Below are 54,289 nucleotides of genomic sequence, written 5' to 3' on the forward strand. Positions count from 1 at the left end.
AGGCGACGCGGGCGCGTCATCAGGCAATCTACGAATATCTGGTGCCGGTCGTGAAGGGCTGGAGCACGGAGATGGTGAACGACGTGGCGAGCCTGGGCGTGCAGGTGCACGGTGGGATGGGGTTCATCGAGGAAACCGGCGCGGCGCAGTATTACCGCGATGCGCGGATCCTGGCGATCTACGAAGGCACGACGGCGATCCAGGCGAACGACCTGGTGGGCCGCAAGACGCTGCGCGACGGCGGCGCGGTGGCGAAGGCGCTGATCGCCGAAATCGGCGAGACTGTCGCGGCGCTGGGCAAGCTGGACGGTGCGGCGGCCGCGTCGATGAAGGTGCAACTGGAGAAGGGCGCGAAGGCGCTGTCGTCGGTGGTGGATTACGTGCTGGCGAACGCGAAGCAGGATCCGAACGCGGTGTTCGCGGGCAGCGTGCCGTACCTGAAGCTGGCGGGCGTGGTGCTGTGCGGATGGCAGATGGCGCGTGCGCTGGTGGCCGCGCAGGCGAACCGCGCGAGCGACCCGGCGTTCTTCGGCGCGAAGATCGCGATCGCGCAGCTCTATGCGGAGCAGGTGCTGGTGCAGGCAGGCGCGCTCGAAGCGTCGATTGTCGGCACCAAGGGCAACGAGGGCGTGCTCGCGTTGACGGAAGACCAGTTCTGATTCTTCGCGGGACACTCGACGTCATGAAAAAGGCGCCCCTCGGGGCGCCTTTCTCTTTGATGCCGGCCAGCAGGCCCGCATTGCCGCGGGCGGCAGCGGCTTATGCGTAGGCCGGGCGCGTCTGGCCTGCCACGTCCTTCAGGTAACGGTGTACCGACAGGTCGTCAGCCTGGATCGCAGGCATCTTGCCCGAGATCAGGTCCGCGAGCAGTTGGCCCGAACCGCACGACATCGTCCAGCCGAGCGTGCCGTGGCCGGTGTTCAGGAACAGGTTCGACACCGGCGTGCGGCCGACGATCGGCGTGCCGTCCGGCGTCATCGGGCGCAGGCCCGTCCAGAACGTTGCCTTCGACGTATCACCGCCGCCCGGGAACAGGTCGTTCACGCACATTTCGAGCGTTTCGCGGCGCGCGGCGCGCAGCTTCTTGTCGAAGCCGACGATTTCCGCCATGCCGCCGACGCGGATGCGCTGGTCGAAACGCGTGATCGCGATCTTGTAGGTTTCGTCGAGCACGGTCGACACGGGCGCGGCCGCTTCGTTGACGATCGGCGCGGTGATCGAATAGCCCTTCAGCGGATAGACGGGGATCTTCATCAGGTTCGAGATGAAGCTGGTCGAGTACGAGCCGAGCGCGACGACGTACGCGTCCGCACGCACCGTCTCGCTGCCGCATTGCACGCCGGCGATCTTGCCGCCCGCGATCGCGAGCGCATCGATCGGCGTGTTGTAGCGGAACTTCACGCCGAGCGATTCCGCGAGTGCCGCGAGGCGCGTCGTGAACAGCTGGCAGTCGCCCGTTTCGTCGCCCGGCAGGCGCAGGCCGCCCGTCAGCTTGTGCGAAACGGCGGCGAGGGCCGGTTCGGCGTTCTTCAGGTCGGCCGGCGACAGCAGTTCGAACGGCACGTTCGCCTCCTGAAGGACGGCGATGTCCTTCGCTGCACCATCGAGTTGCTGCTGCGTGCGGAACAGTTGCAGCGTGCCGCCCGTGCGGCCTTCGTACTGGATGCCGGTATCGGCGCGCAGCGCCTGCAGGCAGTCGCGGCTGTATTCGGCGAGGCGAACCATGCGGCCCTTGTTGACTGCATAGCGCTCGGCTGTGCAGTTGCGCAGCATCTGGTACATCCACTGGAGCTGGAAGCGCGTGCCGTCGAGGCGGATCGCGAGCGGCGCGTGTTTCTCGAACATCCATTTGACGGCCTTCAGCGGCACGCCGGGGGCGGCCCACGGCGCGGCGTAGCCGGGGGAGATCTGGCCAGCGTTCGCGAAGCTCGTCTCGAGCGCCGGGCCGGCCTCCCGGTCGATCACCGTGACTTCATGACCGGCGCGCGCGAGGTAATACGCGCTTGCCACGCCCACCACACCGCTGCCCAGAATGACGACTCGCATAGCTGCTCCAGATGGAAGGGACCAGATCGAGGCCGGGCGCACCTGCGGCTCCGTGTAACCTCTAGCTGATCTAGTTTTTTGCGCTATGGTATTGTCGAATGTGTAGGTTTTGTTATCGTATTTTTCAGGTTTTCAGCATAAACAAATGAGAACGCAACGTCAGCCCGTACGCTCGCTCGACAAGCTCGACCGGCGCATCCTGAAACTGCTCCAGGACGACGGCCGGATGGCGATGAAGGACCTCGCGGAACAGGTCGGACTGACCGTCACGCCGTGCATCGAGCGTGTGCGGCGCATGGAGCGGGACGGCGTGATCACCGGTTATCACGCGCGTGTCGATCCCCACCAGCTGGATGCCGCGCTGCTGGTGTTCGTCGAGATCACGCTCGGCCACAAGGGCGGCAACATGTTCGAGCAATTCCGCCGGGAAGTGATGAAGATCGACGAGGTGCTCGAGTGTCATCTCGTGTCCGGCGATTTCGACTACCTGATCAAGGCGCGGATCGGCGAAATGGCCGATTACCGCAAGCTGCTCGGCGACATCCTGCTGCAGTTGCCCGGCGCCGTGCAGTCGAAGAGCTATGTCGTGATGGAAGAAATCAAGGAGACGCTGACGATCGCGGTGGGCGACTGACGTACCGGCGGCAGGCCGCCGGGCCCTTTATCCCGCCCTTGGCACGCTGCGCCCAATACTGTATAAATGTACAGTATTGGGCGCAGGCGAATGGGTGGGCATATGGACGATCGATCCGACAACGAATTTCCGATAGCGCCGCCCGTGCCCCGCAAGGGGCGCGGTGCGGTCGACAACCTGCAGGGGCGATACGAGATCGCCCAGCGTGAAGCGGTCGACGACGGCTGGACACACGAGTCGGACGATGCCGATTTCCCCGCGCCGCTGCGCACGCAGGTATTCGAGGAGCGGGCGAAGAGCATCCTGACGCACAACCAGTCGCCCGATATTCCATTCAGCGTATCGCTCAATCCGTATCGCGGTTGCGAGCACGGGTGCATCTACTGCTTTGCGCGTCCGACGCACAGTTATCTCGGCTTGTCGCCGGGGCTCGATTTCGAAAGCCGCATCTATGCGAAGGTCAATGCGGCCGAGTTGCTCGAGCGCGAGATTTCGCGCAAGCGCTACGTGCCGGAGCCGATCGCGCTCGGCGTCAACACCGACGCCTACCAGCCGGTCGAGCGCGACTTGCGCATCACGCGCAGCGTGATTCAGGTGATGCACGATCGCGGGTTGCCGTTCGCGGCGATCACGAAGTCGTCGCTGATCGAGCGCGATCTCGACTTGCTCGCGCCGATGGCCGAGCGCAAGCAGGTGATGGCGGCGGTCACGATCACGACGCTCGACGCCGATCTCGCGCGCACGCTCGAGCCGCGCGCGGCGACGCCGGCGCGACGGTTGCGTACGATTCGTGCGCTGAGCGAGGCGGGCGTGCCGGTCGGCGTGAGCATTGCGCCGGTGATTCCGTTCGTCACCGAGCCCGACATGGAGCGTGTGCTCGAGGCGTGCGCGGAAGCCGGCGCGACGCATGCGAGCTACATCATCCTGAGGCTGCCGTGGGAAGTCGCGCCGCTGTTCAAGAACTGGCTGGCCGCGCATTTTCCCGACCGCGCGGAGCGCGTGATGAACCGTGTGCGCGACATGCGCGGCGGGAAAGACTACGATTCGGATTTCTCGAAGCGGATGAAGGGCGAGGGAATCTGGGCCGACCTGCTGCGGCAGCGCTTCCGCCAGGCCGTCAAGCGGCTCGGGCTGAACGAGCGCACGAACGGCATTCTCGATCTGTCGCAGTTTCGCGGCACGCCTGCCGCCGCAGCGCCGGTGCCGCGTGTTGCTGTTCGTTCAGCCCGCACGCGATCGACGCAGGCGCGCGACGACATGCAATTGAACCTGTTCTGATCGGCGCGCCAAGCCGGTGCGTCGCGTTCGTTGCGCTTACTGCGAAATCTGCTTGGCTGCTTCGACCTGCGACTCGAAATACGTCTGGAACGACAGTGCGAGCGCGGTCATCAGCAGGAACGCGCCGATCAGCAGCGAGAAGATCACCACGAAGATCACGGTCCAGCCCGACTTGCTTTGCCTGCCCGTCTCCGCGTTGAATTGCGCGTCCCATTTTTCGTCGGGACGCAGCCCGTAGACGAGCGCGGCGAGGAAGGCGGCCAGCAGCGAGATTGCGCCGGGTACCGCAAGCCACCAGCCTAGGCCGGCGCTGCGCTGGGTCGCGGCGAGCAAGAGGAAGCCCGGGATGCCGACGATCGTCGCGAGCAGGTGCGCCCAGCCGTACACGTCGCGAAAGCCATACAGATAGAAGCGGTGCGCGCCGAGCGAACCGAACAGGAACGCGAGGGCGGCGGTGAGCGTCTTGGAGCGGAAGCGGCGGGACGGTGCGGTGCTGCTGGACATGGATGGCGGCGTATTGTCGTTGGCATGGGCGGCCGGCGGGCCGGCGCGGGCGCGCGGCCCGGCACGCATTCTACGATGCCCGGTCGGGGCCGGTCACCCCTGTACTGCGTCAAGGTGCCGCATAAGTCACGCGATAGATTGCGCCCGCGTAGTCGTCGCTGACGAGCAGCGAGCCGTCCGGCAGCGGCAGCACGTCGGCAGGGCGTCCCCATACCGTGCCGTCGGGCCGCAGCCAGCCCGTGACGAACGGAGTCTGGCGCGCGTGGCTGCCGTCTGCCGAGACCACAACACGCATCACGCGGTAGCCGACCTTCGTGCTGCGGTTCCACGAGCCGTGTTCGGCAATGAACACGTTGTTGCGATATGACGCCGGAAACATCGGCCCTGTATAGAAGCGCATGCCGAGGGCCGCGACGTGCGCACCGAGTTTCAATACGGGCGGCACGTAGCGGCGGCAAACGTCGGGGCTGCCGAATTCGGGGTCGGGCGTGTCGCCGCCATGGCAGTACGGGAAGCCGAAGTCGAGGCCGGCGCGCGGTGCGCGGTTCAGCTTGTCGTCGGGCACGTCGTCGCCCATCATGTCGCGCCCGTTGTCGGTAAACCACAGCTCGCCCGAATCGGGGTGCCATGCGAAGCCGACCGTATTGCGTATGCCGCGGGCGACAACCTCGTTCCCGCTGCCGTCCGCTTTCATGCGCGCGATGATCGCGTAGCGGCTGCGATCGGCGAGACAGACGTTGCACGGTGCGCCGGTCGGCACGTACAGCTTGCCGTCGGGGCCGAACGCGATGAATTTCCAGCCGTGATGGTGTTCGGTCGGCAGCGCGTCGGTGACGACGGCGGGTGCGGGCGGCGTGGCGAGCCGGTCGTCGATGCGATCGAGCCGCAGGATGCGCGATACGGCTGATATATAGAGTGCGCCGTCACGGTAGGCGACACCGACGGGCATGTCGAGCCCGGAAGCGATCACGTAGCGCGCGCTGATCCGGCCCTCGTGCATCACGAACGCGTGCACGCGGCCTTCCCGCGTGCCGACATACAGGATGCCGCGTGGCGACCACGCCATTTCGCGCGCGGTTGGTACCGCGTCGGCCAGCACTTCGACGTGGAAACCGGGCGGCACGACGAGTTCGCCCACCGGCAGCGGCGCGGCTGACGCCATTGCGGATACGAGGCAGGCAAGGCCGGCAAGCAGCGCCGCAAAACGATGCTGCGCGCGGCGCATCGAGGCGGCGCGAAGGGGTGGCATGACGGTGTGGAACGTCCCGGACACGACGATTCTATGCCCGGCGGACAGGCCGCCCGCGGATTTTTTGCGCGTAAGTGTTTGTTGTACCTCTGGTTTCCGGCTATAATCGCGTGTTTCAGTAGTTTCGAACCCGGTTTTCCCGAAGGACATCATATGGTTATCATCCGTCTGGCTCGTGGCGGCTCGAAGAAGCGCCCGTTCTACAACATCGTTGCTACCGATTCGCGCAACCGTCGTGACGGCCGCTTCATCGAGCGCGTCGGCTTCTACAACCCGGTCGCCACGAAGGGCGAATCGCTGCGTATCGCTCAGGATCGCCTGACGTACTGGCAAGGCGTTGGCGCGCAACTGTCGCCGACCGTCCAGCGTCTCGTGAAGGAAGCGCAAAAGGCGCAACCGGCTGCCTAACATGGCACGGTGTGCCGGTCGTGCCGGCTGTGAGGTGCATTGATGGCGGGTCACGATTCCGGTAATGCAAGGCGCGGGCGTGCGTCGTTTGGCGCATTCGTCCGCAAGCCGGTCGAGCGCGACGTTGTCGCGAACGCCGGTCAGGCTGCCGAGCAGGGCAGTCTCGAAGTGGCGCAAGCCTGGCCCGACGATGCCGTCGAGGTCGGGGCAGTTGTCGACGCCTATGGCCTGAAGGGTTGGGTCAAGGTGACGACGCATGCCGACGCCGGTCGCGGTGGCGACGCGCTGCTCAAGGCGCGCCGCTGGTGGCTGGAGCGCGGTGCGGAGCGGCTTTCCGTCCGCATCCTGCAGTCGAAGACGCACAGCGACACTGTCGTTGCGCAACCCGCGGGCGTGAGCGACCGCGATGCCGCGCTGGCCATGCGCGGTTTTCGCGTGTTCGTGCGCCGGGAAGATTTCCCGGCATTGGCCGCGGACGAATTCTATTGGGTCGACCTGATCGGTCTCGATGTCGTCAACGAGCAATCGGTGGCGCTCGGAAAGGTGAGCGGGATGATCGACAACGGCGTGCATTCGATCATGCGTGTCGAGTATCCGGCGACCGGCAAAGACGGTCAGCCGACCACCGACGAGCGGTTGATTCCGTTCGTCGGCGTATACGTCAAAACGGTGGATCAGGCGGCGCGTCGCATCGTCGTCGACTGGGAAGCCGATTACTGAAATGAACCAGGTTACCGAGAGCGCGGTGCAGTTCGACGTCGTCACGCTCTTTCCCGAGATGTTCCGTGCACTGACCGACTGGGGGATCACCAGCCGGGCCGTCAAGCAAGGGCGCTTCGGGTTGCGCACCTGGAACCCGCGTGATTTCACGACGGACAACTACCGCACGGTCGACGATCGTCCGTACGGCGGCGGTCCGGGCATGGTGATGCTGGCCAGGCCGCTCGAAGCCGCGATCGATGCCGCGAAAGCGGCGCAGGCGGAACAGGGTATCGCGAGCACGCGCGTCGTGATGATGTCGCCGCAAGGTGCACCGCTCACGCACGATCGCGCGGTGCGGATGGCGCAGGAACCCGGTGTCGTCGTGCTGTGCGGCCGCTATGAAGCGATCGACCAGCGCCTGCTCGATCGTTGCGTCGACGAGGAAATCAGCCTCGGCGATTTCGTATTGTCGGGCGGCGAACTGCCGGCGATGGCGATGATGGATGCCGTGGTGCGGTTGTTGCCCGGCGTGCTGAACGATTCGCTGTCGGCCGTGCAGGACAGTTTCGCCGACGGCCTGCTCGATTGTCCGCACTACACGCGCCCCGAGGAATACGATGGCATGCGTGTGCCGGACGTACTGCTCGGCGGGCATCATGCCGAGATCGAGCGGTGGCGACGCCAGGAAGCATTGAGGAATACGTTGCGGAAGCGGCCGGACCTGATCGTCCGGGCGCGCCGCGAGAAGTTGCTGAGCCGGGCCGACGAGGCGTGGCTTGCGAACCTCGCACGCGAAGCGAAAGACGCCTCTTGAGGCGGTGTCGCGGGCGGGAATTGGCGGTGCCGTGCATGCGTGTGCGGTGCCTGATGTGAATCCATCCTCTATCGGGGCCAGGCCTGGAAGCAGGCGGGTACCAACGCCGACACGATGGCATAAGGAGTCAGTAATGAATCTGATCGCAAAACTTGAGCAGGAAGAAATCGAGCGCGCGCTCGCCGGCAAGACGATCCCCGAATTCGCCCCGGGCGACACGGTGATCGTGAACGTGAACGTGGTTGAAGGTAACCGCAAGCGCGTTCAGGCCTACGAAGGCGTCGTGATCGCTATTCGCAACCGTGGCCTGAACTCGAATTTCATCGTCCGCAAGATCTCGTCGGGCGAAGGCGTCGAGCGTACGTTCCAGACGTACTCGCCGCTGCTGGCAAGCATCGTCGTGAAGCGCCGCGGTGATGTGCGTCGTGCGAAGCTGTACTACCTGCGCGAGCGTTCGGGCAAGTCGGCTCGTATCAAGGAAAAGCTGGTGTCGAAGGATCGCGCCGCAGCAGCTTCCCAAGAGTAAGAGCTGTAAGGAAAAAGCACCCACCCGGGTGCTTTTTTCATTCTGGCGCGACAATATGCTCGATACGACACAAACACGAGAGCCCCATTGAATCGCCGCCCCATCATCGATCCCGAAGTCCTGCCGGTCGAAGGCACCGGCGCCGGCTTGCCGGCCATCGATTCCCGCCTGATGACACCGTCCGGCCTGCGCGACCGTTTCGCGCGCACGCTCGAGTGGAGCGTCGAGCCCGACGAGGCGAGACTGCAGGAGGGCGTCGATCCGCGTAGCGCGGCCGTCCTCGTCCCGCTCGTCGTCCGCGAGTCCGGCCTCACCATGTTGCTGACCCAGCGCGCCGACCACCTGAACGATCACGCCGGACAGATCAGCTTCCCCGGCGGTCGCCGCGAACCGTTCGACCGCGACGCGACCGCAACCGCGTTGCGCGAGGCGAAGGAAGAGATCGGGCTGGCGGACGAGCGTGTCGAGATCCTCGGCGCGTTGCCCGACTACCTGACCGGCACGGGCTTCTGCGTGACGCCGGTGGTCGGCCTCGTGCATCCGCCGTTCACCGTGCAGGCCGACACGTTCGAAGTGGCCGAGATTTTCGAAGTGCCGCTCGCGTTCCTGATGAATCCCGCGAACCATCAGGTCAGGGTGTTTCGCTGGGAAGGCGGCGAGCGTCGTTTTTTTGCGATGCCTTATCCGAATGGCGAACCCGGCGGGCATTACTTCATCTGGGGCGCAACTGCCGGCATGTTGCGCAATCTGTACCGCTTCTTGGCCGCCGGCTAGGCGCACACGGCGGCTGGCGCGCGCGGCCGGCTGCCGCACGACCGCGCCGGCAGCCATCCGGTGCTTACGCTGTGCTATCGTTATGCAAAAAATGACATAACTCCGAAGACGGCGCCACGCATGACTTTCTTTTCGGTTCTCCTCGCCCTCATCATCGAACAGGTCCGCGCGTTGTCGCCGAACAATCCGGTGTTCGCGCTGTTCCAGTTTCATGCGGAAACCGTCGCGCATGGTCTCGACGCAGGCAAGCAGAAGCACGGCATCCTCGCATGGCTCGCGGTCGTGTTGCCGTGGGTGCTGATCGTCGCGCTGATCTATTTCCTGTTGTACAAGGTGAGCTTCGTGCTCGCGTTCATCTGGAACGTCGTCGTCGTGTATTTCACGCTCGGCTTCCGCCAGTTCAGCCACTACTTCACCGACATCCACCTCGCGCTCAACAACGATGACGTGCCGCGTGCGCGCGAAATCCTGCACGAGTGGACGGGTATCGACACGGTCGACATGCCGGTCGGCGAAATCGTCCGCCATACGCTGATTCACGCCGTTGTCGCATCGCATCGTCACGTGTTCGGCGTGTTCTTCTGGTACGTGCTGCCGATCGGCCCGGCCGGTGCCGTGCTGTACCGGATTTCCGAATACCTCGCGCGCAGCTGGTCGACGCCGGGTGACGACCGCACGGCAGCCTTCTCGACGTTCGCGCAGCGCGCGTTCTTCGTGATCGACTGGATTCCCTCGCGACTGACCGCGCTCGGCTTTGCAATCGTCGGTAACTTCGAGGACGCGATCTACGCGTGGCGCAACCATACGCGCCAGTGGCCCGATCCGAACGACGGCGTCCTGCTGGCAGCCGGTAGCGGCGCGCTCGGTGCACGCCTCGCGGGGCCGCTCGCGGAACCGTCGAGCCTCGATGCGCTGGCGGTCGGTGACAGCGGTCCGTTGACGGTCGGCGACGATTGCACGCCGCGTACGCTGCAATCCGCGGTTGGCCTTGTCTGGCGCGCGGTGATCCTGTGGATGATTCTGCTGCTGATGCTGACGCTCGCCGTCTGGGTGTCGTGACGGGGCAGTGCGGTGCCCGATGAAAGACAAAAGGCCGGCTTGATGCCGGCCTTTTTGCTGTGCGGGTCAATCGTCGCGCGGGTCGCGCACGGCGCCGCATTGCCAGCAGGCCGTGAACTGGGCCTCGAGCGCCTCCCCGCACTGCCGGCAGCGCCACGGCGCGGCGCCGGCCGACGGGCCGTGCGAAGCGGCATCGAGGAGCCGGCGCGCGAGCGCGTCGTCGCGTTCGTCGTCGAGCCACAGCTCGGGCGTGCACGCGTCGGCAGGCAGGCCGCCGAGTGCGCCTGTCGCGTAGCAGTTATGCAGCTCGCAACCGATGCCGGCCACCTGGAGCACGTTGGCCCAATGCTGCGCCGTCGCGAGATCGGGTGCCTTGAAACGCATCGCGGCTCCTGTCGGTGAGGGCCGGCCCCGCATGGCACCGGCTGGCCGCCGCGCGCGTGCCGCGCGATCAGCGGACGATCTGGCTTGCCTCGTGCACGAGCTGCGCGTACAGCGCATGCCGTGTCGGCGCGATGCGGCCGTCGGCGACGGCTTCGAGAATCGCGCAGCCGGGTTCGTGCAGATGATGGCAATTATAGAAACGGCAGTCCGCGAGCAGCGGCCGGAACTCCGGAAACGCGCGCTCGAGACGGCCTTCCGTCAGGTGGTAGAGGCCGAATTCCTGGAAGCCCGGCGAATCGATCAGGGCGCCGCCGCCTTCCAGCGGGTAGAGGCGCGTGAACGTCGTCGTGTGACGGCCGCTGTTGAGCGCGGCCGAAATCTCGCGGGTGGCGGCTTCGGCGTCGGGAACGAGCAGGTTCACGAGCGTCGACTTGCCCATCCCGGACTGGCCGAGCAGGATCGTCGAATGCCCGGCGAGGTGCGGCATCAGTTGCGCGCGCGCGTCGTCGGGCGAGCCTTTCACCGACAGCTCGAGCACGTCGTAGCCGAGTGCGCGGTAGGGCGCGAGGCGCTCGCGCGCGACCGGCAGCGCGGCTTCGACGTCGATCTTGTTCAGCACGACGAGCGGCTTCAGCTCGTTCGCCTCGGCGGCAATCAGCGCGCGGCCGAGCAAGTCCTCGCTGAAATAGGGTTCGGTCGCGAGCACGATCAGCAACTGGTCGAGGTTGGCCGCGAACAGCTTCGACTTGAACTGGTCGGAACGGTACAGCAGGTTGCGCCGTTCGCCGATCTCGACGATGACGCCCTGGTCGGCCGAGGCGAGTTCGTACGCGACACGGTCGCCGACCGCGATATCGCTCTTCTTGCCGCGCGGGAAGCATTGCAGCATCGGGCCGCCATCGTCGGGCGCGACGATGTAGTGACGCCCGTGCGCCGCGATCACGCGGCCTTCGGCACGCTGCGCGCCCGACGCGCGCGGGGCCGGCTTGCGGGAGGTCGGCCGGCTCATGCGTGCTGCAGCAGGCGGTCGATCCGCTGCGAGGCGGGCGGATGCGAGTAGTAGAAGGCCGTATAGACAGGGTCGGGCGTCAGCGTCGACGCATTGTCCTCATAGAGCTTCACGAGCGCGCTGACGAGATCCTGCGCGTCGGTCTGGCTGGCCGCGAATGCGTCGGCCTCGAATTCGTGCTTGCGCGACGTGAGGCTGCCGAACGGTGTCGCGAAGAACAGGAACACGGGAATCGCGAGGAAGAACAGCACGAGCGCGGCGCCCGCGTTGCTCGTGTCGAGCGACGGCGTGACGCCGAGCCCCGTGTAGAACCACGTGCGCTGTGCAAGCCAGCCGAGCAGCGCGAGCAGCACGAGGCTCAGCACGAACGACACGAGCATCCGCTTCATCACGTGGCGGCGCTTGAAGTGGCCGAGTTCGTGCGCGAGCACGGCCTCGATTTCCTGGCCGGACAGCCGCGCGAGCAGCGTGTCGAAGAACACGATCCGCTTCGAGGCGCCGAAGCCCGTGAAGTACGCGTTGCCGTGCGCGGAGCGGCGGCTGCCGTCCATCACGAACAGGCCCTTCGCCGCGAAGCCGCAGCGCTTCATCAGCGACTCGATGCGCGCGCGCAGCGCGTCGTCCTTGAGCGGTTCGAACTTGTTGAAGATCGGTGCGATGAAGGTCGGGTAGATCAGCAGCACGAGCATCTGGAACGCGACCCAGACGATCCAGGTCCACAGCCACCACAGGCTGCCGGCCTGGTTCATCAGCCACAGCACGACGAACAGCAGCGGCAGGCCGAGCGCGGCGCCAAGCAGCGAGTTTTTCAGCATGTCGGTGAAGAACAGCCGCTTGGTCATCCGGTTGAAGCCGAAGCGCTGTTCGATTCCGAACTGGCGGTAATACTCGAACGGGACGTCGATCGCGCTCGTGATCACGAGCACCGCGGCGACGAGCGCGACCTGCTGCCCGTAGCCGCGGCCGAGCCAGCCGGTGAGCAGCGTGTCGAGCGCGCCGACGCCGCCGAGCAGCGTGAGGCCGACCAGCACGGCCGCGCTGACGACGATCTCGAGCATCGTGAGCCGGGTACGCTCGACCGTATAGTCGGCCGCGCGCTGGTGGGCGGTCAGCGGGATGGTCGCGCTGAACTGCGCGGGGACGTCGTTGCGGTGCGCGGCGACGAAGCGGATCTGCCGCGACGCGAGCCACAGCTTGGTGACGACCATCGCGAGCACGGCGAGCGCGAACAGCAGGGTGAACGAAAAGGGTGACATCGAAGGCGCCAAAGGGTTCTATGCGAGAATTATATGTTCTTGCGGACCGGGCCCGCTGATGCGATGCCGGCCGCCCGGGCGGCGCCGCGCGCTGCCCGCCATTTTCCAGGATGACTCATGACCGATACCGCCGCTTCCACCAGCCAGCCCGCGCTCGTGCGCAACGAGTTGAACCTCGTCTGGCTCGACATGGAGATGACGGGCCTCGACCCGGATAACGACCGCATCATCGAGATTGCGGTCGTCGTGACCAATTCCACGCTCGACGTCGCCGTCGAAGGCCCCGTGTTCGCGATCCACCAGAGCGACGAAACGCTCGCGAAGATGGACGACTGGAACAAGTCGACGCACGGCCGCTCGGGCCTGATCGACCGCGTGCGCGCATCGACCGTGACCGAAGCGGACGCCGCCGCGCAGCTGCAGGCCTTCCTCGCGCAGTACGTGTCGCCCGGCAAGTCGCCGATGTGCGGCAACTCGATCTGCCAGGACCGCCGCTTCATGGCGCGCTGGATGCCCGAATTCGAGCGGTTCTTCCACTACCGCAATCTCGACGTCAGCACGCTCAAGGAGCTGTGCCGCCGCTGGCAGCCGGCGATCTACAAGGGGTTCCAGAAGCGGGCGATGCACACGGCGCTCGCGGACATCCACGAGTCGATCGACGAGCTGAAGTACTACCGCGAGCATTTCCTGATTCCGGCCGCGTCGGCTCCGGCAGGCGAGTCCGCGCCGGCCGCCTGAGCGGGCCGGCACGCGCCCGGCGCCGGGTACAGGCTCAGCGCCGCGCGCTTTTCGGCCGGAACGCCGCGACCACCGCGGCGTCGGTCTCGATATACGGGCCGCCGATCAGGTCGATGCAGTAGGGCACCGCGGCGAAGATGCCGGGCACGGTCGACTTGCCGTCGGCATCGCGCAGCCCTTCGAGCGTTTCCCGGATCGATTTCGGCTGGCCCGGCAGGTTGATGATCAGCGCCGCATGGTCGGCCTGGGCCGTTTCGCGGATCACCGCGACCTGCCGCGACAGGATCGCGGTCGGCACGAAATTCAGGCTGATCTGCCGCATCTGTTCACCGAACCCGGGCATTTCCTTCGTCGCCACGGCCAGCGTGGCCTCGGGCGTCACGTCGCGGCGCGCGGGGCCCGTGCCGCCGGTCGTCAGCACGAGGTCGCACCCCGCGACGTCGACGAGCTCGGCGAGCGTGGCGGAGATCGTGGGCGCATCGTCCTGGATCAGGCGCGTTTCGGCGCGCCACGGCGACGTGAGCGCGCCGGCGAGCCACTCCTGCAACGCCGGAATGCCCTTGTCTTCGTAGACGCCCGTGCTCGCGCGGTCGCTGATCGACACGAGGCCGACGACGAGCTCGTCCGGGTGGTTACGCTTCGTCGTCATGGTCGTCTCCGGCGTCGTCCGCCGCTTCGTCGTCCGCATCCGACGTGCCGCCGGCGGCCTTGATCCACTGGAACAGCTCGCGGAAATAGCGCGGCGGCTTGCCCTGCTGCGCTTCCTTGCGTGCGTTGCGGATCAGCGTGCGGCCTTCCTGGATATCGGCTTCCGGGTGCTGGCGCAGGAATTCGGTCAGCGCATCGTCGTTCGCGAGCAACTGTTCGCGCGTGCGTTCGATCCAGTGAAGGCGGGCCGTCGCGGCCTTGTTCACGCCGCGCTGCGCGTCGAGCGCGGTGCGCAGCGCGGCCGTCTCGTCGTCGGTCAGCGAGCGCATCACGCGGCCGACGTACTGGAGCTGGCGGCGCTTGCCTTCGTGATCGGTGATCCGGCGGGCTTCGCGCACGGCGTCCGCGAGATCTTCGGGCATCGGCATGCGCTTGAGGGCGTCCTTCGGCAGGTCGACGAGCGCCTGGCCGAGCTCCTGCAGCGCGTGCATTTCGCGTTTCAACTGGGATTTGCTGGGGCGATCGTAGCCATTGTCGTCGTCCTCGACGGCATGCTCGATCGGCTGGATTCGGGTTTTGCGTGTCATGGACGGCATTGTATCGCGCCGCGGACACGCCAAGCTTGTCGGTGTCCGGCCCCGGACCTTGCTATGATCGCGGGATACGCAACATTTTGAACATGCGGGCGCCCGCCCGCCACCGGATATCAAGACGATGGCAGCCAATCTCGACGTACAAGCGCGCTATTTCCCGCACACGCAGGACCAGCTCAAGGAAATCGCCTCGGACATCCTTCGCCATGCGAAGGCCCTCGGCGCGACGGATGCCGCGACCGAAATCTCCGAGGGCGACGGCCTGTCGGTGTCGGTGCGCCGCGGCGAAGTCGAAACGATCGAGCACAACCGCGACAAGATGGTCGGCGTGACCGTGTTCATCGGCAAGAAGCGCGGCAACGCGAGCACGTCGGATTTCTCGCCGGGCGCGATCAAGGATACCGTCGCCGCCGCCTACAACATCGCGCGCTTCACGGCCGAGGACGAGGCCGCCGGCCTCGCTGAAGCCGAGCTGCTCGAAACCGACCCGCGCGACCTCGATCTGTACCACCCGTGGGCACTGACGGCCGACGAGGCCGTCGAGCTCGCCCGCCGCGCGGAAGATGCCGCGTTCGCGGTCAGCCCGCAGATCCGCAATTCGGAAGGCGCAAGCGTGTCGGCCCAGCATTCGCAGTTCGTGCTCGCGACGTCGCGTGGCTTCCTGTCCGGCTACCCGTACTCGCGCCACTACATCGCATGCGCGCCGATCGCGGGCAGCGGCCGCCACATGCAGCGCGACGACTGGTATTCGTCGAAGCGCAGCGCGACCGATCTTGCGGCGCCCGAAGCGGTGGGCCGTTATGCCGCCGAGCGTGCGCTTGCGCGGATGGGCGCGCGCCGTCTCGACACCCGCAAGGTGCCCGTGCTGTTCGAGGCGCCGCTCGCGGCCGGCCTGCTCGGCGCATTCGTCCAGGCGGTGAGCGGCGGTGCGCTGTACCGCAAGACGTCGTTCCTGGTCGACAGTCTCGGCAAGCCGGTGTTCGCGCCGCACATCCAGGTCGTCGAGGATCCGCACGTGCCGCGCGCGATGGGCAGCGCGCCGTTCGACGAGGAAGGCGTGCGTACGCGTGCGCGCAGCGTCGTCAAGGATGGCGTGGTCGAAGGCTACTTCCTGTCGACCTATTCGGCGCGCAAGCTCGGCACGCAAACCACCGGCAACGCAGGCGGCTCGCACAACCTCGCGCTGCGCAGCTCGAACACGCAGCCGGGCGACGATTTCGACGCGATGCTGAAGAAGCTCGGCACGGGCCTGTTGCTGACCGAGCTGATGGGGCAGGGCGTGAACTACGTGACGGGTGACTATTCGCGCGGCGCGGCGGGCTTCTGGGTCGAGAACGGCGTGATCCAGTATCCGGTCGAGGAAATCACCGTCGCGAGCACGTTGCAGGAAATGTTCCGGCATATCGTCGCGATCGGCGCCGATTCGATCGTGCGCGGCACGAAGGAAACCGGCTCGGTGCTGATCGAGCAGATGACGATCGCCGGGCAGTAAGCGGCGCGCGGCATCGGCCGCCATCAAACAAAAAAAGCCCGACGGCGTGAGTGAGCCGGTCGGGCTTTTTTATTGCGCGCGATGCGTCAGCCGCGCTTGCGCTCGTAGACGACGAACGCATAGCCGAACGTGTTCGGCGCGGCCGCCTGGTGCGCTTCGCGCGACACTTCCTGCCAGTGCGCGGCGTCGGGTGCCGGGAACGACGCGTCACCGTCGAAGTCGGCATCGATCTCGGTGACGACCAGCTTGTCGGCGAGTGCGAGACCTTCCGTGTAGAGTTGCGCGCCACCGATCAGGAACGCCTCGGGCACCCCGTCGCGCGCGGCGAGCGCCAGCGCGTCGGCGAGCGATGTGACCGTGTCGCAGCCGTCGAAGCGTCGCGCCGCATCGCGCGTGACGACGATGTTGCGGCGGCCCGGCAGCGGCCGGCCGATCGACTCGTGGGTCTTGCGGCCCATCACGATCGGTGCGCCCATCGTCGTGCGCTTGAAGAAGGCGAGATCCTCGGGAAGTTTCCAGGGCAACTGGTTGTCGCGGCCGATGATGCCGTTGCGGGCACGCGCGACGATCAGGGTCAACGTCGTCATGAAGGTCGGGGAGAGGAAAACCGGAATGGCGTCGATTCTACCGGAACGGCGGCGCGCACCGGTTCCGGGTGCGCGCATCCGCCTTCCGGCGCTGTGCGCCGCGACGGTCGAAGCCACGCGTCGCGGCGACGGAATGAATAAAAAGCGTGCCCGCCGGGGGACGGAGCACAAAACCGTTTCGTGTCGAGAGATCGCGAATGCAGCCTCTGATCGATGCTCTCCGGCCTGCCCTGATCAATACGTCATCCTGATCAAATGGTTCGGTCGACGGTCACTGGTGCGTACTGCCTTGTGCGGTGCCTTCCATCGCGTGCTGCACGTCGCCCGGCTGCGGTATCGGGAGCGGCATTGGCAACTGTGGCGGCGGGGGGATCTCGTCCCACAGTGTCACCGATGTCCTGCCGGCCGGCAGCGGTTGCGGCGCCGACACGGTCACGATGCCGAACCCGACGCCGTGCTGCATGCCCGGCGCGTTTGATGCAAGCAGCATGGCGTGATCCGGCTTCGAGCTTTCGTCTGCATGTACGGGCGAGGGCGGGCCGGCGGCCGCGACCGCAATGGTCATCGGCACGAAAGAAAGTAAAAGATGTTTTCGCATGGTCGCTGTCTCCGACGGTTTCCCTATTCAGCGAAATGCATGCCATCGCGCCGCGACCGTTGTCGAGACTGCGATTCGTGCGCAAGCGTTGCGAGTTGCGTCGGAAAACGGCTGAAAATGTTTCAGGCCTGAAACGAGGGGGCTCGGGAATACTGCGGATTCAATCGATACGCTTCAAGGATGAAAATCGTCGCATGTGTCGATGACTGCATGCATCGCTGCACAGGTGCTATGTGCAGACGATTGACATGCATCGACCTCCTGAGCGATTCGGCCGTATCGCCCGCGGCACTGAAATCGGATTGTCGTATTCAGTGCCTATAACTAAGCTATCTTGATCAAAATAACTGGACGCGAGATAAGCGCCATCATGCGAGGCTTTGTCGTTGCCGAGCATCGGCATGGCGAATCGAGCCGCCTTCGGCTGCCCCGATTCGATCCTTTCGCACGCATACTGACGTGCACGGCAATCGTTAGACGGTTGAGGAACGGGGTGAGCATATGGGAGTCGATCAGCGGCATGTGATCTACTATTCGCGCGAGCCGAACGACGCGTTGCGCGGCCATTTCGACGAATGCGGCTGGCGTGTCGATCTCGCGGAGACCGTGCGGGACGTACGGCGCGTCGTGCAGCACGGTGTCGCGACGGCCGGGCTGCTGGATTTTTCGCCGGGCTTCAAGCCCTCGGACCTGCGCGAACTCGAATCCTGTCTGAGCATTCAGCACATCGGCTGGATCGCGGCGACGCGCCGCGGCCAGTTGCAGGACGCCACGCTGCGCCATCTCATTCGTGACTACTGTTTCGACTACGTGACGATGCCGTACGAGACGTCGCGGATCGTCGAGACCGTCGGTCACGCGCACGGCATGGTCGCGCTGACCGAAACCGCTGCACCGCCCGTCGGCACGGGACGCAGCGAAGGCGAAATGGTCGGAACCTGCGATGCGATGCTCGGGCTCTTCAGGACGATTCGCCGCGTCGCGGCGACCGACGCACCGGTGTTCATCTCCGGCGAATCGGGTACGGGCAAGGAACTGACGGCGGTCGCGATTCATGAGCGCTCGTCGCGCGCGCACGCGCCGTTCATCGCGATCAATTGCGGCGCGATCCCGTCGACGCTGCTGCAGGCCGAGTTGTTCGGCTATGAGCGCGGCGCGTTCACCGGCGCGAACCAGCGCAAGATCGGCCGCGTCGAGGCCGCCAACGGCGGCACGCTGTTTCTCGACGAGATCGGCGACTTGCCGCTCGAAAGCCAGGCAAGCCTGCTGCGCTTCCTGCAGGAAGGCAAGATCGAGCGGCTCGGTGCCCACGTATCGGTGCCCGTCGACGTGCGCGTGATCTGTGCGACGCACGTGGACATGGACGCCGCGCTGCGCGAAGGGCGGTTCCGCGAGGACCTGTTCCATCGCCTGTGCGTGCTGAAGATCGAGGAGCCGCCGCTGCGCGCGCGCGGCAAGGATATCGAGATACTTGCGCGCCACATGCTTGAGCGTTTCAAGGGCGACGCGCATCGCCGCCTGCGCGGCTTTTCGCCTGATGCGGTCGCGTCGCTGTACGGCTATTCGTGGCCGGGCAACGTGCGTGAACTGATCAATCGCGTGCGCCGCGCGATCGTCATGTCGGAGGGGCGGATGATCACCGCCGCCGATCTCGAGCTGAACGAATTTGCGACACTCGCACCCGTGTCGCTGCTGGAGGCGCGTGAGGCGGCGGAACGGCAGGCGATCGAGCAGGCGCTGTTGCGCCATCGCGGCCGTTTCGCGGATGCCGCGCGCGAACTCGGCGTGTCGCGCGTCACGCTCTACCGGCTGATGTGTGCGCACGGCATGCGCGATCGCGGCGACACGCTGACAGGGTTTTCGGCGCCGTTGCAGGAGCTTCCGCATCACGCTTGCTAAAATTGGCGGGTACGGCCGCCCTCGCGGCCGAAGGAACCCGCATGAAACAGTATCTCGATCTCGTTCGTACCATTCTCGATACCGGCACCTGGCAGGAGAACCGCACGGGGATCCGCACCATCAGCATGCCGGGCGCGATGCTGCGCTTCGACCTGCAGCAAGGCTTCCCGGCCGTGACGACCAAGAAGCTCGCGTTCAAGTCGGCGATCGGCGAACTGGTCGGTTTCCTGCGCGCTTCCCGCAGCGCGGCCGATTTCCGCGCGCTCGGCTGCAAGGTGTGGGACGCGAACGCGAACGAGAATGCCCAGTGGCTTGCGAACCCGTATCGCCAGGGTGTCGACGATCTCGGTGACGTGTACGGCGTGCAATGGCGCCAGTGGCCGGGCTACAAGGTGCTCGACGCGGGCGCCGACGCGCAGATCGCCGATGCGACGCGCCGCGGCTTCCGGATCGTTACGCGTTTCGACGAAGACGGCGCACCGAAGGTGCTGCTGTACAAGGCGATCGACCAGTTGCGCCAGTGCCTGGACACGATCATGGAGAACCCGTCCGATCGTCGCATCCTGTTTCACGCGTGGAACCCGGCCGTGCTCGACCAGATCGCGTTGCCCGCGTGCCATCTGCTGTACCAGTTCCTGCCGAACGCTACGAAGCGCGAAATCTCGCTGTGCCTGTACATCCGCAGCAACGACGTCGGCCTCGGCACGCCGTTCAACCTGACGGAAGGGGCCGCGCTGCTGGCGCTCGTCGGCCGGCTGACCGGCTACACGCCGCGCTGGTTCACGTACTTCATCGGCGACGCGCACATCTACGAGAACCAGCTCGACATGCTGCAGCGCCAGCTCACGCGTGAGCCTTACGACAGCCCGCGGCTCGAGATTTCCGAGCGTGTGCCGGATTACGCGAAGACGGGCGTCTATGAGCCCGAGTGGCTGGACCGGATCGAGCCGTCGGATTTCTCGCTCGTCGGCTATCGCCACCACGAACCGCTGACCGCACCGATGGCCGTCTGATCGCGCGGCCCGGGCCGCGCAGAGGCATCGATTCGCTTCCCGCAGGAAAATGGCCCGACCGGCTGATACCGGTCGGGCCATTTTGTTTCACGTTTGCGGCGCTTACTGGCGGTGCCGCTCTTCGTGGCCGCCTTGCGGGGGCGGGTTGCCCGGGTGTGGCGCCTCGACGTGCGGCGCCGGTTGCGGCCGCGGTTCCATGTGCGGTGCGGGCATCGACGGGCGCGGCTCCATGCGTGGCGCCGGTTGCGGTCTCGGCTCCATGCGCGGCGCCTGCGGTTGCGGGCGCGGCATGTCATGCACGGCCGGGGCCGGCGGCCGGTACTCGTTCACACGTGGCGGGGCGACCTCGCGGTGCGGCGCCGGTTGCGCGAATTCGGGGTGCGGTTGCGGCGCGGGCGCCGCCCGCTCCGGTTGCGGTTGCCCATGCTGCGCCGGTGTCGGGAATTCGGGGCGCGGGCGCGGCTGCGGAATCTGCGCCGTATTGTCGAGCCGTGGTTGCGGCAGTGCGCGCGGCGTTTCGTTCCGGCCCCCGGGCTGCGTGCCCTGCAGCGTCGGCGCGCCCTCCGGATGCGGGATCGCCGCGCTGCGCACCGGCGGCAGCGCATTCTGTCCCGCCGCATGCAGTGCAGTGGGCGGAGCAGGGCGCTGGCGCTCCATCGGTGTGTGCGGCTGCATCCACGCGGGCGACGGCGCCTCGGCCGCGTGCGCATTGCCGATGCCGGCCGGACGATTGTTCGCTACCGGCGGATGGGGGACACCGTTGCCGGGCCCGAACGCCTGATGCGGCGCCGGGTTGCCGGGTGCCTGCGGCATGCCGCCGTTGGCGAAGTGCGGTGCGCCGGGGTTTTCGCCGTTCGTGGGCCGGGTGGCATTCGGCACGCCGGGCATCGGTGTTCCCGGCCGCCCGGCCTGCAAGGCGGCCGGCTGGCCTTCGCGAGGCGCGCGAGCCGGCTGCACGACGGGGCCGTGCGGATTCACGAGCTGCACGTTGTGCATCGCCCATGCGCCGCCAGCCGGTTTGCCCGGTACGCGGACCGGACGCGCCGTATAGTCGGCCGGCACGTTCGTCTTCACGACGGGCGCGCCGGCACCCGGCACGCGCCCGCCTTGCTGCGCGAGGTGGGCGGCGGCCTGGTCGCGATACGCGGCCGGCACGGCGGGATTGCGCGTGGCGACGTACGGATGCTGGGCAATTGCCGCCGGCGGGCGGTAGCTCGCATTGCGCAGCCCGCCGGTGAAGCTCTGGCGCACCGGCGCAATGCCCGGCGTACCCGGCGTGACATGCGCATTGCGCCATTGCTGCGGGTCGACGTGCTGCGAGAAGTGCGCGACAGGCTGGCCGTGCACGAACGCGGAAGCCGGTACGGCCGTGATCGCGTGCGGCGCACGGAAGTTGACGTAGGTCTTGTTGATGTTGGTGATATTGGTGATGTTCGTCACGTTCACGGTCTTGTTCACGTTGACGTTGTTCACCACGATGTTGCGGTTCACACGATCGTAGTAGTGCGGGCTCCAGCCGCCCCAGCCCGGATGCCACGGTTCGCCCGGGCCGAGCGCGAACCACGCGCAGCCGGCCGCGGCGACGCCGCCCACCGTGAGCGCGACGCTCCAGTCGGGGCCGCCGCCACTGCCCACGAACGCGACGAGTGCCGGTGCATAGGCCGGCGGCTGGCTGACGGCCAGCGGGCCCGGTACCCAGGCCCAGCTATCGTCCACGTACGCCCAGCGGCCGTAGTGATACGGCGCGAAACCCCATGGCGCGTCGTCGACCCACGTCCAACCCCACGGGGCCTGCCAGATCCAGTGGCCGTCGTGATACGGCGCCCAGTCCGCCGGCGTATCGTTCGGCACCCATACCTGGCCGTAATTCGGGGTGTCGCGCCACGTGCCGTTTGCGTCGAGATCCTGGTAGCCGGGAATGTCACGGGACACATAGCGGGCCGACACCGAGCGCTCCTCGGCCGCGTCGCGGCTGGCGGCCCACCGGTCGAGCGCATCGGGGCCGGGAGCGGCGGCTTGCTGCGCGACCTGCAGGTCGGTGCCCGTGAACACGACCTGCTGCCCCGGTGACAGCGGATACTGGCCGTTGCTGCCGTAGACGGTCGCGCTGCCGCTGCGCACCGTGACCGTCGTGCTCGCGCCGTTCGGCGCGACGTCGACGCGATAGTCGCCGGGGCCCGCGATGCCGAGCGCGAGGTTCGGCGTGTCGATTTCGTACGATCCGCCGGCCGGCAGATCGCGCACGTGAGTCGATACGGTGCCGAGCCCCACTTTCAGCTGGGTCGTCGTGTCGTCGAGGTTCAGTACCGACAGGCTCGTCGACTCGCCGAGCCGCACCGCGGTCGAGCCGATGTGCAGTTCCGAGCGCGCGCCGGCGTCGTTCCAGAGCTGGTCGCCGGTCGTCAGCGGCCGGTTCACGGCGGCATACGACCACGTATCGGTGCCGGCCGGCTCGGTCGTCACGGCGCCCGACAGGTAATTGAGCCGTGCGACACGGCTGGGCGGGTCGCCGCCCGGTTGCCGTGCCGCGGCCGCATACGGAGGGGCGCCGGCCGATTGCGCGAATGCGGGGGGCAGGGCCGCAAGCGCGACGAACGCGAGCAGCGTGCAGCGGGCGGTTCGCTTGAGCGTGAACAGGGTGGCCATGGTGAGCGTCTTCGTCATTGTCGCGGCGCGTCGATTCGTGCCGTTGAGTTCACAATATCCGCTCGGCCTGTTTCAATGCTCGGTGTTTTGTAAGTCGAATGGCACGCGATGTAACAAAACCTGTCGATCGCGCGCCGTTGTCGTGCAGACGCAATGCGGGCGTCAAGCGGACGTAAGCCACTCGTCGAAAACCTGCTGTCCGGGCACGGTGACGCGCAGCACGCGCGGCCGTGCCGCACGCTCGATCCAGCCGTGCGCGCAGAAGCTCTCGAGCAGTGCCGCGCCGAGCGCGCCGCCGAGGTGTGAACGCCGCTCGCTCCAGTCGAGGCATCCGCACGCGAAGCGGCGCCGGCGCGTGCGCTGCTGTGCGACGTCGATGCCCCATTGCGCAAGCGCCTGGGTGCCGAGTTCGGTGGTCTCGATCGCATCGCCGTCTGCCTGGAGCCAGCCGCGCGCAGTGAGCCCGTCGAAGATGCGCACCGCGAGTTCGCCGGCCATGTGGTCGTAGCAGGTGCGCGCATAGCGCAATTCGGCCGGGACCGTGCGGGACGGCGGCGGCGCCGCGCGATGCGGCGCGGCCGCGCGGGCGACGTTCGCGAGTGCCTCGAGCGATGCCGCGATGTCGGCCGATGCGATCCGGTAGTAGCGGTGTCGGCCGCGCACGTCGAGCGCGAGCAGGCCGCCTTCGGTCAAGCGCGAGAGGTGGGCGCTTGCGGCGGAGGGCGACAACCCCGCGATCATCGTCAGCTCGCCTGCCGGTCGTGCGCTGCCGTCCATCAGCACCCACAGCATCGCGGCGCGTCCCGGGTCGGCGATCAGCGAACCGATGCGGCTCAGGCCCGGAAAGTGGTGGTCGTCTTGGTCGGTCATCGTCGTGTCTCGTCAGGCGGGATGGTCTCCAGTGTAGTGGGCGCGCGCATTCGATGTTTCGGTTCCGGCTGAAATGTCGGATGCAGACGCGCCGGCGGCGTCGGTGCGGCGAACCGGGCCGCGGCCGCGTGCGGCCCGCGCGTAGAATGGCCGAAAGCGGCCGCAGCGGGCTGCCGCACGTGACACGACGCAACGATGAAGACGATTTTCTGTTTGCTGGCGGCGGCGCTCGTCTGCACGGCCTGTGCGCAGGGCGGTGCGGGCGCGGCCGGCGAGCGCGGCGGCAGCCTCGAGATGTACGGGACGATCGATCAGGGCATCACGGTGCGCCGCTGACCGGCGCCGGCCACATGCACGCCGGGCACGGCCCCCACAGCCGCGCCACACGGGGCGCCCCGCGACGCGTTGCCGCAGTGCAACGTATAATCGGCCGATTACAGCGCCCCTGCCGCTTGGAGCCAACACGATGTCCCAACCGTCCCCCGTACCGGCCGCCCTCGACCGCACCGAAACCGTATTCCGCTTCCTCGCCGAACCGTCGTCCGTGAACTTCGGCGGCAAGGTGCATGGCGGCGCGCTGATGAAGTGGATCGACGAAGTCGCGTATGCGTGCGCGGCCGTCTGGTCGAGCCGCTATTGCGTGACGGTCAGCGTCGGCAACATCCGTTTCCAGCGTCCGATCCTGGTCGGCAATCTCGTCGAGCTGAAGGCGCGCGTCGTTGCGACGGGCCGCACCAGCATGCACATCCATGTGTCCGTCCATGCCGGGGATCCGAAGGGCGGCGTGCTGCGCCAGACGACCGATTGCCTCGTCGTGTTCGTCGCGGTCGACGAGAACGGCAACCCGGTGCCGGTGCCGCCGTTCGTGCCCGAGACCGACGAACAGAAGGTGCTCGCGAAATATGCGGCCGACGTGCGGGCCGCGCTCGACAAGATCGTCGAGATGAAGCCGGAAGAAGTCGCGAAAGGCGCGGTCTGACCGCGGCGGGCGCCGCGCATCGCGCCGCGCCCGCGATTCCGCCGGTCGTCGTTCCGTCAGCGCGACCCGATCATCTGCTCGGGGCGCACCCACGCATCGAATTCCGCCTCGGTCAGGTAGCCGAGCGCGAGCGCGGCTGCCTTCAGCGTCGTGCCTTCCTTGTGCGCCTTCTTTGCGATCTGCGCCGACTTGTCGTAGCCGATGTGCGGATTGAGCGCCGTCACGAGCATCAGCGATTCGTTCAGCAGCAGGTCGATCCGCGAGCGGTTGGGCTCGATGCCCACCGCGCAGTGGTCGTTGAAGCTCTGCGCGCCGTCGGCGAGCAGCCGCACCGACTGCAGCACGTTGTGCGCGATCATCGGCCGGAACACGTTCAGCTCGAAATTGCCGCTCGCGCCGCCGACGTTGACCGCGACATCGTTGCCGAACACCTGGCAGCACAGCATCGTCACGGCTTCGGACTGCGTCGGGTTCACCTTGCCCGGCATGATCGAGCTGCCCGGCTCGTTTTCCGGAATCGACAGTTCGCCAAGCCCGCAGCGCGGCCCGCTCGCGAGCCAGCGGACGTCGTTCGCGATCTTCATCAGGCCGGCAGCCACCGTCTTCAGTGCGCCGTGCGCGAACACCAGCGCATCGGCGGCCGCCATCACCTCGAACTTGCTCGGCGCCGTCACGAACGGCAGCTTCGCGAGCCGGCCGATTTCATCGGCGACACGCACCGCGAACTCCGGATGCGCGTTCAGCCCCGTGCCGACCGCGGTGCCGCCGAGCGCGAGCTCATACAGGTGCGGCAATGCCGATTCGACGTGACGGATGCCCTGGTCCAGCTGTGCGACATAGCCGGAAAACTCCTGGCCGAGCGTGAGCGGCGTGGCGTCCTGCAGGTGCGTGCGGCCGATCTTCACGATGTCGGCGAAGGCCTTCGACTTCGCGTCGAGCGTCGTGCGCAGCGTGCGCAGCGCCGGCAGCAGGTGGTTGACGATCGCGTACGCGGCCGCGACGTGCATGGCGGTCGGGAACACGTCGTTCGACGACTGGCCGCGGTTCACGTCGTCGTTCGGATGAACCTTGCGCGCTTCGCCGCGCTCGCCGCCCATCAGTTCGCTCGCGCGATTCGCGATCACCTCGTTGAGGTTCATGTTGGTCTGCGTGCCGGAGCCCGTCTGCCACACGGCGAGCGGGAATTCGCGCGGATGCTTGCCGGCGATGATCTCGTCGGCCGCGTCGATGATGGCGCGCGCCTTGTCGTCGGCCAGCACGCCGAGCGACTGGTTCACGGCCGCCGCGGCGCGCTTGACGATCGCGAGCGCGTGGATCAGCTCGGGCGACTGCTTCTCGGTCGAGATCCGGAAATTCTGCAGCGAGCGCTCGGTCTGCGCGCCCCAGAGCCGGTCGGCCGGTACGGCGATCTCGCCGAACGTATCGCGTTCCATCCGAACTGCTTCGTTCATGATCCACTCCTCCAGGAAAGGGGAAAGGCCGCGCGTCGTCGCGCGGCATCGGGCATAACCAGACGTATCGTGAGGCAGTCGCGCCGCTGGCGCGGCGTCTCGAGGTCTTCAGCCGACTAGCATAGCGCCGGCCGGGATTTCGCGTCGTGTCGCGCTCAGTGCGGCGACGTCATGAGCGACGCGCTCTTCAGATGAAAGCGCCACCCCATCAGCACGGCCACGCTGGCAAGGCCGGCCGCGAGACCCCACCAGAGGCCGCGGGCACCGAGGCCCACGTGGAACGCGAACCAGTAGCCGGTCGGAAAACCGATGCCCCAGTAGCCGAGGGTCGCCGCGAGCATCGGGATGCGCGTGTCCTTCAGGCCGCGCAGCGCGCCCGACGCGACGGTCTGCGCGCCGTCGACGATCTGGAACACCGCGGCGATGCCGAGCAGCGACGCGGCGAGCGACACCGTGGCCGCGTTCGACGGATCGTCGAGGTTCAGGTACAGGCCGACGATCGCGTGCGGCGCGACGATCAGCACGATGCCCGACAGCGTCATGAACGCGACACCGAGGCCGAGGGCGACGAAACCCGCGTGCCGCGCGGCGACGGGCGCCCCCGCGCCGACCCAGTAGCCGACGCGCACGTTGGCGGCCTGGCCGATCGCGAGCGGCACCATGAACGCCACCGACGCGACGTTCAGCGCGATCTGGTGCGCGGCCAGCGACGTCGCGCCGAGCACGCCGATGGTCAGGCCGGTTGCGAGGAACAGCGTCGACTCGACCCCGTACGTGATCGCCACCGGCCAGCCGATGCCGATCAGCTCGCCCATCATGGGCAGCTTCGGGCGCGCGGCGGTGACGAAATGACGGAAGCGCTGCCGGCCGTGCAGCAGCCAGATCAGGGCGAGCGCGGTGAGCCAGATCGTGATCGTCGTCGCGACCGCCGAACCGAGGAAGCCGAGGCGTGGCAGCCCGAACGCGCCGTGGATCAGGCCGTAGTTCAGCACGGCGTTGACGCCGACGCCGCCGATCGACACCCACAGCAGCCGCCGCGCCGCACCGATCGCCGGAAGGAATGCACGCATCAGCCCGACACCGATCAGGCTGCCGAGCGCGGCGAAGCGCAGGATGCCCGTGTATTCGCCGACGTGATGCGCGAGCAACGGCGGCTCGTGGAACATCAGCAGGATCGGTTCGGACAGCGACAGCGCGATGATGGCCGGAATCGCGAGCAGCACGGACAGCGCGAAGCCGGTCCAGTAGATGTGCGGTACGCGCTCGTCGGCCTTGGCGCCGCGTGCGTGCGCGACGCTGACGCTGACCGACGACAGCACGCCTTGCAGCACGGTCACGATGACGAAGAAGAAGTTCGCGCCGAGCCCGCCCGCGGCGAGCGAATCGGGGCCGAGCGAGCCGAGCAGCACCGTGTCGGTGACGCTCATCGCCATCTGCGAGAGCTGCGCGATCGCGAGCGGCGCGGCGAGGCGGGCGGTATCGGCGGCATGACTGGACAGGGACGGCGGCGCGGCGGCCGTCCGCGTAAGACCGGAATGCGACATGGAATGGGCGCTCGCGCGGGTGCGGGCCCGCGCTATATGTATTTATTTTGAGAGACGGCTAGCTTACGGCTTTATTCGAACCGTGTCGAACGCGCGCGCCGATGGCCATGTCGCAGGCAGGGGAACCGTCGGCCCTAGGCTTCACGCACCGCAATGCGCGTGTCGCCGAGCAGGACGACCTGGCCCGCGCGAATCTTGCAGGTCTTGCGCAGTTCGACCGCGCCGTCGACTTTCACCGCGCCGGACGCAACGATCAGCTTCGCGCTGCCGCCGCTGTCCGCGAGTCCGGTGATCTTGAGAAGGTTGTGCAGCTCGACGTATTCGCCGGTCAGCGTGAAATCCAGGTTGGGCATGACGAAGAAGGTGCGCAAGGCGCGGGAGGAAACGCTCCGCATCATACGGCACCACGGGCCGGCACGCGAGCGCGGGCCGCCGCGGCATGCAGTTGTTAAGGACTGTGAGCGATTCGTCAGCAAATGAAACGGTGGGTAACAGTCTGAGAGATTCGAGAACCGGCCGGGCGCGCCGCAGGTCTTTTTCGTACCTGCTGCGTGTTGCGGCAGGGGAAGCGACGGGCCGCATCGCTGCGGTTCGGGCTCACAACTTCCTGAGGAGAATTGCCATGTCCAAGATTCGTACGATGCTGATCGGTGCCGCGCTGACGGCGTTCGCTACTTCGGCCGCATTTGCCCAGACGGGCACGGCCGGTGCCGGCGTGCAGGCGCAGACGCCGGCGGCGGGTGTCGGTGCCGGCATGCAGGGCAGTGCGGGCGCGAACGCGTCGGGCAATGCCGCCGGCGGTGCAACCGATGCGGTCGGCGCGGCAGCCGACGGCGCGAAGGATACGGCGTCGTCGGCCGTCCATTCGGCCAAGAAGCACACGAAGCATGCCGCGAAGTCGGCCAAGAGCCATGTCGGTTCGGCCAAGGCGAAGGCCGGCGAAGCGACCGAAGGCGGCGCATCGGTCGGTGCTGAGGGCGGTGCATCGGCCCAGGGCGCCACGCAGTAAGCGGTGCCTGGCGCCGCGACGCTCGTCCCTGACGGTGCGTCGCGACGGCGGTCATCCAACGGCCCGGTTCGCATTGCGCGAACCGGGCCGTTTTCGTGTGTCGATGCGCTTGGGGGCGCCGTTACGGGCGGCGCTGTCCTTGCCCTTGTCCCGGACCCTGTGCCGGCCGCGCGGCAGCCGGGGTGAATACGCTGCGCAGCCATGCGGCAAGCCGTGCGAAGACGTCGTACGGCTCCTCGACGAAGATCTCCGGCTTCAGCAGCCGCAGGTATTCCATGATCTGCTGCGCTTCCTGTTTCTGGAACGAGCCGTGCGCGAGCCCGAGGCGCAGCAGCCCGCGCAGTTCGCCGAGCTTGTCGCGCGCGGTGCTGCCGACGCTCATCTCGCACGCGAGCTTGGCCTCGTAGACCCGTTGCCGCAGCGATTCCGCGAGCCGCCACGCCGGCGTCTGCATCAGTTCCTCGAGTGCCTGGATGTCTTGCGCCGCTCCCTTGATCTGCGACGCGAGCGGGTCGATCAGCGACGGGTCGCCCTGCGCTTCGGCGACGATCGCCTTCGCCCAGTCGCGGCAAGCCTTCGCGAGTTCGTCGGGGGTCCATTCGGAGCGGGACGCGAAGCCGAAGCCGAATTCGCCGGCCTGTCGCATCAGGATCGCGACGACGTCCGGGAATTCCTTGTCGAGCGTGCGTTTGGCCCACGCGTACTGGCCGCCCTGCAGCATCCGCTGCACCGCGTGCTCGGTCAGCGGCACCATGTTGTCGAGCAGTTTGGCGCGCAGGAAATCCTCGAACGACGGCGTCGCGAACTGCGGGTCGAGTTTCAGCGACACGCGGACGAACGCGTCGTAGTCCTTGCGCAGGGACTCGAGCGTGTCGTCCTTGAGGGAAAGGGTGATCTGGCCCATGAATCGTCTCGATGGCGGCCCGCGCAAGCCGGCGGCCGGCACGGCGCACCGGGGCGGGCGCAGCGTCGACTGACCGGTGCGCGCCGAGGCCGGTGGCGGGTCTTCAACTCCTATATCGGCCTGCCGGGCGGAAACTTGAGCGCGGGTGACCGAGCGTGTGCTCAGGCGGGCAGCCAGTGGGGCAGTACGACCCCTTGCCAGAAGAAGAACACTGCGAGCCCTGCCGCGATCGTCACGAGCGGGCGGCGGGTCGCTGCCGACACGAGCACGGCCGCCAGCGCGCCGACGAGCTGCGGATTGCGCCAGGTCAGTTCGGCCGTGCCGCCGTGCGGCGAGACGGCCATCGGCACGATGATCGCGGTCAGCACGGTGACGGGCACGAAGCCGAGCGCGGTCCGCACGAGCGGCGGGAAGGCCAGCCGTTCGCCGAACAGGAACAGCGTCGAGCGGATCGCGTACGTGATGACGGCCATCCCGAGAATCAGCAGCGCGTAGCTCACGATGCGGCCTCCGTGCGCGAGCCGGCACGCGATCGTTCGTGCAGCAGCGTGAGCGCGACGCCGATCGCGACGCCGGCGGCGACGGCGCCGAGCAGTCCGAGCTTGTACGGCCAGCCCTGCCAGAAGTACGCCAGCGTGCCGGCCGTCACGGCCGCCGCGAAATAGCGCAGGGTGCCGAGCTGCGGGACGACGATCGCAATGAAGGTGGCCGCCATCGCGAAATCGAGGCCGAGCGACTGCAGGCCCGGGAACGCCGCGCCGAAACCGATGCCCGCGAGCGTCCAGACCTGCCAGTTCAGGTACATCGCGAGCCCCGATCCGAAGAAGTAGTGGGGGCCGATCGCGCCGGGCGGGAAATGCCGGTAGTGCGCATAGGCGACCGCGAACACCTCGTCGGTCATCAGCGCGCCGAGCGTTGCGCGCCAGCGCAGCGGCAGGTGCGCGACATAGGGCGCGAGCGTCGCGCTGTACAGCAGGTGACGCAGGTTCACGATCAGCGTGGTCGCGAGCACGACGACGAAGCTTGCGCTACCCGCGATCAGGCCGAGCGCGATGAACTGCGCGGAGCCCGCGAACACGGCGAGCGACATCAGCGTGCCATGCCACGCGGCGAGCGGGCCGCCGCCGACGAGCGTGCCGAAAATCACGCCGAACGGGGCGGCGCCAATCATCATCGGGATCGTGTCGCGCGCGCCGTCGAGCCATTCGTTGAACGGGCGGCGAGCGGGCGATGCGGGTGTCGGGTTCAAAGGGTGCTCCTCCATGAACGGGAGGATAGCGGGCGGGGGGGCGAGCCGGCTTGTATGTTCTTGCGCTTTGACGGCGAGCCGGTGCTTGCCTGCTTGCAGGCGCCGGCGGCATCGCGTTGGCGGGCCGGACGCCGCGCGTCAGCTCGCCTGCCAGCGCCCGGGCGGTACGCCGAACATGCGTTTGAAATGCCGTGTGAAGTGGCTTTGGTCGACGAAGCCGCTGGCCGCCGCGACGTCGGCGACGGGCACGCCCGCGCGCAGCGGCGCCAGCGCGCGCTGCAGGCGCAGCTGGTTGCGCCACGCATGCGGCGGCATGCCGTTCGTGCGGGTGAACAGGCGCGCGGCATGGAACGGCGACAGGCCGGCTGCCTGCGCGACTTCGTCGAGCGTCACCGTGCACGTCAGATCGGCGGCGAGCCGTTCGCGCATCGCGTCGACGCGGGGTTCGTCCGACGCGAGCGGCGCCGGTCGCGGCTGGGCGTCGGCATGGCGCACGATCAGCGTCGACAACGCATCGAGCATCGCCGTTTCGGCGGCGAGCGGATCGTAGATGCGGGGTGCGCCCGTCGCCGGAACGTCAACTGCTTGCCCGTGCGCCTGCGAGGGCAGTGCGTGCTCGCTGCCAGCCTCCATCATCCGGTGTGCCAGCGTGAGCCGCGCCGCCAGGTCGGCGTCGCGAATCACGTCGGGCGCAAACCACGGCGCGTCCTGCGGGCGGCCGGCGATCGCGCTGGTGAGTTCGCGGATGAAATCGACCGGCATGTAGCTGACGCGATAGCACCAGCCCTCGTCGGCCGCACGCGAGCCCGTATGCACTTCGCCGGGATTGATCACGGGCACGGTGCCGGTTTCTGCGACATGGCCGCTGCCGCGATAGGTGAAGCGTTCCGCGCCTTCGAGAATCACGGGGATCGTGTACGCGTCGTGCCAGTGGGGCGCGAACGTATGGTTGCGATAGGTGGCCGTGACGAGATCCGCATCCGGCAGCAGCGGCGTGCGCCAGTAGCGTGCGGAGTCGGGAAGGCGGGTGGCGGACATGATCGGGCGCGGAGCGGTCGAACCGACAGTGTATCGCTCGCGCGCCCGGCAGGCGCGGGCTTTACTTGACCGGAATCGTCGTGCCGGCCGGCATCGGCACCGCGGTGACGGCGTTCTTCGGGCTGCCGCTGACGATGCGGTCGCTGTAGGTCAGGTAGACGATCGTATTGCGCTTGGTGTCGACCACGCGCACGACGTGCAGGGTCTTGAAGATGAACGACATGCGCTCGCTGAACACGTCGGTCTGCTGCTTGAGCGGCTCCTTGAAGCTGATCGGGCCGACCTGCCGGCACGCGATCGACGCTTCGCTCGGATCCTCGGCGACGCCGAGCGTGCCCTTGATCCCGCCGGTGCGCGCGCGCGACACGTAGCAGGTCACGCCGTTCACGACCGGATCGTCATACGCCTCGACGACCACGCGATCGGAGCCCGTGACGCGGAAATGGGTGTTGACGCTGCCGACTTCCTCCGCGTGCGCGAGCGGTGCCGCGGCGAATGCGGAAAGCAGGAGGGCGAGTGGTGCTGAGCGGAGGAGGCGGTGCTTCATCGACGGAACCGGATGCGAATGCGGGACAGAGACTCTAGCATGCGCGCGACCGGGCGACGAAAGCCGAAAGGCGGGCCGGAAAAACAAAAGGCCCGTCGAATGACGGGCCTTTCGCTATTTGGCTCCCCGACCTGGGCTCGAACCAGGGACCTACGGATTAACAGTCCGGCGCTCTACCGACTGAGCTATCGGGGAATAAATCGGTACATCTGCTTGTTTGTCTACCAGCAAAAAGCCCGTCCACTTTCAACGGGCCTTTGCGTTTTTGGCTCCCCGACCTGGGCTCGAACCAGGGACCTACGGATTAACAGTCCGGCGCTCTACCGACTGAGCTATCGGGGAACAAACAACAACAGCAGAGAAACGAGATTGTATGGAGCGTTGATCAATCTGTCAACACTTTTGGGCCGCGGCGCACAAAAAAATTTTTTGCGGCCGCTGCGCGATCAGCGCTCGAGCAGGTGCAGCTTGTCCTGCACGTCCTTCCACTCGTCCGCGTCGGCCGGCGCCGGCTTGGTCTTCGTGATCGACGGCCAGTCCTTTGCCAGCTCGGCGTTCAGCGCGGTGAACTGCTGCTGGTCGCCCGGAACGTCTTCTTCGGCATAGATCGCATTGGTCGGGCACTCGGCGACGCATACGGCGCAGTCGATGCACTCGTCCGGATCGATGGCGAGAAAGTTGGGACCTTCACGGAAGCAATCCACCGGGCACACATCCACGCAGTCCGTGTATTTGCACTTGATGCAGCCTTCGGTCACAACGTGAGTCATTAAAACGCTCCTGCTTGGCGGTATATATGGGGTGGCGTTTGCGCCAAAACCGGCATTGTAACTGAAGCGCAAAACCCGCATGGCGTGGTCGGCTATCCGGCTTATATCGTTTCGTGATTAGTTTATGGCGGCCCGCAGAAGGGACTCGCCGACGGGGCGCGTGTGCCTTACGGCGGCGCGGCCGGGCAGGGCGGCAGGCGGTTTCGCGATGGTCGGGCCCGCATTCGGGTAACATGGCCGGCAGACCGGGCGGCGCGCGGTGCGCCGGGGCCCTGTCACGATACTGGCGGTGCCGTAATCATGATCATCACTTCGCTGCTCGACACGGATCTCTACAAGTTCACGATGATGCAGGTCGTCCTGCATCACTTTCCTGCCGCAAACGTCGAGTACCGCTTCCGGTGCCGTACGCCCGGCGTCGATCTCGTGCCGTACATCGACGAGATCCGCGACGAGGTGCGCGGCCTGTGTTCGCTGCGCTTCACCGACGTCGAACTCGACTACCTGCGGCGCATGCGCTTCATCAAGAGCGATTTCGTCGACTTCCTCGCGCTGTTCCACCTGAACGAGAAGTACATCTCGATCACGCCATCGCCGAAGGGCAACGGCGAGATCGACATCGTGATCGAGGGGCCGTGGCTGCACACGATCCTGTTCGAGATCCCGGTGCTCGCGATCGTCAACGAAGTCTATTTCCGCAACACGCAGCGCGAGCCCGACTATCGCGAAGGTCGCGAGCGGCTGTGCGAGAAGATCAAGCTGCTCGGCGCGAAGCCCGAGTTCGCCGACTGCAAGATCGCCGACTACGGCACGCGCCGGCGCTTCTCGAAGGTGTGGCACGAGGAAGTCGCCCTCACGCTGCGCGACGGGCTCGGCCCGCAGTTCGCCGGCACGAGCAACGTGCTGTACGCGATGAAGCACGGCATCACGCCGCTCGGCACGATGGCGCACGAGTATCTGCAGGCGTGCCAGGCGCTCGGCCCGCGGCTGCGCGATTCGCAGATCTACGGTTTCGAGATGTGGGCGAAGGAATATCGCGGCGACCTCGGGATCGCGCTGTCGGACGTCTACGGGATGGACGCGTTCCTGAACGACTTCGACATGTACTTCTGCAAGCTGTTCGACGGCGCGCGCCACGATTCGGGCGATCCGTTCGAGTGGGGCGAGCGCATGCTGCGTCACTACGAGGCGAACCGCTGCGACCCGCGCACCAAGGTGCTCGTGTTCTCGGATGCGCTCGACATTCCGAAGGTGATGCAGTTGTACGAACGGTTCCGCGGCCGCTGCAAGCTCGCATTCGGCGTCGGCACCAACCTCACGAACGACCTCGGCTACGTGCCGCTGCAGATCGTGATCAAGATGGTTCGCTGCAACGGGCAGCCGGTCGCGAAACTGTCGGATACGCCGGGCAAGAGCATGTGCGACGACAAGGCGTATCTCGCGTACCTGCGCCAGGTGTTCGGCATCGCGCAGCCGGTCGAGGAAGGCGCGTCGAAGTAAGCGTCGGCCGAACGGCCAAAACTGCGTCGCGGCGGGGCCGGCCGGTATAATCCGACGGTATCGCCCGCCAACGTCACGAGGACCGTTCATGGACACTTCCGCTGCCCGTCGCCAGATCCTCGCGCGCATTCGCGCGGCGCAGGGGCGTGCGGCCGAACCCGATGCGGCCGAGCGCGACGGCGTTGCCGACTATCTCGCCCGTCATCCGGAGGGCCCGCGCCCGCCGGCGCCGGCCGACCTCGTCGCGGCATTCGTCGACGAAGCGGCCCGTCTGTCGACGACGGTCGACGAAGTCGCGGCGCTTGCCGATGTGCCGGCCGCTGCGGTCCGCTACCTGTCCGCTCATGGCCTGCCGACGCAGGCCGTCGCATGGCGCACGCTGGCCGATTTCGACTGGGCGGGCGCAGGCCTGTCGGTCGAGTTCCGCAAGCCGCGCGACGGCGATCTGGTCGGCCTTACCGGCTGTTTTTGCGCGACCGCCGAAACGGGCTCGCTGGTGCTGCTGTCCGGCCCCGACACCTATGCGTCGGCGGGCCTGCTGCCGGAAACGCACATCGCGATCGTTCCCGCGTCGCGGATCGTTGCCGGTCATGAAGACGCATTTGCGCTGATCCGCGCGGAGCGCGGCGAATTGCCGCGCGCGGTCAATTTCGTGTCGGGCCCGTCGCGCACGGGCGATATCGAGCAGACCATCGTACTGGGCGCGCACGGCCCGTACCGCGTTCACGTGATCGTCGTACGGGGCGCATGACGCGCCCGCTGCATCCACCACCATTCGAACAAGGAAGTTTTGCATGAAACGACATGCCGCCTGGGCGGGCATGGCGTCGGGGATCGCGCTTGGCGCCGTTCCCGCGCTTGCATCGGCCGCAACGCTCGACGGTGCCGCGCTGTCTGCCCTCTGGGGTATCCCGTTCGCCGGGATCCTGCTGTCCATCGCACTGTTCCCGCTCGTCGCCCCCGTTTTCTGGCATCACCACTTCGGCAAGATTGCCGCCGCGTGGGCGGTCGTGTTCCTGATCCCGTTCGGATTCGCGTTCGGTGCGGGCACCGCGTTCGGCACGCTCGTGCATGCGCTGCTCGAGGAATACATTCCGTTCATCGTGCTGCTCACCGCGCTCTATACGGTCGCGGGCGGCATCTGCGTGAACGGCAATCTGCATGGATCGCCGAAGCTCAATACCGCGATCCTCGCGCTCGGCACGCTGCTCGCGAGCGTGATGGGTACGACGGGCGCCGCGATGCTGCTGATCCGGCCGTTGCTGCGCGCCAACGACAATCGCAAGCATGTCGTGCACGTCGTGATCTTCTTCATCTTCCTCGTCGCGAACGCGGGCGGCTCGCTGTCGCCGCTCGGCGATCCGCCGCTGTTCCTCGGTTTCCTGAACGGCGTGAGCTTCTTCTGGACGACCACGCACCTCGCGCTGCCGATGCTGTTCATCTGCGCGGTGCTGCTGACGCTGTTCTTCGTGCTCGATACGTACTTCTACCGGAAGGGCGGCGAGGAGCGGCCGGCCGTGCTCGACCCGACGCCGGACGGCGCGGCGCTGTCGATCGACGGGAAGATCAACTTCGTGCTGCTCGCGGCCGTGGTTGCGCTCGTGCTGATGAGCGGCATCTGGAAGCCGGGCATCGCGTTCGACGTATGGGGCACGCACGTCGCGCTGCAGAACCTCGTGCGCGACGTCGCGCTCGTGGGCGTGACGCTCGCGTCGCTCGCGCTGACGCCGCGCTCCGCACGCGAGGGCAACGCGTTCAACTGGGCGCCGATCGAGGAAGTCGCGAAGCTGTTCGCGGGGATCTTCGTGACGATCGCGCCGGTGATCGTGATCCTGCGCGCCGGCGCCGACGGCGCGTTCGCGCAGATCGTCCACCTCGTCACGGGGCCGGACGGCAAGCCGATCGACGCGATGTACTTCTGGGCGACGGGCATTCTTTCGTCGTTCCTCGACAACGCGCCGACCTATCTCGTGTTCTTCAACCTCGCGGGCGGCGATGCCCAGTCGCTGATGACGACCGGCGCGTCGACGCTCGCCGCGATTTCCGCGGGCGCGGTGTTCATGGGCGCGAACAGCTATATCGGCAACGCACCCAACTTCATGGTGAAGGCGATCGCCGAATCGCGGGGCGTGAAGATGCCGAGCTTCTTCGCGTATCTCGGCTGGGCGCTGGTCGTACTGATACCGGTATTCCTGCTGACGTCGTGGCTTTTCTTCACGGCGTAAGCTGACGATTTTCAACCTTGAGCGGGCGGTCCCGGCGGCGCACGACGCACTCCGATCCGCCCGCGGCATGCGGAGATGGCGATGCAGAAGATCCTGGTCGCGCGTCCGATCTTTCCGGACGTGATCGAGCGGCTCAAGCAATATTTCGACGTCGACTGGAACAACGGCGACGCACTCGCGCCCGGCGCGCTCGCCGCGCGTCTGGCCGACAAGGACGGCGCGTTGACGGCCGGCGATCCGGTCGGCGCGGCCGAGCTCGCCGCCGCCCCGCGCCTGCGCGTCGTGGCGAACATGGCGGTCGGCTACAACAACTTCGACATGGCTGCGTTCAACGCGGCGAACGTGCTCGGCACCAACACGCCCGACGTGCTGAACGAGTCCACCGCCGATTTCGGCTGGGCGCTGATGATGGCCGCCGCTCGCCGGATCGCCGAATCCGAGCACTGGCTGCGCGCCGGCCACTGGCAGAAGTGGGCTTACGACGGGTTCCTCGGCAGTGACATCTACGGCTCGACGCTCGGCGTGATCGGAATGGGGCGCATCGGCCAGGCGCTCGCGCGCCGCGCGCGCGGCTTCGGGATGCAGGTGATCTATCACAACCGGTCGCGTGTCGCGCCCGAGATCGAGGCCGAGCTGAACGCCGAATACGTATCGAAGGATGCGCTGCTCGCTCGCGCCGATCACGTCGTGCTCGTGCTGCCGTACACGCAGGAAAACCACCATACGATCGGCGCGGCCGAACTCGCGAAGATGAAGCCCACCGCGACGCTGACCAACATCGCGCGCGGCGGGATCGTCGACGACGCGGCGCTGGCCGTCGCGCTGCGCGACGGGACGATCGCCGCCGCCGGCCTCGACGTGTACGAAGGCGAGCCGGCGGTGCATCCGGCGCTGCTCGAGGTGCCGAACGTCGTGCTGACGCCGCATATCGCGAGCGCGACCGAAAAAACGCGCCGCGCGATGGCGAACCTCGCCGCCGACAACCTGATCGCCGCGCTGGGCGAAGGGCTGCGCGCGGGGCGGCCGCCGAATCCGATCAACCCTGACGTGATCGGGAAGCCGCGCGCATGACGATGACGTTGTTGCTTGCGGCGGTCGTCGTGCTGGCCGTCGCGCTCGCGGTGGCGATCGTCGCGCTCATGCGTGGCACTGGCCGTCACGATGATACGGCCGTACTGGGCGACCAGATCGAGGACGCCGCGCACGCGCAGGCGCGCGCGGTCGAGCGGCTCGAACGCGAATTGCGCGGCGAGATCGTCGAGAACGCGCGCGGCTCGCGCACCGAGCTGGCCGGCAGTTTTGCGCAGCTTCAGCAGACGCTCGCCGCGCAGCTGACGAGCGTGGCGACCGTGCAGAACAACCAGGTCGAAGGCTTCGCCCAGCAGCTCGGCAAGCTCGTCGCCGGCAATGCGCAGCAGTTCGACGCGATGCGCGAGAGCCTGCAGCGTCAGGCGCAGCAGGCGCGCGAGGAGCAGACGGGCGCGCTCAGGCTGTTCGGCGACACGTTGAACCGGCAGCTCACGCAACTGACCGAGGCGAACGATCGCCGGATCGGCGAAGTGCGCGCGACGCTCGAACAGCGGCTGAAGGAAATCGAGACGAACAACGCGGCGAAGCTCGAGGAGATGCGCCGCACCGTCGACGAGAAACTGCACGCGACGCTCGAGCAGAGGCTCGGCGAATCGTTCAAGCTCGTGTCGGACCGGCTCGAGCAGGTGCATCGCGGGCTCGGCGAGATGCAGACGCTCGCGGCGGGCGTCGGCGATCTGAAGAAAGTGCTGACCAACGTGAAGACGCGCGGCACCTGGGGCGAAGTGCAGCTCGAGGCGCTGCTCGAGCAGATGCTGACGCCCGAGCAGTACGCGAAGAACGTCGCGACGGTGCCGAAGAGCAGCGAGCGCGTCGAGTTCGCGATCCGGCTGCCGGGGCGCGATGCCGGTACGCGCGACGCGCCGCCCGTGTGGCTGCCGATCGACGCGAAATTCCCGCGCGAGGATTACGAGCGGCTGATCGACGCGCAGGAGCGCGCCGATGCGGTGGCGGTCGAGGAAGCGGCCCGCGCGCTCGAAGCGCGCGTGCGGCTCGAGGCGCGCACGATCGCCGAGAAATACGTCGCGCCGCCGCACACGACCGATTTCGCGCTGTTGTTCCTGCCGACCGAAGGGCTCTATGCGGAGATCCTGCGTCGCCCGGGGCTGACCGACCTGCTGCAGCGCGACTATCGCGTGACGGTGGCCGGCCCGACGACGCTCACCGCACTGTTGAACAGCCTGCAGATGGGTTTCCGCACGCTCGCGATCGAGCAACGGTCGAGCGAGGTGTGGCAGGTGCTCGGCGCGGTAAAAACGGAATTCGGCAAGTTCGGCGACGTGCTCGCACGTACGAAGGCGCAGCTCGAAACGGTCACGCGCTCGATCGAGTCCGCCGAGCAGCGTACGCGCGTGATGAACCGCAAGCTGAAGCAGGTCGAGGCGCTGCCGGGCGACGCGGCGGCCGGGCTGCTCGGTGCGGAAGGTAGCGACGGCGCCGATGCGGACGACGCGTGACGCGTGTTGCCGATACCGGCCGGAACGAAAACGGGCGCCGCGGCGCCCGTTTTTTCATTCAGCGATTGTCGGTGCGGCCGCGATGCGCTCAATGCCCGGCGAGCGTGTCCAGCGCGTCGCCCGTCACGCGAACGATGCGCCAGTCGGGCAGCACGGTGGCGCCCATCTTCTCGTAGAAATCGATCGCAGGCTGGTTCCAGTCGAGAACCGACCATTCGAAGCGCCCGCAACGGCGCTCGACGGCCAGGGCCGCGAGGTGACGCAGCATCGCGGTGCCGAGGCCCGTGCCGCGTTGCGACGGCTGCACGTACAGATCCTCGAGATAGAGGCCGCGGCGGCCGAGGAACGTCGAGTAATTGTGGAAGAACAGCGCATACGCGACGATTGCGCCGTCGTGTTCGGCCACCCGTGCCTCGGCGGCAGGCCGCGCGCCGAACAGTGCGTCGGCGAGGTCGGCCTCGGTCGCGACGAACAGGTGCGTGAGCTTCTCGAATTCGGCGAGCTCGCGCATCAGCGCGAGGATCGCACCGACGTCGCTCGCTTGCGCCGCACGGATCAGCGGCGTGCCGCTCACGCTTCCTCCGGCGGATCGGACAGCACGATCTCGATGCCGCCGAAGCGCGATGCGACCCAGTTGTACGCGTGGCACGCGATCCACAGCAACACGAAGCCGAGGATGGCGTTCAGCAGCAGCGCGCTCAGGATCGTGCTCAGTTCGACCATCCCGTAACGAACGTAGGCGACGAGAATGCCGAGCAGCACGATCGGCACGCTGAACGTCAGGTAGACGAGGATCAGCGCCTTTGCGGTCTGCCCCGCGGCGATCGACGAAATTTGTTTCTTCATGTGCGGATTGCCCCCGTAGAGATATACCGATAGTGGAATTCAGATCAGGCCGTCGAACGGCAGGATGTCGACCGGGGTGCCCGCGTCGACTGCCGCGGTATCGTGGCCCAGGACGATGAAACAGTTGGCGGCCGAGAGGCTGCTCAGCGACGCGGAACTCTGCGAGCCGGCAGGTGCGACGTGCCAGCGGCCGTCGGCGGCGCGTGTCGCGATGCCGCGCAGGTAGTCGGTGCGGCCCGGGCGCGTCTTCAGCGCATGCGTGCTGAGTGCCGTATGCATCGCCGGCGGCTGGGCCTGCGCGCCGGCCAGCGTCAGCAGTGCGGGGCGCACGATCGCGTAGAACGTCACGGCGGACGCGACCGGATTGCCGGGCAGGCCGAAGAACAGCGCGTGACCGGTGCCACCGGGCGCGCGTGCGAGCGTGCCGCACGCGAGCGGCCGGCCGGGACGCAGCGCGAGGCTGGCGAACGTCACGTCGCCGAGCCGTGCCATCACGTCACGCGTGAAATCGGCTTCGCCGACCGATACGCCGCCGGACGTGATCACCGCGTCGGCCTGCGCGGCGACGGCGTCGCGCAATGCGGCTTCGAGCGCGGCCGGCTCGTCGCGGACGATCCCGAGGTCGACCGCGTCGACATGCAGTCGTTCGAGCATTGCGATCAGCATCCAGCGATTGCTGTCGTACAGTGCGCCGGGGCCGAGCGGCTCGCCGGGCTCGCGCAGTTCGTCGCCGGTGGAGAACACGGCGACGCGCACGCGCCGGCGCACCGTGACCTCGGTGATGCCGAACGACGCGAGCAGGCCGAGATCGGACGGTCGCAGGATGCGGCCCGCGGCGAGCGCGCAGGCGCCGCGCGCGAGATCCTCGCCGGCCTTGCGGCAGTTCGCGCCGCGCGCGATGTCATGTGCGACGAAGCGAATCGTGTCGCCGTCGGCGCGCACGCGTTCCTGCGGAATCACCGTGTCGCATCCGGCTGGCATCGGCGCGCCCGTCATGATGCGCACGCATGATCCGGCCGCCACGTTGCCGTCGAACGGATGGCCGGCGAGCGCGGTGCCGGCGACCGTCAGCGCGACATCCGCTTGCGGCGCCGCGTGCGTGCCAGTGCTGCCGTCGAACGCGTAGCCGTCCATCGCCGAGTTGTCGTACGCGGGAATGTCGAACGGTGCGTTCACGTCGGCCGCGAGCACGCGGTCGAGCGCATTGCGCAGCGCCACCGTCTCGCATGCCGCGACGGGCACCGCAAAGCGGCACGCGAGTGCCTGCGCGTCGGCGAGCGACAGCGGGGCATCGGAATCGGGGGCGCTTCGGGAGGCGGGCGAGGATTGCGTGATCATCAGTCGGACTGCGCCGCAAGGCGTATCGGGTTCGTGGCCGGTGGCGCGAGGAGGGTGCCTGGGCGCGGGTTTCGCGTGCGGCGGGCGGGAACCGCGCGAGTGCCGTCAGCGGCGGGCCAGCGCGGCGAGTTCCTGCCAGGAGTTGGCATTGTAAAACGCACGCTCGTCGTGAAACTCGACTTCGACCGTCTTGTGGCGTGCGTACCACGCACGCACCTTGCGGTCGCCGGCCGCGAGCCGGGCGGCGAGATCGTCGGCCAGCGACGTGCGCAGCAGCGCGAACGTCGGCTGCGGCGAGCGCGCCTGCTGCGCGTCGACGGTCACTGCCATGGCGATGTCGGCCTGCTGCGCGTCGAGCGCCGCGTGCAGCCGTGCGACGAGGTCGGCGGGCAGGTAGGGCGTATCGCACGGCGAGCACGCGACGAGCGGCGCGCGTGCCGCCCGCATGCCGGCGAGCAGGCCCGCGAGCGGGCCGGGGAAGTCGGGCGTTTCGTCCGCGACGATGCGCGCGTCGAATGGCGCACCGAGTTCGGCATAACGATCGGCATGGCGATTCGCGCTGATCAGCGTTTCGTCGACCTGTGGCGAGAGACGGCGCAGCACGTGCAACGCGAGCGGCGTGCCGTCGAGCAACTGCAGGCCCTTGTCGACGCCGTCCATGCGCGTGGCCCGCCCGCCTGCGAGCAGCAGGCCGGCGATCGAGGGAGAGGTGGAAGCGGGCATCGCGAGAAGGCGGAGGGCAGCGTGCGTCAGCCGCCGATATACGACATCTCGACACGCTTGCCGGCGCCGTCGGGCACGGTGTCGGCAGACGCGCTGCCGCGCAGCTGCGAATAACGGTCGGTGCGGGCCTGCCAGATGCGGGCGATCGCGGTCGCGATCTCGGCGTCGCTCGCGCCGCCGCGCACGAGTGCGCGCAGGTCGTGGCCCGTCGACGCGAACAGGCACAGGTACAGCTTGCCTTCGGTCGACAGCCGCGCGCGCGTGCAGTCGCCGCAGAAGGCCTGCGTGACGCTCGAAATCACGCCGAGCTCGCCGCTGCCGTCCGCATAGCCCCAGCGCTGCGCGGTTTCTGCCGCCGTGTGCGGCTCGAGCGGTACGAGCGGGAAGTGTTCGGCGATGCGTGCGATGACGTCCGCCGACGGCAGCACCTCGGTCATGTTCCAGCCGTTCGACGTACCGACGTCCATGTACTCGATGAAGCGCAGGATCACGCCGGTACCGCGGAAACGCTCCGCCATCGGCAGGATCTCGCTGTCGTTGGTGCCGCGCTTCACGACCATGTTGACCTTGACCGGCGCGAGGCCCGCGGCCTGGGCGGCGAAGATGCCGTCGAGCACGTCGGCGCTCGCGAACTCGGCATCGTTCATGCGCTTGAACAGCGTATCGTCGAGCGCGTCGAGGCTGACCGTCACGCGCGTGAGCCCGGCGTCCTTCAGCGCGCGCGCCTTGCGGGCGAGCAGCGAACCGTTGGTCGTGAGCGTCAGGTCGAGCGGGCGGCCGTCATGCGTGGTCAGGCGGGCGAGGCGCTCGATCAGGAATTCGAGATTCTTGCGCAGCAGCGGCTCGCCGCCCGTGATGCGGATCTTCTCGACGCCATGTGCGACAAAGAGTCGCGCCACGCGTTCGATTTCCTCATGCGTGAGCAGCGCGCTGTGCGGCAGGAACGGGTAGTCCTTGTCGAAGACGGCGCGCGGCATGCAGTACACGCAGCGGAAGTTGCAGCGATCCGTCACCGAAATGCGCAGGTCGCGCAGCGGCCTGGCGAGCGTGTCGGCCAGCGTGCCGTCCGGGGCGTGCGCGACGCCGGAGACGTCCGGCATCCCGCTGACGTCGGCGAGAGGAATGATGCGTCGGGACATGTTGAAAGAAGTGCGAACCAGGCCTCTATTTTAGCCGCAAGCGGCGGGCCGGGCCGGTGGGCGGAAACCCGCAGCGCGGACGTGAAAAAGCCCGCCGGAGGCGGGCTTTTCCTGGTCGGGCGATGTGCCGGTCAGTGATGCGTCGTTTCGACCTGCTGCATCGGGGCCGTATCGACCGGCGGCAGTGCCTTGCGTTCGCGCGGCACGCGAGCCGGACGCGGGAGTCGCGACGCGGCTTCCTGCGCGGCGGCGAACTTGTCGGCGTCCGTGTTCACCCAGACGAGACCGGCCTGCTCCAGCACGACATCCAGGCTCGCCGAAGCGGGCGCGGCTGCCGGTTGTGCGGGAACCGGTGCCGGTGCTGCGACGGCCTCGACCGGCGCAGCTTCGACCGGTGCCGGCTCGACAGCCGCCGGAGCGGCTTCGATCGCCACGGCCGGCGCGGCTTGCTCGACGGGCGCGGATTGCGGTGCTTCGACCGCGGCAGGCGCTGCCGGCACTTCGAACGCGTCCGTCGGCGAAACCGCGACCGGAGCCGGACCGGCTTCCGTTTCGACGGCCGGTGCGACCGGAGCCGGTTCTGCCGCGCGGGCAACAACCGCCGGTTCGACCGGAGCCGCTTCGACGTGTACCGGTGCCGGCTGCGGCTCGACAGCGGCCGGCGCAACCGGTTCGGCGTGGTGCTCGACCGCTGCTTCGGCGACGACGGCGCCTGCCGCAGCCGCGGCCACGACGACTGCCGGTGCGGCCGTGTGGGCCGGTTCGGCAGCAGCCGGTGCTTCCGGCGTCACGGCTTGCACGGCGGTTTCGCCATCTGCGCCTTGCTCGGCGTGGTCGACGACTGCGCCGTCTTCCTCGCGCTCGCGGCGACCGCCGCGGCGGCCGCGACGGCGACGGCGACGTTCCTCGCCATCACGCGCGCCGGCTTCCGCGTCGGCTGCCAGCTCGGCGCCGGGCAGGGACTCGGCGACGGCCTTGTCGGCGTCCGGTTCCGGATGCGTTTCGCCACGGTTGACCGTTTCGAGCGTAGCCGCATGCTGGGTCGGCTTGCGGCGCTCGCCGCGCTCGCGACGTTCCTGGCGCTCGCCACGGCCGGCGGCTTCGACGCCTTCCGGCTGCTCGGCACGCTCGCGCGGTTCGCGGTTCTCGCGCGGTTCACGGCTTTCACGCGGCTCGCGGCCTTCGCGCGGGCCACGGCCCTCGCGACCTTCGCGACCCTCACGGCCTTCGCGGATCTCGCGACCTTCACGCGGCTCACGGCCCTCGCGCGGTTCGCGGTTCTCGCGCGGCTCACGTGCTTCACGCACTTCCTTGCCTTCGCGTTCCTGGCGTTGCTGCTGGCCGCGGCCTGCCGCTGCCTGGTCGCGTCCGCCTTGTGCCTGCTGGGCGCCGCCGCGACGGTTGCGGTTGCGATCGCCGCCTCGTTCGCCGCGTTGCTCGGACTTCTCGGCGCGTTCGCCGCGAGCCGGGCGGGCTGCCTGCTCCTTCGCCGGTGCCGGGGCAACCGGTGCGGGCGCCGGAGCCGGCGCCACGCCGAACAGGCCCTTCAGCCAGCCGATGAAACCGCCGCTTGCCGGCGCGACGGGCGCGGGCGCGGCAACGGGTTCGACCGGACGCTGAGGTGCCGGGCTCGGCGCCGGACGCTCGGGCGTGATGCCCTTGACCGCGGCTTCCTGCTTCGGCTTCACTTCCGCCGCGCGCTTGCTGTAGCCGGTTTCCGACTCGAGTTCGCGGGCCGCTTCCTCGGCCATCTTCCAGGATGCGCGCGGATCGTCGAGACGTGCGTCGTCGTGGCGCAGGCGCTCGAGCTTGTAGTGCGGCGTATCGAGGTGCTTGTTCGGGATCAGCACGATGCCGACCTTGAAGCGCGACTCGATCTTGTTGATTTCCTGACGCTTTTCGTTGAGCAGGAAGGCGGTCACCTCGACCGGCACCTGGCAGTGGATCGCCGCGGTGTTTTCCTTCATCGCTTCTTCCTGAATGATCCGCAGGACCTGCAGCGCGGACGATTCGGTATCGCGGATGTGGCCGGTGCCGTTACAACGCGGGCAGGTCACGTGGCTGCCTTCCGACAGGGCCGGACGCAGGCGCTGGCGCGACAGTTCCATCAGGCCGAAACGGGAGATCTTGCCCATCTGGACGCGCGCGCGGTCATGCTTGAGCGCGTCTTTCAGGCGCTGCTCGACTTCGCGCTGGCTCTTCGCCGATTCCATGTCGATGAAATCGATCACGATCAGGCCGCCGAGGTCGCGCAGGCGGAGCTGGCGGGCGACTTCGTCGGCCGCTTCGAGGTTCGTGCGGGTCGCCGTTTCCTCGATGTCCGCGCCCTTGGTCGCGCGCGCCGAGTTCACGTCGATCGCGACGAGCGCTTCGGTGTGGTCGATCACGATCGCGCCGCCCGACGGCAGCGGCACCGTACGCGAGTACGCGGTCTCGATCTGGTGCTCGATCTGGAAGCGGGAGAACAGCGGCACGTCGTCGTGGTAGCGCTTCACCTTCGCGACGTTGTCCGGCATCACGATATCCATGAATGCGCGGGCCTGATCGTGGATCTCGTTCGTATCGATCAGGATTTCGCCGATATCGGGCTGGAAATAGTCCCGGATCGCGCGGATCACGAGGCTCGATTCCAGGTAGATCAGCATCGGCTGGCCGGCGTTGCCGCTTTGCGACGCCGCTTCGATCGCGCGCCACAGTTGCAGCAGGTAGTTCAGGTCCCACTGCAGTTCCTCGGCGCTGCGGCCGATGCCCGCGGTACGGGCGATCATGCTCATGCCGTCCGGAATCTGCAGTTGCGCCATCGTTTCGCGCAGTTCCTGACGCTCGTCGCCTTCGATCCGGCGCGACACGCCGCCGCCGCGCGGGTTGTTCGGCATCAGCACCAGGTAGCGGCCGGCGAGCGAGATGAAGGTGGTGAGGGCGGCGCCCTTGTTGCCGCGCTCTTCCTTCTCGACCTGGACGATCAGCTCCTGGCCTTCGCGCAGCGCATCCTGGATGCGCGCGGAGCGCATGTCGATGCCTTCCTTGAAATACTGGCGGGCGACTTCCTTGAACGGCAGGAACCCGTGGCGGTCTTCGCCGTAATTGACGAAGCACGCTTCGAGCGACGGCTCGATACGGGTGATGACACCTTTGTAGATATTGCCTTTGCGCTGTTCGCGCCCGGCGGTTTCGATGTCGATGTCGATGAGCTTCTGCCCATCGACGATGGCGACGCGCAGCTCCTCCTGCTGCGTCGCATTGAACAGCATGCGTTTCATGAACGGCTCCAGGCGGCTCCGCTGCCGGCGCCTCGCGGTTGTCAGTCGCGAGGGCGGGAACGACGGCAGGCCGCACCTTGTTGTGTTGTCACAAGCACGCTGGAGCGGGAACGATGGCGGGGAGAATTGCCTGAAGAGGCGCTTGGGCCCCGAAAGACGGGGCCGGCGGCCGTAGGGCACCTGCGAATACGGCTTCAAAGCACGGCGTTCACACACCGCACGCTGCACAAGCGCGCTAAGCCTGAGTCCGGGCATTGCCACGGGCGCGCGCAATGCGTCGCGCGCGCCGACGGGCGGCAGATGCTGCGGCTTGGGCCGCAGCGGGGAGTATCGAATCCAGCCCGACTTTCCCGCTTGGGGTGTACTTCCCTGGTTTGACGTCGCCAAGTCCCGCACGCTTCGCGGAACCAAATCGGGCGCAACGCCGTAATTTTCGCAACCGGCAGCTTGCGGACGCACTTCGCGCCGTCTGGCTGCCGATCAAATTCTTTTCAACCAACTTTCCGTTACCGCGGCACCTTGCCGACCGAATCCGCCTGTGGGCGCGATCCTTGCCGGCGAGCGGTGCCGTGCGTGCAACTTGCTGCATCTCTTTGATTAGGGGCGAGCAGCGGACCCCCGGCGCAAGTAAAATAGCGGTTTGCGCTTGCGCCTTGCCCGATTCGGTCGGGGCCGGCCGGTCAGGCCACCCACAACGTCAGGCTGGGCAAAATTATATTCAGTATGAATGAGTTAGGCAAAATATCCCAGAATTCGGTCGCAAGCGGCCAGGTATCGATGATCGAGATCGACGAAAACTCGGCCGGTCAGCGGATCGACAACTTCCTGTTGCGCGTCTGTAAAGGCGTGCCCAAAAGCCATATTTACCGGATCCTGCGCAGCGGCGAAGTGCGTGTGAACAAGGGCCGGATCGACGCGCAATACCGTCTGGCCCTTGGCGACATCGTCCGCGTGCCGCCCGTGCGCGTGGCGGCGGCGGACCTCGCGCGCGCCGACACGCCCGTCGTGCCGCCCGCGAATTTCCACGTGCTGTACGAGGACGACGCGATGCTCGTCATCGACAAGCCGGCGGGGGTCGCGGTCCACGGTGGCAGCGGCGTCGCGTTCGGCGTGATCGAGCAGATGCGCCAGGCGCGCCCGCGTGCGAAGTTCCTCGAACTCGTGCACCGGCTCGACCGCGAGACGTCCGGGATCCTGATGCTCGCGAAGAAGCGCACGGCGCTGGTGGGCCTGCACGAGCAGATTCGCGAGAACCGGATGGACAAGCGCTACTTCGCGTGCGTGCACGGCGAATGGCAGCCCGACTGGGGCCGCCGTCGCGCGGTGAAGGCGCCGCTGTTCAAGTATTCGACCCCGGAAGGGGAGCGCCGCGTGCGCGTGCAGGACGACGGGCTGCCGTCGCATACGGTGTTCAACCTCGTCGACCGCTGGCCGGACTACGCGCTCGTCGAAGCGGAACTCAAAACGGGTCGGACCCATCAGATCCGGGTGCATCTCGCCCATCTCGGCCTGCCGATCGCCGGTGACGCCAAGTATGGCGATTTCGCACTGAACAAGGCGCTGGCGCGCGCGAATGCGCAGCCGTCGTTGAAACGGATGTTCCTGCATGCGCACCGGCTGCGGCTCGCCCACCCGCTGACCGGCGAGGCGCTGCAGTTCGATGCGCCGCTGCCGGACGAATGCCGGCGCTTCCTCGATCAACTCAGCGCATTGCGCGATACCGCCTGAACCTGAACCGCATGGCTCGACAGCAATTTGACCTGATCGTCTTCGACTGGGACGGCACGCTGATGGATTCGACTGCGCACATCGCGCACAGCATCCAGGCCGCATGCCGCGATCTCGGCCTGCCCACGCCGTCCGACGAGGCGTCGCGCTACGTGATCGGCCTCGGCCTGCGCGACGCGCTGCAGATTACCGCTCCGACCCTCGATCCGTCCGACTATTCGCGGCTCGCCGAGCGCTACCGCTACCACTATCTGCTCGACGACCAGCGCATCGAGCTGTTCGCCGGCGTGCGCGAACTGCTCGCCGAGCTGCGCGACACCGGTTATCTGCTCGCGGTGGCAACCGGCAAGGGCCGGGTCGGGCTGAATCGCGTGCTCGACCAGTCGAAGCTGACGAGCCTGTTCGATGCGACGCGCTGCGCGGACGAGACTTTCTCCAAACCCCATCCGGCGATGCTGCATGAGCTGTCCCGGGAACTGGGGCAGGATCTTTCTCGCACCGTGATGATCGGCGACACGACGCACGACCTGCAGATGGCCGCGAGTGCCGGGGCGGCCGGCGTTGGTGTCGCTTACGGCGCGCACACGGCCGATGCGCTGGCCGCGCTCACGCCGCGCTTCGTCGCGCCGGACGTCGAAGCGCTGGCCGCGTGGTTGCGGGAGCACGCATGAGTGCGGCGCCGGACGCGATGCGCGTGTGCGCATCGGATGCCCTGGCCGACGGCGGTGCCGGCGTGCGCGTCGACGCGACGCTGCGCGGCGAGCAGGCCGTCGTGTTCTTCGTGCGCTACGAGGGGCGCGCATACGGTTACCTGAACCGCTGCGCGCATGTGCCGATGGAGCTCGACTGGGCCGAAGGGCAGTTCTTCGAATCGTCGGGCCTCTACCTGATGTGCGCGACGCATGGCGCGATCTACGAGCCGAACACCGGCAAGTGCGTCGGCGGCCCGTGCCGCGGCGGCCGGCTGCGGCCGGTCGAGGTCGACGAGCGCGACACGGCCGACGGGCGTGCGGTATTCTGGGTGCCCGACGCCGACCTGCGTCCCGCCGTTTCCGCCACGACCGACTGACGACAACACCGCATGGCCGACCAACCGAATTCCCCGGATTCCTCCTCCCGTCCCGACAGCCGTGAACCGAACTGGGAGCGTGCGGCGCTCGAGCGGATCGCGCTCGCGGCCGTCAAGGAGCAGCGCGCGGCGCGGCGCTGGAAGATCTTCTTCCGCTTCGCGTTCCTCGGCGTGTTCGTGCTGCTTGCGTTCGCGCTGATCGATTTCTCGAGCGATGCGAAGTTCTCGGCGAGCGGGCGGCATACGGCGCTCGTGACGATCGACGGCGAGATCGCCGCCGGCGTCAACGCGAACGCCGACGACATCAACACGGCGCTCGACGCCGCATTCGACGACGACGGTACGGCCGGCGTCGTGCTGCGGATCAACAGCCCGGGCGGCAGCCCGGTGCAGGCCGGGATGGTCTACGACGAGATCCGGCGGCTGCGCGCGAAGCATCCGGACAAGCCGCTGTACGTCGTCGTGACCGACATGTGTGCATCGGGCGGCTATTACATCGCGTCCGCGGCCGACAAGATCTTCGTCGACAAGGCAAGCATCGTCGGGTCGATCGGCGTGCTGATGGACGGGTTCGGCTTTACCGGCCTGATGGGCAAGCTCGGCGTCGAACGGCGCCTGCATACCTCGGGCGAAAACAAGGGATTCTACGACCCGTTCTCTCCGGACACGCCGAAGATGGACGCGCATGCGCAGGCGTTGCTCGATCAGGTGCACGCGCAGTTCATCAAGGCGGTGAAGGATGGCCGCGGCAAGCGGCTGCACGAGACGCCCGACATGTTCTCGGGCCTGTTCTGGACCGGCGAGAAGAGCGTCGAGCTCGGGCTCGCCGACGGCTTCGGCACGACCGACACGGTCGCGCGCGACGTGCTGAAGGCGCCCGATCTCGTCGACTATACGGTGAAGGAAAGCCTGACGAACCGTGTCGCGCGCAAGTTCGGCGCGGCCGTCGGCGGCGCCGCGATGAAGGCGCTGACGGCCGGCGGCGCGTCGGTCAGCCTGCGCTGACCGGAAGCGGGCGGGCCGCGATGGCCCGCCGATCGGCTGCCGGGCAGCCGCCGGTCGCGGCTTCAGTTCGCCAGCAGCAGGAAGATCGCAGGGCGCTTGTGCAGATTCGGCGCAGGCGCCTTTTTCCAGTCCGTCACGGTGCGGCTCGCGATCGTCTCGGTCGCGAGGGTCAGGTCGGCCGCGACGCAGATCTGCGTCGACGGTGCGCAGGTCGCGACGAGCGTGTCGAGCATCGCCTGATTCCGGTACGGCGTTTCGATGAAGATCTGCGTCTGGCGCGCCTTGCGTGACAGCTGCTCGAGTTCGCGCAGGCGTTTCGCGCGCGCGGCCGCGTCGACCGGCAGGTAGCCGTTGAACGCGAAACTCTGGCCGTTCAGGCCCGATGCCATCAGCGCGAGCAGGATCGAGCTCGGCCCGACGAGCGGCACGACCTTCACGCCGCGCTCGTGTGCGCGGCGCACCAGCAAGGCGCCGGGATCGGCGACGGCCGGGCAGCCGGCTTCGGATACGAGGCCGGCGTCCGCACCGGCCAGCACGGGCGCGAGCAGCCGGTCGATCTGGCCGGCCGGCGTATTGACGTTCAGTTCGCTGATCTCGATTTCCTGGATCGGGCGCGTCGTGCCGATCTTCTTCAGAAACGCGCGCGTCGTCTTCGCGTTCTCGCCGATGTAATAGCCGAGCGTGCTGGCGCGTGCCTGCACGGCTGCGGGCAGGACCGCCGCGAGCATCGATTCGTCGCCTTCGCCGAGCGTGTTCGGAACGAGATAGAGCGTGCCGGCCGTCATGTGCGGTCTCCACGGGTGGTTGCAAACAGCGGATAGTCGGCGGCGCGCAGCATCCGCGTGAGCGCGATCAGCGGCAGGCCGACGAGTGCCGTCGGGTCGTTCGAGTCGATCGCGTCGAGCAGCGCGATGCCGAGCCCTTCCGACTTGGCGCTGCCGGCGACGTCGTACGGCGTTTCCGCGCGCAGGTACGCATCGAGTTCGGCCTCGGGCAGCGAGCGGAAGCGCACGCGCGTGACGACGTCCTCGACCTGTGCTTCGCCCGTGCGGCTGTCATACAGGCAGAGCGCGCTGTGGAATTCGACTTCGCGTCCCTGCATCGACACGAGTTGCGCGAGCGCGCGCTCATGCGTGCCGGGTTTGCCGATCTGGAGCCCGTCGAAGGTCGCGACCTGGTCGGACCCGATCACGAGCACGCCGTCCGGCGCGTCGATCGTCGCGGCGACGGCGCGCGCTTTTGCGCCCGCAAGGCGCAGTGCGGTCGCGGCCGGCGTCTCGCCGTCGTGCGGGGTTTCGTCGAGGTCGGGCGACACGACGTCGAAGGGGATGCCGAGGCGCTCGAGGAGCGCGCGGCGGTAGCGTGAACTGGAGGCAAGAATCAGCCGCGGCGGGCGGCAAACGGTATCCGGCATGGTCGGTGGGATTGGTGAGTCGTCGGGTGTTGCGCAGCGTTGCTGCGGACGCAAGCTTAAGTGATTGACTGCAAAAGGTAAAACAGGTATGCTTTCCCGCTTTTCGTCGGCAGGCTTCCGTTGTGGTGGCGCCTGCCGGGTCTTCGGAAGTAAAGTACGGTCACCCGTACGCGAGCGGCACCAAGCCGGATCCGCAAGTCAGCCTGTAGGCAGGAGCGCACATGAACACTTCTTCTGGCAAACCTGCTGCGGCGCCACTTGATCCGCATGCAGTCGACCTGTTCGAGTTTGCCCGCAGCGGGCGGCAGGCAGCAGGCGCGGTGCACCTCTCGCAACTGCCGCGCATGTTAAACGAAGTGCCCGCGGACGCGCCAGATCGCGACACGGTCTTCACATGGCAGGCAGAAGGGTTCACCCAGAAGGAGTTGCAGGACGACGGCGCCGACGGGCAGCAGCCGTATCTGCGCCTCGCGGTGCACGGTCATGCGTGGCTCACGTGCCAGCGCTGCATGACCCCGTACGACCAGACGTTCGACGTCGACATGACGTACCGGGTCGTCGCGACCGAAGAAGAAGCTGAAGAATTTCCGCTCGACGACGATGAAGCCGATGTGATCGTGGGCTCACGCCAGTTCGATCTCGTCGACTTGATCGAAGAGGAATTGCTGCTTTCGTTGCCGCTCGTGCCCAAGCACGAGGTTTGCCCGGCAGTTCACGAAAGCCTCGTGTCGGGTGCGAGCGGTCCCGCGGAAGAGACGGACGAGGAGTCCGACGAAGCCGGGGACGAAGGCAAACGGCCGAATCCGTTCGCGGCGCTGGAAGCGCTGAAGAAGGGCGGTGACGGCACCAAGAAACACTAAGCAGTTGTGGCGCGGGAAGGCGTAAAGGCTTTGGGCCAGGGTAGTTAAGCGCCGGATCGGGCTGTGTTAGAATCCGGAAAATTATTTAGGAGTTAGTCATGGCAGTCCAGCAAAACAAGAAGTCGCCGTCGAAGCGCGGCATGCATCGTTCGCACGATTTCCTGACGGCAGCGCCGCTGGCAGTCGAGCCGAGCACGGGTGAAGTGCACCTGCGTCACCACGTCAGCCCGAACGGCTACTACCGCGGCAAGAAAGTCGTCAAGACGAAGAACGACTAAGCGTCAAGTCACGCGTTGCGCGCTACGTTTGCCGTTCGCGTGACAACTGGTTCGCTTGACACTTTCCTGGCTCAACAAAAAGGCGGCATTCAACTGCCGCTTTTTTGTGCCTGAAATTCGTCGCATTCCATGACCGTAAAGCTCACAATCGATTGCATGGGAGGCGACCACGGCCCGTCCGTGACCGTTCCCGCGGCAGTCAAGTTCGTCCGCGCGCATCCCGATGCGCACCTGATGCTCGTCGGCATCGAAAGCGCGATCCGCGCTCAGCTGAAAAAGCTGAAAGTCCTCGACGATCCCGCGCTGACCATCGTTCCCGCCACCGAAGTCGTGGCGATGGACGACCCTGTCGAAGTGGCGCTGCGCAAGAAGAAGGATTCTTCGATGCGCGTCGCACTCAACCACGTCAAGGAAGGCGCGGCGCAGGCCTGCATCTCCGCCGGCAATACCGGCGCGCTGATGGCCGTTTCCCGTTACGTACTCAAGACGCTGCCCGGCATCGAGCGGCCCGCGATCGCGTTCGCGCTGCCGAACCCGACCGGCTACACGATGATGCTGGACCTCGGCGCGAACGTCGACTGCGAACCGCAGCACCTGCTGCAGTTCGCGGAAATGGGGCACGCGCTCGTGGCTGCGCTGGAAGGCAAGGAGCGTCCGACGATCGGCCTCTTGAACATCGGCGAAGAGATGATCAAGGGCAACGAGACGATCAAGCGCGCAGGCGAACTGCTGCGCGCCAGCACGCTCAACTTCCGTGGCAACGTCGAAGGCAACGACATCTACAAGGGCACGGTCGACGTGATCGTGTGCGACGGCTTCGTCGGCAACGTCGCGCTGAAGACGTCCGAGGGGCTCGCGCAGATGCTGTCGGACATCATCCGCGAAGAGTTTGGCCGTTCGCTGATGTCGAAGCTGATGGCGCTGCTCGCGCTGCCTGTCCTGATGCGTTTCAAGAAGCGCGTCGATCACCGCCAGTACAACGGCGCGGCGCTGCTGGGGCTGAAGAGCCTCGTGATCAAGAGCCATGGTTCGGCCGATGCCTACGCGTTTGAGTGGGCAATCAAACGCGGGTATGATGCCGTCAAAAACGGCGTGCTGGAGCGCCTCACGCGTGCGATGGCGGATAATTCGGTGTCGCTC

57 protein-coding genes and 2 tRNA genes (2 of these 59 cut by a window edge) are annotated in these 54,289 nt (G+C 67.2%); 28 read left to right on the plus strand and 31 right to left on the minus strand.

Annotated features, from left to right (window positions below; translation table 11 throughout):
• Nucleotides 1-659: the 3' portion of an acyl-CoA dehydrogenase gene (locus E9536_RS12420; RefSeq protein WP_136469924.1), read on the plus strand. 1,132 nt of this gene lie to the left of the window's left edge; only the last 659 of its 1,791 coding nucleotides appear in the window; its start codon lies off the left edge, out of view; its stop codon occupies nt 657-659.
• 100 nt (nt 660-759) lie between these two features.
• Here E9536_RS12420 and E9536_RS12425 read toward each other — a convergent pair whose 3' ends face one another.
• Nucleotides 760-2,046, minus strand: a complete 1,287-nt coding sequence (locus tag E9536_RS12425) for a D-amino acid dehydrogenase (RefSeq protein WP_027788049.1) — start codon at nt 2,044-2,046, stop codon at nt 760-762.
• Between the two features lie 145 nt (nt 2,047-2,191).
• On the opposite strand from E9536_RS12425, the gene E9536_RS12430 reads away from it, so the two are divergent.
• On the plus strand, nt 2,192-2,680 hold the full coding sequence (locus E9536_RS12430) for an Lrp/AsnC ligand binding domain-containing protein (RefSeq protein ID WP_011351353.1): 489 nt from the start codon (nt 2,192-2,194) through the stop codon (nt 2,678-2,680).
• Between the two features lie 90 nt (nt 2,681-2,770).
• On the plus strand, nt 2,771-3,958 hold the full coding sequence (locus tag E9536_RS12435; protein ID WP_060206221.1) for a PA0069 family radical SAM protein: 1,188 nt from the start codon (nt 2,771-2,773) through the stop codon (nt 3,956-3,958).
• A gap of 36 nt (nt 3,959-3,994) precedes the next feature.
• On the opposite strand, the gene E9536_RS12440 is transcribed toward E9536_RS12435, so the two are convergent.
• The gene (locus E9536_RS12440) at nt 3,995-4,462 is read right to left on the minus strand and encodes a TM2 domain-containing protein (RefSeq protein ID WP_027788047.1); all 468 of its coding nucleotides are present in this window, start codon (nt 4,460-4,462) and stop codon (nt 3,995-3,997) included.
• 109 nt (nt 4,463-4,571) lie between these two features.
• On the minus strand, nt 4,572-5,711 hold the full coding sequence (locus tag E9536_RS12445) for a sorbosone dehydrogenase family protein (protein ID WP_124839728.1): 1,140 nt from the start codon (nt 5,709-5,711) through the stop codon (nt 4,572-4,574).
• Between the two features lie 153 nt (nt 5,712-5,864).
• On the opposite strand from E9536_RS12445, the gene rpsP reads away from it, so the two are divergent.
• The 6 genes from rpsP (at nt 5,865) to E9536_RS12475 (ending at nt 9,994) form a co-directional block, all read left to right on the plus strand.
• Nucleotides 5,865-6,119, plus strand: a complete 255-nt coding sequence (gene rpsP, locus E9536_RS12450) for a 30S ribosomal protein S16 (protein ID WP_006476550.1) — start codon at nt 5,865-5,867, stop codon at nt 6,117-6,119.
• A 42-nt stretch (nt 6,120-6,161) separates the two neighbouring features.
• Nucleotides 6,162-6,839: a ribosome maturation factor RimM gene (gene rimM, locus E9536_RS12455; RefSeq protein WP_136469925.1), complete on the plus strand. Its 678-nt coding sequence runs from the start codon at nt 6,162-6,164 to the stop codon at nt 6,837-6,839.
• Between the two features lies 1 nt (nt 6,840).
• Nucleotides 6,841-7,635: a tRNA (guanosine(37)-N1)-methyltransferase TrmD gene (gene trmD / locus E9536_RS12460; RefSeq protein ID WP_027788044.1), complete on the plus strand. Its 795-nt coding sequence runs from the start codon at nt 6,841-6,843 to the stop codon at nt 7,633-7,635.
• A 133-nt stretch (nt 7,636-7,768) separates the two neighbouring features.
• Nucleotides 7,769-8,161: a 50S ribosomal protein L19 gene (rplS, locus tag E9536_RS12465; protein ID WP_006753174.1), complete on the plus strand. Its 393-nt coding sequence runs from the start codon at nt 7,769-7,771 to the stop codon at nt 8,159-8,161.
• A gap of 87 nt (nt 8,162-8,248) precedes the next feature.
• The gene (locus E9536_RS12470) at nt 8,249-8,935 is read left to right on the plus strand and encodes a CoA pyrophosphatase (RefSeq protein ID WP_021159741.1); all 687 of its coding nucleotides are present in this window, start codon (nt 8,249-8,251) and stop codon (nt 8,933-8,935) included.
• A gap of 120 nt (nt 8,936-9,055) precedes the next feature.
• On the plus strand, nt 9,056-9,994 hold the full coding sequence (locus tag E9536_RS12475) for a CobD/CbiB family protein (protein WP_021159740.1): 939 nt from the start codon (nt 9,056-9,058) through the stop codon (nt 9,992-9,994).
• A gap of 66 nt (nt 9,995-10,060) precedes the next feature.
• Here E9536_RS12475 and E9536_RS12480 read toward each other — a convergent pair whose 3' ends face one another.
• The 3 genes from E9536_RS12480 to E9536_RS12490 all read right to left on the minus strand — a co-directional run bounded on the left by E9536_RS12480 (nt 10,061) and on the right by E9536_RS12490 (nt 12,643).
• Nucleotides 10,061-10,378 carry a hypothetical protein gene (locus E9536_RS12480; RefSeq protein ID WP_021159739.1) on the minus strand — a complete coding sequence of 106 codons (318 nt, stop codon included), beginning with the start codon at nt 10,376-10,378 and terminating at the stop codon, nt 10,061-10,063.
• Nucleotides 10,379-10,445: 67 nt separating this feature from the next.
• Nucleotides 10,446-11,387 (minus strand): ribosome small subunit-dependent GTPase A, encoded by a 942-nt coding sequence (gene rsgA, locus E9536_RS12485; RefSeq protein ID WP_021159738.1) that lies wholly within the window; start codon nt 11,385-11,387, stop codon nt 10,446-10,448.
• A complete protein-coding gene (locus tag E9536_RS12490) occupies nt 11,384-12,643 on the minus strand; it encodes a M48 family metallopeptidase (RefSeq protein WP_136469926.1) in 1,260 nt (419 codons plus the stop codon). The genes rsgA and E9536_RS12490 overlap by 4 nt, the downstream gene beginning before the upstream one ends.
• Before the next feature lie 117 nt (nt 12,644-12,760).
• Between E9536_RS12490 and orn the strand changes: the two genes are divergently transcribed.
• Nucleotides 12,761-13,381 carry an oligoribonuclease gene (gene orn / locus E9536_RS12495; protein ID WP_021159736.1) on the plus strand — a complete coding sequence of 207 codons (621 nt, stop codon included), beginning with the start codon at nt 12,761-12,763 and terminating at the stop codon, nt 13,379-13,381.
• 34 nt (nt 13,382-13,415) lie between these two features.
• Here the strand turns inward: orn and mog are convergent, their stop codons facing one another.
• Complete coding sequence (mog, locus tag E9536_RS12500) at nt 13,416-14,030, minus strand: molybdopterin adenylyltransferase (protein ID WP_027788041.1); 615 nt, start codon at nt 14,028-14,030, stop codon at nt 13,416-13,418.
• Nucleotides 14,014-14,616, minus strand: coding sequence for a ribosome biogenesis factor YjgA (gene yjgA, locus E9536_RS12505; protein ID WP_272481468.1), 603 nt, complete (start codon nt 14,614-14,616; stop codon nt 14,014-14,016). Before yjgA ends, mog begins: the two co-directional genes overlap by 17 nt.
• A 127-nt stretch (nt 14,617-14,743) precedes the next feature.
• On the opposite strand from yjgA, the gene pmbA reads away from it, so the two are divergent.
• Complete coding sequence (pmbA, locus tag E9536_RS12510) at nt 14,744-16,114, plus strand: metalloprotease PmbA (protein ID WP_027788039.1); 1,371 nt, start codon at nt 14,744-14,746, stop codon at nt 16,112-16,114.
• A gap of 86 nt (nt 16,115-16,200) precedes the next feature.
• Here pmbA and E9536_RS12515 read toward each other — a convergent pair whose 3' ends face one another.
• Together E9536_RS12515 and E9536_RS12520 are read right to left on the minus strand one after the other, a co-directional pair.
• Entirely contained in the window at nt 16,201-16,701 is a 501-nt protein-coding gene (locus tag E9536_RS12515; protein WP_060206231.1) for a dihydrofolate reductase, read from the minus strand.
• A gap of 271 nt (nt 16,702-16,972) precedes the next feature.
• Nucleotides 16,973-17,299: a hypothetical protein gene (locus E9536_RS12520; RefSeq protein ID WP_059681804.1), complete on the minus strand. Its 327-nt coding sequence runs from the start codon at nt 17,297-17,299 to the stop codon at nt 16,973-16,975.
• Nucleotides 17,300-17,800: 501 nt separating this feature from the next.
• Here E9536_RS12520 and E9536_RS12525 point away from each other — a divergent pair.
• On the plus strand, nt 17,801-19,198 hold the full coding sequence (locus E9536_RS12525; RefSeq protein WP_027788036.1) for a sigma-54 dependent transcriptional regulator: 1,398 nt from the start codon (nt 17,801-17,803) through the stop codon (nt 19,196-19,198).
• A 41-nt stretch (nt 19,199-19,239) separates the two neighbouring features.
• A complete protein-coding gene (locus tag E9536_RS12530; protein WP_027788035.1) occupies nt 19,240-20,211 on the plus strand; it encodes a thymidylate synthase in 972 nt (323 codons plus the stop codon).
• Between the two features lie 102 nt (nt 20,212-20,313).
• Here E9536_RS12530 and E9536_RS12535 read toward each other — a convergent pair whose 3' ends face one another.
• Both E9536_RS12535 and E9536_RS12540 read right to left on the minus strand, forming a co-directional pair.
• On the minus strand, nt 20,314-22,857 hold the full coding sequence (locus tag E9536_RS12535; protein WP_136470027.1) for a DUF6600 domain-containing protein: 2,544 nt from the start codon (nt 22,855-22,857) through the stop codon (nt 20,314-20,316).
• 162 nt (nt 22,858-23,019) lie between these two features.
• Nucleotides 23,020-23,727 carry a helix-turn-helix transcriptional regulator gene (locus E9536_RS12540; protein ID WP_027788033.1) on the minus strand — a complete coding sequence of 236 codons (708 nt, stop codon included), beginning with the start codon at nt 23,725-23,727 and terminating at the stop codon, nt 23,020-23,022.
• 195 nt (nt 23,728-23,922) lie between these two features.
• Between E9536_RS12540 and E9536_RS41400 the strand changes: the two genes are divergently transcribed.
• Nucleotides 23,923-24,063, plus strand: coding sequence for a hypothetical protein (locus E9536_RS41400; protein WP_166741985.1), 141 nt, complete (start codon nt 23,923-23,925; stop codon nt 24,061-24,063).
• A 130-nt stretch (nt 24,064-24,193) separates the two neighbouring features.
• Complete coding sequence (locus E9536_RS12545) at nt 24,194-24,706, plus strand: acyl-CoA thioesterase (protein ID WP_012328135.1); 513 nt, start codon at nt 24,194-24,196, stop codon at nt 24,704-24,706.
• Between the two features lie 56 nt (nt 24,707-24,762).
• On the opposite strand, the gene fumC is transcribed toward E9536_RS12545, so the two are convergent.
• The 3 genes from fumC to E9536_RS12560 form a co-directional block, all read right to left on the minus strand.
• Complete coding sequence (gene fumC / locus E9536_RS12550; RefSeq protein WP_027788032.1) at nt 24,763-26,157, minus strand: class II fumarate hydratase; 1,395 nt, start codon at nt 26,155-26,157, stop codon at nt 24,763-24,765.
• A gap of 155 nt (nt 26,158-26,312) precedes the next feature.
• Nucleotides 26,313-27,701 (minus strand): multidrug efflux MATE transporter NorM, encoded by a 1,389-nt coding sequence (gene norM, locus E9536_RS12555; protein WP_059681811.1) that lies wholly within the window; start codon nt 27,699-27,701, stop codon nt 26,313-26,315.
• Between the two features lie 134 nt (nt 27,702-27,835).
• Complete coding sequence (locus tag E9536_RS12560) at nt 27,836-28,054, minus strand: RNA-binding S4 domain-containing protein (protein ID WP_021159725.1); 219 nt, start codon at nt 28,052-28,054, stop codon at nt 27,836-27,838.
• A 269-nt stretch (nt 28,055-28,323) separates the two neighbouring features.
• Here E9536_RS12560 and E9536_RS12565 point away from each other — a divergent pair, with 269 nt between their 5' ends.
• On the plus strand, nt 28,324-28,710 hold the full coding sequence (locus E9536_RS12565) for a hypothetical protein (protein ID WP_136469927.1): 387 nt from the start codon (nt 28,324-28,326) through the stop codon (nt 28,708-28,710).
• A 121-nt stretch (nt 28,711-28,831) separates the two neighbouring features.
• Here E9536_RS12565 and E9536_RS12570 read toward each other — a convergent pair whose 3' ends face one another.
• The 8 genes from E9536_RS12570 to fdxA form a co-directional block, all read right to left on the minus strand.
• On the minus strand, nt 28,832-29,614 hold the full coding sequence (locus tag E9536_RS12570) for a DUF4088 family protein (protein ID WP_027788029.1): 783 nt from the start codon (nt 29,612-29,614) through the stop codon (nt 28,832-28,834).
• A 161-nt stretch (nt 29,615-29,775) separates the two neighbouring features.
• Nucleotides 29,776-30,114, minus strand: a complete 339-nt coding sequence (locus E9536_RS12575) for an AzlD domain-containing protein (RefSeq protein ID WP_027788028.1) — start codon at nt 30,112-30,114, stop codon at nt 29,776-29,778.
• Nucleotides 30,111-30,878, minus strand: coding sequence for an AzlC family ABC transporter permease (locus E9536_RS12580; RefSeq protein ID WP_059486557.1), 768 nt, complete (start codon nt 30,876-30,878; stop codon nt 30,111-30,113). Before E9536_RS12580 ends, E9536_RS12575 begins: the two co-directional genes overlap by 4 nt.
• 123 nt (nt 30,879-31,001) lie before the next feature.
• Nucleotides 31,002-31,901: an AraC family transcriptional regulator gene (locus E9536_RS12585; RefSeq protein WP_119337352.1), complete on the minus strand. Its 900-nt coding sequence runs from the start codon at nt 31,899-31,901 to the stop codon at nt 31,002-31,004.
• A 61-nt stretch (nt 31,902-31,962) separates the two neighbouring features.
• On the minus strand, nt 31,963-32,448 hold the full coding sequence (locus E9536_RS12590) for a CreA family protein (protein ID WP_027788025.1): 486 nt from the start codon (nt 32,446-32,448) through the stop codon (nt 31,963-31,965).
• 119 nt (nt 32,449-32,567) lie between these two features.
• Nucleotides 32,568-32,643: transfer RNA gene (locus E9536_RS12595), tRNA-Asn, on the minus strand.
• Nucleotides 32,644-32,714: 71 nt separating this feature from the next.
• Nucleotides 32,715-32,790, minus strand: a tRNA-Asn gene (locus E9536_RS12600).
• Between the two features lie 104 nt (nt 32,791-32,894).
• Nucleotides 32,895-33,218 (minus strand): ferredoxin FdxA, encoded by a 324-nt coding sequence (gene fdxA / locus E9536_RS12605; protein ID WP_011351384.1) that lies wholly within the window; start codon nt 33,216-33,218, stop codon nt 32,895-32,897.
• A gap of 300 nt (nt 33,219-33,518) precedes the next feature.
• Here fdxA and pncB point away from each other — a divergent pair, with 300 nt between their 5' ends.
• From pncB to rmuC, 5 genes are all read left to right on the plus strand, one after another.
• Nucleotides 33,519-34,718, plus strand: coding sequence for a nicotinate phosphoribosyltransferase (pncB, locus tag E9536_RS12620; protein ID WP_021159717.1), 1,200 nt, complete (start codon nt 33,519-33,521; stop codon nt 34,716-34,718).
• 88 nt (nt 34,719-34,806) lie between these two features.
• A complete protein-coding gene (locus E9536_RS12625; protein WP_136469928.1) occupies nt 34,807-35,469 on the plus strand; it encodes a lactate utilization protein C in 663 nt (220 codons plus the stop codon).
• Nucleotides 35,470-35,512: 43 nt separating this feature from the next.
• Complete coding sequence (locus E9536_RS12630; RefSeq protein WP_027788023.1) at nt 35,513-36,943, plus strand: sodium:proton antiporter; 1,431 nt, start codon at nt 35,513-35,515, stop codon at nt 36,941-36,943.
• A gap of 81 nt (nt 36,944-37,024) precedes the next feature.
• Nucleotides 37,025-38,014: a D-glycerate dehydrogenase gene (locus E9536_RS12635; protein ID WP_136469929.1), complete on the plus strand. Its 990-nt coding sequence runs from the start codon at nt 37,025-37,027 to the stop codon at nt 38,012-38,014.
• A complete protein-coding gene (rmuC, locus tag E9536_RS12640; protein WP_136469930.1) occupies nt 38,011-39,489 on the plus strand; it encodes a DNA recombination protein RmuC in 1,479 nt (492 codons plus the stop codon). Before E9536_RS12635 ends, rmuC begins: the two co-directional genes overlap by 4 nt.
• 88 nt (nt 39,490-39,577) lie before the next feature.
• Here the strand turns inward: rmuC and E9536_RS12645 are convergent, their stop codons facing one another.
• The 6 genes from E9536_RS12645 to E9536_RS12670 form a co-directional block, all read right to left on the minus strand.
• Entirely contained in the window at nt 39,578-40,063 is a 486-nt protein-coding gene (locus E9536_RS12645; protein WP_027788021.1) for a GNAT family N-acetyltransferase, read from the minus strand.
• A complete protein-coding gene (locus E9536_RS12650) occupies nt 40,060-40,335 on the minus strand; it encodes a hypothetical protein (RefSeq protein ID WP_006401288.1) in 276 nt (91 codons plus the stop codon). Before E9536_RS12650 ends, E9536_RS12645 begins: the two co-directional genes overlap by 4 nt.
• Nucleotides 40,336-40,374: 39 nt before the next feature.
• Nucleotides 40,375-41,673: a gephyrin-like molybdotransferase Glp gene (gene glp, locus E9536_RS12655; RefSeq protein WP_136469931.1), complete on the minus strand. Its 1,299-nt coding sequence runs from the start codon at nt 41,671-41,673 to the stop codon at nt 40,375-40,377.
• Nucleotides 41,674-41,778: 105 nt separating this feature from the next.
• On the minus strand, nt 41,779-42,396 hold the full coding sequence (gene mobA / locus E9536_RS12660; RefSeq protein WP_048022956.1) for a molybdenum cofactor guanylyltransferase MobA: 618 nt from the start codon (nt 42,394-42,396) through the stop codon (nt 41,779-41,781).
• A gap of 26 nt (nt 42,397-42,422) precedes the next feature.
• Complete coding sequence (moaA, locus tag E9536_RS12665) at nt 42,423-43,535, minus strand: GTP 3',8-cyclase MoaA (protein WP_021159709.1); 1,113 nt, start codon at nt 43,533-43,535, stop codon at nt 42,423-42,425.
• A 131-nt stretch (nt 43,536-43,666) separates the two neighbouring features.
• Complete coding sequence (locus tag E9536_RS12670; RefSeq protein WP_136469932.1) at nt 43,667-46,795, minus strand: Rne/Rng family ribonuclease; 3,129 nt, start codon at nt 46,793-46,795, stop codon at nt 43,667-43,669.
• Nucleotides 46,796-47,518: 723 nt separating this feature from the next.
• Here E9536_RS12670 and E9536_RS12680 point away from each other — a divergent pair.
• The 4 genes from E9536_RS12680 to E9536_RS12695 are packed head-to-tail and all read left to right on the plus strand — an operon-like array spanning nt 47,519 to nt 50,597.
• Entirely contained in the window at nt 47,519-48,523 is a 1,005-nt protein-coding gene (locus E9536_RS12680; RefSeq protein WP_027788017.1) for an RluA family pseudouridine synthase, read from the plus strand.
• A gap of 11 nt (nt 48,524-48,534) precedes the next feature.
• Nucleotides 48,535-49,194 carry an HAD-IA family hydrolase gene (locus E9536_RS12685; RefSeq protein ID WP_027788016.1) on the plus strand — a complete coding sequence of 220 codons (660 nt, stop codon included), beginning with the start codon at nt 48,535-48,537 and terminating at the stop codon, nt 49,192-49,194.
• The gene (locus E9536_RS12690) at nt 49,191-49,592 is read left to right on the plus strand and encodes a Rieske 2Fe-2S domain-containing protein (RefSeq protein WP_021159704.1); all 402 of its coding nucleotides are present in this window, start codon (nt 49,191-49,193) and stop codon (nt 49,590-49,592) included. The genes E9536_RS12685 and E9536_RS12690 overlap by 4 nt, the downstream gene beginning before the upstream one ends.
• A gap of 12 nt (nt 49,593-49,604) precedes the next feature.
• Complete coding sequence (locus tag E9536_RS12695; RefSeq protein ID WP_027788015.1) at nt 49,605-50,597, plus strand: S49 family peptidase; 993 nt, start codon at nt 49,605-49,607, stop codon at nt 50,595-50,597.
• 62 nt (nt 50,598-50,659) lie between these two features.
• Here E9536_RS12695 and E9536_RS12700 read toward each other — a convergent pair whose 3' ends face one another.
• Together E9536_RS12700 and E9536_RS12705 are read right to left on the minus strand one after the other, a co-directional pair.
• Nucleotides 50,660-51,382 (minus strand): SAM-dependent methyltransferase, encoded by a 723-nt coding sequence (locus E9536_RS12700; protein WP_136469933.1) that lies wholly within the window; start codon nt 51,380-51,382, stop codon nt 50,660-50,662.
• Nucleotides 51,379-52,011 (minus strand): Maf-like protein, encoded by a 633-nt coding sequence (locus tag E9536_RS12705; protein ID WP_059695439.1) that lies wholly within the window; start codon nt 52,009-52,011, stop codon nt 51,379-51,381. The genes E9536_RS12700 and E9536_RS12705 overlap by 4 nt, the downstream gene beginning before the upstream one ends.
• 221 nt (nt 52,012-52,232) lie before the next feature.
• Between E9536_RS12705 and E9536_RS12710 the strand changes: the two genes are divergently transcribed.
• From E9536_RS12710 to plsX, 3 genes are all read left to right on the plus strand, one after another.
• Nucleotides 52,233-52,871, plus strand: a complete 639-nt coding sequence (locus E9536_RS12710; protein WP_021159702.1) for a DUF177 domain-containing protein — start codon at nt 52,233-52,235, stop codon at nt 52,869-52,871.
• 98 nt (nt 52,872-52,969) lie between these two features.
• Nucleotides 52,970-53,149 (plus strand): 50S ribosomal protein L32, encoded by a 180-nt coding sequence (gene rpmF / locus E9536_RS12715; protein WP_006051932.1) that lies wholly within the window; start codon nt 52,970-52,972, stop codon nt 53,147-53,149.
• Nucleotides 53,150-53,278: 129 nt separating this feature from the next.
• On the plus strand, nt 53,279-54,289 hold the 5' portion of the coding sequence (gene plsX / locus E9536_RS12720; RefSeq protein WP_027788012.1) for a phosphate acyltransferase PlsX. It continues 96 nt past the right edge of the window; only the first 1,011 of its 1,107 coding nucleotides appear in the window; it begins with the start codon at nt 53,279-53,281; its stop codon lies off the right edge, out of view.

It is taken from the genome of Burkholderia sp. LS-044, from assembly GCF_004803625.1.
In the GTDB taxonomy this organism is placed as follows: Bacteria; Pseudomonadota; Gammaproteobacteria; order Burkholderiales; family Burkholderiaceae; genus Burkholderia; species Burkholderia cepacia.

What these genes read in the sequence shown, in the direction of transcription:
- E9536_RS12540 (WP_027788033.1), bottom strand. Translation starts at nt 23,727, where the DNA reads ATGACCGACCAAGACGACCACCACTTTCCGGGCCTGAGCCGCATCGGT.
- E9536_RS12560 (WP_021159725.1), bottom strand. Translation starts at nt 28,054, where the DNA reads ATGCCCAACCTGGATTTCACGCTGACCGGCGAATACGTCGAGCTGCAC.
- pncB (WP_021159717.1), top strand. Translation starts at nt 33,519, where the DNA reads ATGATCATCACTTCGCTGCTCGACACGGATCTCTACAAGTTCACGATG.
- E9536_RS12525 (WP_027788036.1), top strand. Translation starts at nt 17,801, where the DNA reads ATGGGAGTCGATCAGCGGCATGTGATCTACTATTCGCGCGAGCCGAAC.
- fumC (WP_027788032.1), bottom strand. Translation starts at nt 26,157, where the DNA reads ATGAACGAAGCAGTTCGGATGGAACGCGATACGTTCGGCGAGATCGCC.
- E9536_RS12530 (WP_027788035.1), top strand. Translation starts at nt 19,240, where the DNA reads ATGAAACAGTATCTCGATCTCGTTCGTACCATTCTCGATACCGGCACC.
- E9536_RS12635 (WP_136469929.1), top strand. Translation starts at nt 37,025, where the DNA reads ATGCAGAAGATCCTGGTCGCGCGTCCGATCTTTCCGGACGTGATCGAG.
- E9536_RS12695 (WP_027788015.1), top strand. Translation starts at nt 49,605, where the DNA reads ATGGCCGACCAACCGAATTCCCCGGATTCCTCCTCCCGTCCCGACAGC.
- E9536_RS12425 (WP_027788049.1), bottom strand. Translation starts at nt 2,046, where the DNA reads ATGCGAGTCGTCATTCTGGGCAGCGGTGTGGTGGGCGTGGCAAGCGCG.
- E9536_RS12670 (WP_136469932.1), bottom strand. Translation starts at nt 46,795, where the DNA reads ATGAAACGCATGCTGTTCAATGCGACGCAGCAGGAGGAGCTGCGCGTC.
- trmD (WP_027788044.1), top strand. Translation starts at nt 6,841, where the DNA reads ATGAACCAGGTTACCGAGAGCGCGGTGCAGTTCGACGTCGTCACGCTC.
- E9536_RS12680 (WP_027788017.1), top strand. Translation starts at nt 47,519, where the DNA reads ATGAATGAGTTAGGCAAAATATCCCAGAATTCGGTCGCAAGCGGCCAG.
- E9536_RS12705 (WP_059695439.1), bottom strand. Translation starts at nt 52,011, where the DNA reads ATGCCGGATACCGTTTGCCGCCCGCCGCGGCTGATTCTTGCCTCCAGT.
- rplS (WP_006753174.1), top strand. Translation starts at nt 7,769, where the DNA reads ATGAATCTGATCGCAAAACTTGAGCAGGAAGAAATCGAGCGCGCGCTC.
- E9536_RS12520 (WP_059681804.1), bottom strand. Translation starts at nt 17,299, where the DNA reads ATGCGAAAACATCTTTTACTTTCTTTCGTGCCGATGACCATTGCGGTC.
- E9536_RS12545 (WP_012328135.1), top strand. Translation starts at nt 24,194, where the DNA reads ATGTCCCAACCGTCCCCCGTACCGGCCGCCCTCGACCGCACCGAAACC.
- norM (WP_059681811.1), bottom strand. Translation starts at nt 27,701, where the DNA reads ATGTCGCATTCCGGTCTTACGCGGACGGCCGCCGCGCCGCCGTCCCTG.
- orn (WP_021159736.1), top strand. Translation starts at nt 12,761, where the DNA reads ATGACCGATACCGCCGCTTCCACCAGCCAGCCCGCGCTCGTGCGCAAC.
- yjgA (WP_272481468.1), bottom strand. Translation starts at nt 14,616, where the DNA reads ATGACACGCAAAACCCGAATCCAGCCGATCGAGCATGCCGTCGAGGAC.
- E9536_RS12580 (WP_059486557.1), bottom strand. Translation starts at nt 30,878, where the DNA reads ATGGAGGAGCACCCTTTGAACCCGACACCCGCATCGCCCGCTCGCCGC.
- rpmF (WP_006051932.1), top strand. Translation starts at nt 52,970, where the DNA reads ATGGCAGTCCAGCAAAACAAGAAGTCGCCGTCGAAGCGCGGCATGCAT.
- glp (WP_136469931.1), bottom strand. Translation starts at nt 41,673, where the DNA reads ATGATCACGCAATCCTCGCCCGCCTCCCGAAGCGCCCCCGATTCCGAT.
- E9536_RS12440 (WP_027788047.1), bottom strand. Translation starts at nt 4,462, where the DNA reads ATGTCCAGCAGCACCGCACCGTCCCGCCGCTTCCGCTCCAAGACGCTC.
- E9536_RS12685 (WP_027788016.1), top strand. Translation starts at nt 48,535, where the DNA reads ATGGCTCGACAGCAATTTGACCTGATCGTCTTCGACTGGGACGGCACG.
- E9536_RS12700 (WP_136469933.1), bottom strand. Translation starts at nt 51,382, where the DNA reads ATGACGGCCGGCACGCTCTATCTCGTTCCGAACACGCTCGGCGAAGGC.
- E9536_RS12630 (WP_027788023.1), top strand. Translation starts at nt 35,513, where the DNA reads ATGAAACGACATGCCGCCTGGGCGGGCATGGCGTCGGGGATCGCGCTT.
- E9536_RS12480 (WP_021159739.1), bottom strand. Translation starts at nt 10,378, where the DNA reads ATGCGTTTCAAGGCACCCGATCTCGCGACGGCGCAGCATTGGGCCAAC.
- E9536_RS12475 (WP_021159740.1), top strand. Translation starts at nt 9,056, where the DNA reads ATGACTTTCTTTTCGGTTCTCCTCGCCCTCATCATCGAACAGGTCCGC.
- E9536_RS41400 (WP_166741985.1), top strand. Translation starts at nt 23,923, where the DNA reads ATGAAGACGATTTTCTGTTTGCTGGCGGCGGCGCTCGTCTGCACGGCC.
- E9536_RS12585 (WP_119337352.1), bottom strand. Translation starts at nt 31,901, where the DNA reads ATGTCCGCCACCCGCCTTCCCGACTCCGCACGCTACTGGCGCACGCCG.
- rpsP (WP_006476550.1), top strand. Translation starts at nt 5,865, where the DNA reads ATGGTTATCATCCGTCTGGCTCGTGGCGGCTCGAAGAAGCGCCCGTTC.
- mog (WP_027788041.1), bottom strand. Translation starts at nt 14,030, where the DNA reads ATGACGACGAAGCGTAACCACCCGGACGAGCTCGTCGTCGGCCTCGTG.
- mobA (WP_048022956.1), bottom strand. Translation starts at nt 42,396, where the DNA reads ATGCCCGCTTCCACCTCTCCCTCGATCGCCGGCCTGCTGCTCGCAGGC.
- E9536_RS12435 (WP_060206221.1), top strand. Translation starts at nt 2,771, where the DNA reads ATGGGTGGGCATATGGACGATCGATCCGACAACGAATTTCCGATAGCG.
- rsgA (WP_021159738.1), bottom strand. Translation starts at nt 11,387, where the DNA reads ATGAGCCGGCCGACCTCCCGCAAGCCGGCCCCGCGCGCGTCGGGCGCG.
- E9536_RS12590 (WP_027788025.1), bottom strand. Translation starts at nt 32,448, where the DNA reads ATGAAGCACCGCCTCCTCCGCTCAGCACCACTCGCCCTCCTGCTTTCC.
- rmuC (WP_136469930.1), top strand. Translation starts at nt 38,011, where the DNA reads ATGACGATGACGTTGTTGCTTGCGGCGGTCGTCGTGCTGGCCGTCGCG.
- rimM (WP_136469925.1), top strand. Translation starts at nt 6,162, where the DNA reads ATGGCGGGTCACGATTCCGGTAATGCAAGGCGCGGGCGTGCGTCGTTT.
- E9536_RS12490 (WP_136469926.1), bottom strand. Translation starts at nt 12,643, where the DNA reads ATGTCACCCTTTTCGTTCACCCTGCTGTTCGCGCTCGCCGTGCTCGCG.
- E9536_RS12570 (WP_027788029.1), bottom strand. Translation starts at nt 29,614, where the DNA reads ATGGGCCAGATCACCCTTTCCCTCAAGGACGACACGCTCGAGTCCCTG.
- moaA (WP_021159709.1), bottom strand. Translation starts at nt 43,535, where the DNA reads ATGTCCCGACGCATCATTCCTCTCGCCGACGTCAGCGGGATGCCGGAC.
- pmbA (WP_027788039.1), top strand. Translation starts at nt 14,744, where the DNA reads ATGGCAGCCAATCTCGACGTACAAGCGCGCTATTTCCCGCACACGCAG.
- E9536_RS12535 (WP_136470027.1), bottom strand. Translation starts at nt 22,857, where the DNA reads ATGGCCACCCTGTTCACGCTCAAGCGAACCGCCCGCTGCACGCTGCTC.
- E9536_RS12710 (WP_021159702.1), top strand. Translation starts at nt 52,233, where the DNA reads ATGAACACTTCTTCTGGCAAACCTGCTGCGGCGCCACTTGATCCGCAT.
- fdxA (WP_011351384.1), bottom strand. Translation starts at nt 33,218, where the DNA reads ATGACTCACGTTGTGACCGAAGGCTGCATCAAGTGCAAATACACGGAC.
- E9536_RS12565 (WP_136469927.1), top strand. Translation starts at nt 28,324, where the DNA reads ATGTCCAAGATTCGTACGATGCTGATCGGTGCCGCGCTGACGGCGTTC.
- E9536_RS12515 (WP_060206231.1), bottom strand. Translation starts at nt 16,701, where the DNA reads ATGACGACGTTGACCCTGATCGTCGCGCGTGCCCGCAACGGCATCATC.
- E9536_RS12445 (WP_124839728.1), bottom strand. Translation starts at nt 5,711, where the DNA reads ATGCCACCCCTTCGCGCCGCCTCGATGCGCCGCGCGCAGCATCGTTTT.
- E9536_RS12690 (WP_021159704.1), top strand. Translation starts at nt 49,191, where the DNA reads ATGAGTGCGGCGCCGGACGCGATGCGCGTGTGCGCATCGGATGCCCTG.
- E9536_RS12430 (WP_011351353.1), top strand. Translation starts at nt 2,192, where the DNA reads ATGAGAACGCAACGTCAGCCCGTACGCTCGCTCGACAAGCTCGACCGG.
- E9536_RS12650 (WP_006401288.1), bottom strand. Translation starts at nt 40,335, where the DNA reads ATGAAGAAACAAATTTCGTCGATCGCCGCGGGGCAGACCGCAAAGGCG.
- E9536_RS12625 (WP_136469928.1), top strand. Translation starts at nt 34,807, where the DNA reads ATGGACACTTCCGCTGCCCGTCGCCAGATCCTCGCGCGCATTCGCGCG.